The organism is Burkholderia sp. BCC1644, assembly GCF_902833225.1.
GTDB lineage: Bacteria > Pseudomonadota > Gammaproteobacteria > Burkholderiales > Burkholderiaceae > Burkholderia.
In genome coordinates this window covers 1-56,725 of record NZ_CADFEI010000018.1, presented here as the reverse complement: position 1 = coordinate 56,725, position 56,725 = coordinate 1, and the positions used below count along the sequence as shown (strand labels likewise).

The window sequence follows — 56,725 nt, the reverse complement described above, 5'->3', positions numbered from 1 at the left end:
CTGGCACCGGTTCGCCAAGTTTCTCAGCATCGCGATGCGTCGATCGACGGCTTTTTGATCCGGCCCCAGGCAGGTAAATCAGGCCTTCAGGTACTGCTCCCGCGCGCCGAGCCAGCGTGCGAGGTGCTGCGTGACGATGTCGGGGTACGCGTCGATCAGCCGCGTCGCGGCGTCGCGGGCCGGGTCGATCAGCCAGCCGTCGGTCTCGAGATTCGCAAAGCGCAGCATCGCCGCGCCCGACTGACGCGCGCCGAGGAATTCGCCGGGGCCGCGGATTTCGAGGTCGCGCCGCGCGATTTCGAAGCCGTCGGTCGTCTCGCGCATCGTCTTCAGCCGCTCGCGGCCGGTCAGCGACAGCGGCCCCGTGTACAGCAGCACGCACACCGACGCCGCGGTGCCGCGCCCGACCCGGCCGCGCAGCTGGTGCAGCTGCGCGAGGCCGAAACGCTCCGCGTGCTCGATCACCATCAGCGATGCATTCGGCACGTCGACGCCGACTTCGATCACGGTCGTCGCGACGAGCAGCTGCACGTCGTTGCGCGTGAACGCCTCCATCACGGCGGCCTTGTCGGCCGGCGACAGCCGGCCGTGCACGAGCCCGACCTTCAGCTCGGGCAGCGCGGTGACCAGCGTCTCGTAGGTCTCGACGGCCGTCTGCAGTTGCAGCGTCTCGCTCTCCTCGATCAACGGGCACACCCAATACACCTGGCGCCCGGTCAGCGCGGCCTCGCGCACACGGGCGATCACCTCCTCGCGCCGCGCGTCGCCGACGAGGCGCGTCAGCACGGGCGTGCGGCCCGGCGGCAACTCGTCGATCGTCGAAACCTCGAGATCCGCGTAGTACGTCATCGCGAGCGTGCGCGGGATCGGCGTGGCCGACATCATCAGCTGGTGCGGCTGGAAGTCGCGCGCGCCGTTGGCCGCGTTCGCGGCCTTCGCGCGCAGCGCGAGACGCTGCTCGACGCCGAAACGGTGCTGTTCGTCGACGATCACGAGGCCGAGCCGCGCGAATTCGACCGTGTCCTGGATGATCGCGTGCGTGCCGATCACGAGCTGCGCGGTGCCGAGCGCGGCCGCCTCGATCGCCGCGCGCTTCTCCTTCGCCTTCAGGCTGCCCGCGAGCCACGCGACCGTGACGCCGAGCGGCTCGAGCCACGCGCGCAGCTTGCGCGCGTGCTGCTCTGCGAGGATTTCGGTCGGCGCCATCAGCGCGGCCTGGTAGCCGGCGTCGATCGCCTGCGTGGCGGCCAGCGCCGCGACGACGGTCTTGCCGCTGCCGACGTCGCCCTGCAGCAGGCGTTGCATCGGGTGCGCGAGCGTGAGGTCGTGCGCGATCTCGTCGACGACGCGTGCCTGCGCGCCCGTCAGCGTGAACGGCAGCGCCGCGTACAGCCGCGTCGTCAACGCATCGGCATCGCTCGCGGCGAGGCGCGGCATCGCCGGCGCCGCGCGCGTGCGGCGCTCCTCGTGCGCGCGCTTGAGCGACAGCTGCTGCGCGAGCAACTCCTCGAACTTGATGCGCGTCCACGCCGGATGCGAGCCGTCCATCAGCGCGGCTTCGTCGGAGTCGACGCGCGGGTGGTGCAGGATGCGCACGGCCTGCTCGAGCGTCGGCACGTCGAGCGGCTTCAGGTAGTCGCGCTGGATCTCGGGCGGCAGCAGCTCGGGCAGCGGCGTGCGCTCGACGGCATTCTCGATCGCCTTGCGCAGGTAGGCCTGCGACACGCCGGCCGTGCTCGGGTAGACGGGCGTGAGCACCTGCGGCAGCGGCGCATCGGCTTCGACGACGCGCACGGCCGGATGCACCATCTCCATCCCGAAGAAGCCGCCGCGCACGTCGCCGCGCACGCGCAGCCGCTGGCCGACGGCCATCTGCTTGACCTGCGACCCGTAGAAATTCAGGAAGCGCAGCACGAGATGCTCGCCGTCGTCGTCCTGGATCTTCACGACGAGCTGGCGGCGCGGCCGGAATGCGACCTCGTTGTCGAACACGACGCCTTCGGTCTGCGCGATGCCGCCCGGCAACAGCTCGCCGATCGGCGTGAGCGTGGTTTCGTCCTCGTAGCGCATCGGCAGATGCAGCACGAGATCGATCGAACGCGTGAGGCCGAGCTTCGCGAGCTTGTCGACGGTCTTGACGGGTTTGTCGGCGGCCGCCTTCTTCTTGCGCTTCGTGCCGGCCGCGCCCGCTTCGTCGCTGGCGGCGCCTTCGGCATCGGGCGCGGCGGCGGCCGGCTGCGCGAGCCGCCCGTCGGCGCCGCGCTTCGGGCCGGCGCGGCGCGATACCGCACGCTCCGCCGCGTCTTGAGCGGGTAACGCGGCCGCCTCCGCGTCGAACGGGTCGGCGGAATCGGCAACGGCAGCGGGGGAACGGCGTGGTGACACAGGCATCGGATCGTCTGGGTGCTTCGCAAGGCAAGTACAATAGCGGCTTTCACGTCGTCCGAACGAACGACGCCGGCCAGGCCGCGCATCCCGTCATCATAGCGGCTCGCGCGCCCCATTTACGCGTTTCCGCCCTGCCGGCGACGCCCGCCGGCCGCTTCGAACCAGCCCGCATGTTCACGCTTTCCGATTTCGATTTCAATCTGCCGCCCGAGCTGATTGCTCAAACCGCGCTGCCCGATCGCACCGCGAGCCGCCTGCTCGAGGTCGACGGCACCGTCGAGCCCGCGCGCCGCGTCGACCGCCATTTCGCCGAGCTGCCGTCGTGCATCGCGCCCGGCGACCTGCTCGTCTTCAACGATACCAAGGTGCTGAAGGCGCGGTTCTTCGGCCAGAAGGCCAGTGGCGGCAAGATCGAGGTGCTGATCGAGCGCGTGACCGGCACGCACACGGCGCTCGCGCAGATCCGCGCGAGCAAGTCGCCGGGCGCCGGCACGCAGCTGCGTCTCGCCGATGCGTTCGACGTGACGGTCGGCGAGCGCGTCGAGCCGTTCTTCACGCTGATCTTCCCCGAGCCGTGCCTCGACCTGATCGAGCAGTTCGGCCGCCTGCCGCTGCCGCCGTATATCGAGCACGATCCCGATTCGACCGACGAGACACGCTACCAGACCGTCTACGCGAGCAACCCCGGCGCCGTCGCCGCGCCGACGGCCGGGCTGCACTTCGACCAGCCGATGCTCGACCGGCTCGACGCGATGGGTGTCGAACGCGCGACGCTGACGCTGCACGTCGGCGCCGGCACGTTCCAGCCGGTGCGCGTCGACAACATCGCCGAGCACAAGATGCACAGCGAGTGGTACGACCTGCCGCAGTCGCTGGTCGACAAGATCGCCGCAACCCGCGCGCGCGGCGGCAACGTGATCGCCGTCGGCACGACGTCGATGCGCGCGCTCGAAGCCGCCGCGCGCTCGGCCGACGAAGCGGGCCGCCCGCTCGCGGCGACGCAGGCCGAGACCGACATCTTCATCACGCCCGGCTACCGGTTCCGCGTGGTCGACCGGCTCGTCACGAATTTCCACCTGCCGAAGTCGACGCTGCTGATGCTGGTGTCCGCGTTCGCGGGCGTCGAGACGATCCGCGCCGCGTACCGGCACGCGATCGAGCAACGCTACCGCTTCTTCAGCTACGGCGACGCGATGCTGCTCACGCGGCGCGACACGCCGGAGACGCCGGGCGCGTAAGCGCGGCAGGCTCGGCAGCCCGCGCGACCGCCGCCCCGTTTTCCCGCTGCGCGCGCTACGATGGCGCGCACCCTTTTCCTCGCCGCCGGCCTGCCGGCGGCGTTTCCAACATGCGCCGGACTGTTCTCCGGTGGCAAGGAGAATAAAGCGATGACCGAAGGTTCATCCCACGATACGCACGATACGCACGCCCCCGTGCAGGACCGCCCGGCCAACGGGCTCGAATTCGAACTGCTGACGACCGACGGCCACGCACGCCGCGGCCGCGTGAAGCTCAACCACGGCGTGGTCGAGACGCCGATCTTCATGCCGGTCGGCACGTACGGCACCGTGAAGGCGATCCAGCCGCGCGAGCTGCACGAGATCAAGGCCCAGATCATTCTCGGCAACACGTTCCACCTGTGGTTGCGCCCGGGCCTCGACACGATCGACGCGCACGGCGGCCTGCACGCCTTCATGGGCTGGAACAAGCCGATCCTGACCGACTCGGGCGGCTTCCAGGTGTTCTCGCTCGGCGACCTGCGCAAGATCACCGAGGACGGCGTCACGTTCGCGTCGCCGATCAACGGCGACAAGCTGTTCCTGTCGCCGGAAGTGTCGATGCAGATCCAGAAGGTGCTGAACTCCGACGTCGTGATGCAGTTCGACGAATGCACGCCGTACGCGACCGACGGCGTGCCGACCACGCACAAGGAAGCGGCCGACTCGATGCGCATGTCGCTGCGCTGGGCGAAGCGCTCGCTCGACGAGTTCAACCGGCTCGGCAACCCGAACGCCCTCTTCGGGATCGTCCAGGGCGGGATGTTCGAGGACCTGCGCGACGAATCGCTCGCGGGCCTCGCGGAACTCGGCTTCCACGGCCTCGCGATCGGCGGGCTGTCGGTCGGCGAGCCGAAGGAAGACATGATGCGCGTGCTGCGCCACGTGGGCCCGAAGCTGCCGGCCAACAAGCCGCACTACCTGATGGGTGTCGGCACGCCGGAAGACCTGGTCGAGGGCGTCGCGAACGGCGTCGACATGTTCGACTGCGTGATGCCGACCCGCAACGCGCGCAACGGCTGGCTGTTCACGCGCTTCGGCGACGTGAAGATCCGCAATGCGACGCACAAGAACTCGCTGAAGCCGCTCGACGCGAGCTGCACGTGCTACACGTGCCAGAACTTCTCGCGCGGCTACCTGCATCACCTGCACCGCGTCGGCGAGATCCTCGGCGCGCAGCTCAACACGATCCACAACCTGCACTACTACCTGCAGCTGATGAGCGAGATCCGCGAGGCGATCGAAACGCATACGTTCGACGCGTTCCGCCAGCGCTTCGCGGAGGATCGTGCAAGAGGAGTCGACTGACCGGCCGGCGGGCCGCGCGGCGGCCGATCACATAGGACGTGTACTAAATAATGCGTTCCGGGTGTCGGCCGCGACCGCCAAATATTACAATTGCCTTTCCAAACGAGTCGCAACGGTGCCGTTTCACGCTTAACAGCTTGATCCCAAAGCGCATTTGCTGCGCCGTTTGCGCAAGGGGCCGGTGGTAGAATAACCGGCTTATTTTTCGATCTTCCCCTACGGAGAGACCAACGTGCCGTTCATTTCCAATGCCTTCGCGCAAGGTGCCGGTGGCGCCGAATCGAGCCTGATGAGCTTCCTGCCGCTCATCCTGATGTTCGCGGTGCTCTACTTCATCATGATCCGTCCGCAGATGAAGCGCCAGAAGGAACACCGCAACATGCTCTCGGCCATGGCCAAGGGCGACGAAGTCGTCACGAGCGGTGGCCTCGTCGGCAAGGTGACGAAGGTCACCGAAGGCTACATCGGCGTCGAAATCGCCGAAGGCACTGAAATCACCGTGCAGAAGGCTGCGGTCACGACCATTCTGCCGAAGGGCACGATCAAGTCGCTGTAAGCCCTTCACCGAGCGTCCGGCTCCCCGCGCCGTGCCCGCCTGAGAGAGCGGGCCGCCGCGGCGCCGGACGCGACGCTTTCACGCCAACCACCCGTTCGGCCCCCTCATGAATCGTTATCCACTCTGGAAATATGTCGTGATGGTCGTGGCGCTCGCCATCGGCCTTCTGTACACATTGCCCAACTTCTTCGGCGAAGCGCCGGCGGTGCAGGTGTCGAGCGGCAAGGCCACGGTCAAGCTCGACTCGACCACGCTGACCCAGGTCGAATCGGCGCTCGCGTCCGCGCAGATCACGCCGGACGACGTCACCTTCGAAAACACGGCGACCAACGCGAACATCCGCGTGCGCCTGAAGGACACCGATACGCAGCTGCGCGTCAAGGACCTGCTGCAGAAGTCGCTGAACGCCGACCCGAACGATCCGCAGTACGTCGTCGCATTGAACCTGCAGAGCGCGTCGCCGCGCTGGCTGACGGCCCTGCACGCGCTGCCGATGTATCTCGGCCTCGACCTGCGCGGCGGTGTCCACTTCCTGCTCCAGGTCGACATGACGGGCGCGCTCACGAAGAAGCTCGACTCCGACGCGTCCGACGCACGCTCGCTGCTGCGCGACAAGAACATCCGTGACGGCGGCGTGAGCCGCGTCGACCAGTCCGTGGTCGTCAACTTCAGCGATGCGCAGACGGCGGACGACGCCCGCAAGGTGCTCGCCGCGTCGATCACCGAACTGCAATGGGCGACCCAGCCCGGCGGCGGCGGCACGCAGGTCGTCGGCACGTTCACGCCGGCGGTGCAGAAGTCCGTCGAGGACGCCGCGCTCAAGCAGAACCTGACGACGCTCCACAACCGCGTGAACGAACTCGGCGTGTCCGAACCGATCCTCCAGCAGCAAGGCAGCGACCGTATCGTCGTCGAACTGCCGGGCGTGCAGGACACCGCGAAGGCGAAGGACATCATCGGCCGCACCGCGACGCTCGAGGCGCGCCTCGCCGATCCGATCAACACGCACCCGAACCCGAACGACCCCGTTCCGCCGGGCGAGGAGCTGTTCACGCAGGGCATCCAGGCGCCCGTGCTGCTGAAGAAGGACGTGATCTTCACCGGCGACCGCATCATCGATGCGTCGGCCGGCTTCGACGAGCACCAGCGTCCGTCGGTCAACATCCGCCTCGACTCGGCCGGTGGCCGCGCGGTGCGCACGGTGTCGCGCGACAACATCGGCAAGCCGATGGCGATGGTGCTGTTCGAAAAGGGCAAGGGCGAAGTGCTGACGGTCGCGACGATCCAGTCCGAACTCGGCGACCGCTTCCAGATCACGGGCCAGCCGACGCCGCAGGCCGCGGCCGACCTCGCGCTGCTGCTGCGCGCCGGTTCGCTCGCCGCGCCGATGGACATCATCGAAGAACGCACGATCGGCCCGAGCCTCGGCGCCGACAACATCAAGATGGGCGTCCACTCGGTGATCTGGGGCTTCTGCGCGATCGCCGTGTTCATGATCGCGTACTACATGCTGTTCGGTGTGGTGTCGGTGATCGGCCTGTCGGTGAACCTGCTGCTGCTGGTCGCCGTGCTGTCGCTGATGCAGGCCACGCTGACGCTGCCCGGTATCGCCGCTATCGCACTCGCGCTCGGTATGGCGATCGACTCGAACGTGCTGATCAACGAGCGCGTGCGTGAAGAACTGCGCGCCGGCCAGCCGCCGCAGCTCGCGATCCAGGCCGGCTACGCGCATGCGTGGGCGACGATTCTCGACTCGAACGTCACGACGCTGATCGCCGGCCTCGCGCTGCTCGCGTTCGGCTCGGGCCCGGTTCGCGCGTTCGCGATCGTGCACTGCCTCGGTATCCTGACGTCGATGTTCTCCGCGGTGTTCTTCTCGCGCGGGATCGTCAACCTCTGGTACGGCGGCCGCAAGAAGCTCAAGTCGCTCGCGATCGGCCAGGTGTGGAAGCCGGAAGGCGCCGCTGCCGCCGCGTCGTTCACCGACGCGGACGAATCGACCGACACCGCGCGCGCCGCGAAACTCGCCGCCCCGGCGAAGGGCAACGCGCCGCGCGCCGGCAAGCCGCAGCTGCGCAACCGCGCGCAGCAAGGCGTGTCGCCGAAGAAACCGGGCTCGACCCAATAAGGCCCCGGAGACGAGACCATGGAATTTTTCCGCATCCGTAAAGACATTCCGTTCATGCGGCACGCGCTGGTGTTCAACGTGATCTCGCTGGTCACGTTCCTCGCCGCGGTGTTCTTCCTGTTCCACCGCGGGCTGCACCTGTCCGTCGAATTCACCGGCGGTACGGTGATCGAGGTGCAGTACCAGCAGGCCGCGGAGCTCGAACCCGTGCGCGCGACGCTCGGCAAGCTCGGCTACGCCGACGCGCAGGTGCAGAACTTCGGCACGTCGCGCAACGTGCTGATCCGCCTGCAGCTGAAGGAAGGCCTCACGTCCGCGCAGCAGAGCGACCAGGTGATGGGCGCGCTGAAGACGCAAAACCCGGACGTCACGCTGCAACGCGTCGAGTTCGTCGGCCCGCAGGTCGGCCGGGAGCTCGCGACCGACGGCCTGCTCGCGCTCGCGTGCGTGGTGATCGGCATCGTGATCTACCTGTCGTTCCGCTTCGAATGGAAGTACGCAGTGGCGGGCATCATCGCCAACCTGCACGACGTCGTGATCATTCTCGGCTTCTTCGCGTTCTTCCAGTGGGAGTTCTCGCTGGCGGTGCTCGCGGCGATCCTCGCGGTGCTCGGCTACTCGGTCAACGAGTCGGTCGTCATCTTCGACCGGATTCGCGAAACGTTCCGCCGCGAACGCAAGATGAGCGTGCAGGAAGTGATCAACCACGCAATCACGACCACGATGTCGCGTACGATCATCACGCACACGTCGACGGAAATGATGGTGCTGTCGATGTTCTTCTTCGGCGGCCCGACGCTGCACTACTTCGCGCTCGCGCTGACGGTCGGCATCATGTTCGGCATCTACTCGTCGGTGTTCGTCGCGGGCTCGCTCGCGATGTGGCTCGGCATCAAGCGCGAAGACCTGATCAAGGACAAGAAGACCGCGCACGATCCGGACGATCCCAACGCAGGCGCGCAGGTTTAAGCGCCTCGGCGTTTCGGCATCGCAGAAAAGCCGGCCCACTCGGGCCGGCTTTTTTTATGCGCGAGCCGCCCGGCGTGCGTCGTCCCGGGCGTCGGCTACAATCGTCACCGCCCTGCCCCGCTCCATGCCGGCTGTGCGCCGGCGGGCAGGCACCGTCGCCACCCGTCCGAACGTGCAGCCCCGATGATGCCTCCCATGCGTGTCGTTCGTCGCCTTGCCGTCTGCGCAACCGTCGCGGCCGTGCTGCTGCCGTGCACGTCTCGCGCCGGTGCGCAGCCGGCCTCCGCTTCACCGCCCGCCACCCCGACGCCCTCGCCCTGCCCGCCCGACTGGGAGCCGCAGCTCTGCGAACTGAAGGCGGCCGTCGAAGTGCTGAAGAGACAGCATCTGACCGACGTCGACATCGGCGCGCTGCTCGACGCCGCGACCCACGACGGCATCAGGACGCTGCCGTACGCGCGCTTCTTCAACGCGAAGGAGGAGCAGGAACGGCGCGACGACGAGCGGCGCTCGCGCGACGGCACGCCGGGCATCGGGATCGTGTTCGAGACGCGGCCCGACGGATTGCACATCATCGACGTGATTCCAGACGCACCGGCCGAGAAGGCCGGCGTGCGGCCGGACGATCTCGTCGTCGCGATGAACGACAGGAGCGTCGTCGGCATCGACAGCAGCGAACTCGTGAAACTGGCCAAGGGCGATGCGGGCGTTCCGCTGAAGCTCACGGTGCAGCGCGGCCCGCGGCACGCGGTGCTGACCTTCGCGCCGGTGCGCGCGATCGTCAAGCCGCATCCGGCGATCGCGAAGCGGCTCGACGGCGACATCCTGTACACGCGGCTGTCGAGCTTTCCGGAGCCGGCGGTCGGCGACTATATCGACGCGGTGCAGGCCGCACGCCGCGCGGGCCCGCCGGTGAAAGGGATGATCCTCGACCTGCGCATCAACGGCGGCGGCGCGCTCAATGCGGCGATCGGCATCACCGCGCTGTTCGCGGGACGTGACCGCACCGCGATGGTGACGGTCGAGCGCGGCGACACGCATCGCCGTCGCTATACGACCAATTGGCCCGACTACGAACTGCCCGTCATGCACGGACAGGATCCGCTCGCACCGCTGCAGGCCGACGACTGGTGGCGCACCGTGCCGCTCGTCGTGCTCGTCGACGGACAGAGCGCGTCGGCCGCCGAAGCGACCGCGGCCGCGCTGAAGGATCTCGGCCGCGCGAAACTGCTCGGCATGCCGACCTACGGAAAGGGGCTCGCGCAGACGGGTGTCGACCTGATCGACGGCACGCGCCTGAATTTCACGTACGCGCGCAACCTGCGGCCGAACGGCTGCCCGATGGACGGTTACGGCGTCGTGCCGGACTGGCTCGTGCCGCCGCGCCGCGACTCGGACGTCGACGGCGTGCTGCTGTGGTACCGGGAAGCCGATCTCGCGCGTGCGCCGTATGCGGACCGGCTGGCGCCCGATCCGTTCGCGCAGGTGCGCAAGGCCCGGCAGAAGCTGCGCGAGCAGCGCGTGCGCGCGAAGGTCGATATGGCAAGGAGCACGGCACTGCCGCAGCGCGCGTTCGGCACGGCCGGCGACTGGCAGCTTCAGCAGGCGCTCACCGCGCTCGCAGGGCGCCCGGTGCGAACCATCGACGCGCCGGCGCAACTGATGCCGGCGCAGCCGGTATGCGAGCGCGCCGACAACTGACGTGCCGCGTTTCTACCGAAAACCGAAGCGCTTGCGCAGCACGACCAGCGCCGCGAGGCTCAGCACGGCCGCGAACATCAGGTAGAAGCTCGGCGCGGTCTTCATCCCGGTTGCGCGAATCAGCCACGCGATGATGAACGGCCCGAACCCGCCGAAGATCGTCACCGCGACGTTATACGCGAGCGACATCCCGGTCGTACGCGTCTGCACCGGAAACACCTCGGACAACAGCCCCGGCAGCGCCGCGAAATAGCCGGTCATCAGGAACGCGAGCAGCACCTGCAGCGCGATCAGCGTGCCGAAGCCCGGATGCGCGACGAGGTACGCGAACGCCGGGTAGATCAGCACGAGGATGCCGATGGCCGGCGCGATCATCACGCGCACGCGGCCGTATCGATCCGACCAGTGGCCGACGAGCGGCGCGAACGCCATCTGGATCACGCCGACGACGAGGATCGCCGCGAACGCGGCGGACGGTGCGAGGCCGAGCTGCTTCACGCCGTAGGTCGGCATGAACAGGACGAGATAGGTGGCGACGGTGCCGAGCACGACCACGCCCATCGCGGCAACCAGGCGCGCCTTGTGCGACGCGAACGTGTCGCGCAGCGGGTTCGCGGTGCCCTCGGCCGCGAGGAACTCGGGCGTCTCGTCGACCTTCGTGCGAATGTAGTACGCGACCGGCCCGAGCAGCAGCCCGAAGAAGAACGGCACGCGCCAGCCCCACGATGCCATCTGCGCGGCCGACAGCTGCGCGTTCAGCACGGTGCCGAAGCCGGCGGCGAGCAGCGTCGTGAGCCCCTGGCTCGCGACCTGCCAGCTCGCGAAGAAGCCGCGCCGGCCCGGCACGTGTTCGGCGAGGAACGCGGTCGCGCTGCCGAACTCGCCGCCGGCCGAGAAGCCCTGCATCAACCGCGCGGCGACGAGGATCACCGGCGCGGCGACGCCGATCGTCTCGTAGGTCGGCAGCACCGCGATGACCAGCGTGCCGGCCATCATCAGCAGGATCGACAGCGTGAGCGCGGCCTTGCGGCCCGCGCGGTCGGCATACGCGCCGAGCACGATCGCGCCGAGCGGGCGCATGAAGAACGACACGCCGAACGTGCCGAGCGTGAGCAGCAGCGACACGGTGTCGTTGCCGGCCGGAAAGAACAGCTTCGCGATCGTGACCGCGAAGAAGCCGTAGACGACGAGATCGAACCACTCGAGCGCATTGCCGATCGACGCGGCGACCACCGCGCGCCACACGCGCGGCGACGAGGCAATGGAACGGGACTGGGTGGCGGCATGCATCGGCGATCTCCTTGTCGTTGTACGTTCTGTTCGAGGCAGCCGCTGTCGCGCCGTCGGCCTGCCCGGCGCCGCACGCGGCGCTCGGGCGATTATAGGCGCGCAAAAAAAACCGCCGCGCCCCCTGACGGGAACGCGGCGGTGTGCCCGCGGCGGGCCGGCGCGACGGCCGGCCTCACCGTAAGCATTACTGCTGCTTCAGCGCTTCTGCCGTGATCAGCAGCTTCGTCTTCATCTTGAAGCCGTACTGCTTGCCGTAGTCGAGGCCGAAATCGCTGCGGTCGAATTCGCCGACGGCGTCGACGCCGCACACTTCACGCTTGAGCATCGGGTGCGGCATGCACTTGAAGCCGTCGATCTTCAGCGTCACCGGCTTCGTGACGCCATGCAGCGTCAGGTTGCCGACCACCGAAACCGGCTTGTCGCCGTCGAACTTGATCGCGCCCTTGTAGTTCGCCTGCGGGAACTTCGCCACGTCGAAGAATTCGGCCGTCTGCAGGTGCTCGTCGAGCTTCGCGCTGCCGGTGTGGATCGACGCGATGTCGGTCGTCACGTCGACCGTACCCGTCTTCGCCGCGCGGTCGAGCGTCACGGTGCCGCTCGACTTGTCGAACTTGCCGCGCCAGACCGACAGGCCACCCATGTGGTCAGCCTCGAAGCTCGGGTACGTGTGGCTCGGGTCGAACTGGTACGTGACGCTTTCGGCGAAGGCCGAGAACGACAGCGATGCTGCCAGCGCGCCCGCGGCGATGATCAGTTGCTTTTTCAAACTCTTTCTCCTTGGAACGGCGCCGCGCCCTCGCGCGGCATTCAGGTGAGGCGACAGCCCGCCGCTTACTTGGTGGCGACGAGATGGAACTTGATCTGCACTTCGTCGGCGACGATCGACGTGTCCTTCCATTCGCCGGTGCCGACGTTGAAGGCCGAACGCTTGATCGGCAGCACGCCGTCGAACGTCTGCGTCGCGCCGCTTTGCGCGACCGTGACGGGCACCGTGACGGTCTCGGACTTGCCCTTGATCGTCAGCTTGCCGGTCACGTTGTACTTGTTGCCGCCGGCCGGCGCGATCGCCGACGACACGAACGTCGCCTGCGGATACGCCTTGGCGTCGAACCAGTCCTTGCCGGCGACCTGGTCGTTGTACATCTTGTCGCCGAGGTCGAAGCTCGCGATGTCGATGGTCATTTGCGCGGTGCCCTGCGCGGCCTTCGCCGGGTCGAACTTCACCTGCGCGGAAAACTTCTTGAACGCGCCTTCGGTCGGCACGTTCATCTGCTTCGACACGGCAGACACCTTGCTCTTCGCGAGATCGACATCGGCGTGCGCCGCGCCCGACGCGACAAATGACACCGCGGCGAGCGCGGCCAGCATGGAGCGGGAGACAGACACTTTCATGGGATCCTTCATTTGGCAGAGGGAAGCATCCGCGACAGCAGGCCGTCGCGGTCCAACAACTGGTGCTTGAGCGCCGCGAGCACGTGCATCGCGACGAGCGCAAGCAGAATGTAATTCAAAGACACGTGGAGCGTCTTGAAGGTTTCCTTGAGCGCCGGATCGGGGTCGATCAGCCGCGGCAGCGGCACGATGCCGAGGTAGACGACCGGAATGTTCGAGGCGGAGCTGTACAGGTAGCCCGTCACGGGGATCACGATCATCAGCACGTACAGCAGCATGTGCACGCCGTGCGATACCGCGCGCTGCCATGCCGGCGTATCGTCCGGCAGCGGCGGCGGCACGTGCGTCGCCCGCCACAGCACGCGGATGACGGCCAGCGCGAACACCGTCACGCCGATCCACTTGTGCCACGAGAAGTACTTCAGCTTCGTCGGCGTGAAGCCGGGGATGTCGGTCATCACCCAGCCGAGCGCAAAGCCGCAGATGATCAGCAGCGCGATCAGCCAGTGCAGCGCGATCGCGGTGTGCGCGTAGCGTGCCGGCGCGGCCGGCGGCGATTTCGATACCATCTTGGATTCCTCAGTTCAGCGAACAGCTGCGCCGGCAATTCATCCGACGCTTGTCAAGGGCGCCATGCTACCGCAACCTTTTGACGTGCGCGGACTCTGAGGACAGGCGTGCCAGCCGGCTGACGGCTGCCTGCCATGTTACTGATCAGTCACAAAACACTCGATCCTTGACGCACCGAAAAAGGCCTTTTGGTAAGATTGGCGCGGGTTCCGGCCCCGTCGACGCGTTCCCCCAGCCGTCGCACAACTGCCTTTTCCATGCAACGAAACGACCTGATTGCCTGTCACGAGTGCGACGCACTGTTGCACAAACCGCGCCTCAGCGGCCGCGAAATCGCGCGCTGCCCGCGCTGCGACGCGCTGCTGTATCGCAACAGCGCCGCCCAGATCGAGCGGATCTGCGCGCTCGCGCTCGCCGCGCTGATCACGTTCACGATCGCGCAGGTGTTCCCGATCCTCGAAATGGACGTGAACGGCAACCGCGTGCAGACGACGCTGATCGGCGCGATCGATTCGCTGTGGCACCAGGACATGGCGATCGTCGGCGTGATGGTGTTCTGCTCGACGGTGCTGTTCCCGCTCGTCGAGATGGCCGCGCTGCTGTACCTGCTGCTGCCGATCCGTCGCGGCGTCGTGCCGCCCGGTTTCAACCTGGTCCTGCGTGCGATCGAGCTCGTGCGGCCGTGGGGCATGATCGAGGTGTTCATGCTCGGCATTCTGGTCACGATCGTGAAGATGGTGAGTCTCGCAAGAGTCGTTCCCGATGCCGCGCTGTTCGCGTTCGCCGCGCTCACGCTGATGATCGCCGTCGTGCTGATGTTCGATCCGCGCACGCTGTGGGACATCGCCGACGACCTGCGCGCCGGGCGCTCGCCCGGGCAGCCCGATCCGGCCGCGCCGCTGCCGGAAGCCGCCCGCCGATGACGATCCGGACCGCCGCCCGCGAGGGCTATGCCAGCTGCCACACGTGCGGGCTCGTGCAGACGCTCGACCATCCGCACGCGCACTGCGCGCGCTGCGGCGCCGCGCTGCACTTCCGTACCCCGAACAGCATCATGCGCACCTGGGCGCTGCTGCTCGCGGCCGCGATCCTCTACATTCCCGCGAACCTGCTGCCGATCATGCGCACCGCGTCGATCGTCGGCTCGCAGGAAGACACGATCATGAGCGGCGTCATCTATTTCTGGGTGTCGGGCGACTGGCCGCTCGCCGTCGTCGTGTTCGTCGCGAGCATCCTCGTGCCGATGCTCAAGCTCGGCGTGCTGCTGATCCTCGTGATCAGCGCGCAGCGCCGCACCGCGTGGCGGCCGCAGCAGCGCACGCGGTTGTTCCGGATCGTCGAACGCATCGGCCGCTGGTCGATGCTCGACATCTTCGTCGTGACGCTGACCGTCGCGCTCGTCCATTTCCGTTCGCTCGCCGTCATCACGGCCGGCCCCGGCGCACTCGCGTTCGGTTCGGTCGTGATCCTGACGATGCTCGCGTCGATGCAGTTCGATCCCCGCCTGATCTGGGATCCAGTCGAAACCTCAGGGAATCACCATGAATAGTCCACAAGGCCCGCAGCACGACGCGCCCCGGCCGCCCGATCCGACGATCTCGACGAAAAGCGGCTGGCTGCCGTCGCTCGTCTGGCTCGTGCCGCTGATCGCCGCGCTGATCGGCATCGGCCTCGTGATCAAGTCCGTGCGCGAGCGCGGCCCGGAAATCACGATCAGCTTCCACAGCGCCGAGGGGCTCGAGCCCGGCAAGACGCAGGTCAAGTACAAGGACGTCGAGATCGGCATGGTCAAGACGATCAAGCTGTCGAAGGACCTGTCGCGCGTGCTCGTCCAGGTGCAGCTGAAGAAGGAGGCCGAGGACTTCGCGGTCAAGGGCTCGCGCTTCTGGATCGTGCGACCGCGCGTCGGCGCGACCGGCGTGTCGGGGCTCGGCACGCTGCTGTCCGGCGCGTACATCGGCGTCGACGGCGGCCGCGGGCAGGATACGCTGACCGACTTCACGGGCCTCGAGACACCGCCGGCCGTCACGGGCGACCAGAAAGGCACGCAGTACGTGCTGCGCGGCGATTCGCTCGGCTCGGTCGACATCGGCTCGCCGGTCTACTACCGCCGCGTGCAGGTCGGCCAGGTGGTCGGCTTCTCGCTCGACAAGGACGGCACGGGCGTCACGTTCAACGTATTCGTCAATGCGCCGTACGACCAGTACGTCGGCGTCAACTCGCGCTGGTGGCAGGCGAGCGGCGTCGATCTGCGGCTCGATTCGAGCGGCCTGAAGCTGAACACGCAGTCGCTCGCGACGGTGATCCTCGGCGGCATCGCGTTCCAGACGCCGCCGAACCAGGGCAGCGGCGCGACGGCGCCGAACAACACGACGTTCCGTCTCGGCTCCGACGAAGGCGACGCGATGCGCGACCCCGACGGCCAGCCGCTGCAGGTCGTGATGAACTTCAACCAGTCGCTGCGCGGGCTCGCCGTCGGCGCGACGGTCGACTTCCGCGGCATCGTGCTCGGCGAAGTGACGAACATCGGTATCGACTTCGATCCGAAGACGAAGAACTTCCTGATGCCGGTGACGATCAACGTGTATCCGGAACGCCTCGGCCGCCGCTTCCGCGAGACGATCGAGAGCAAGGGCGAACCGGCCCGCCGCGAGATCGTCGAGCGGCTCGTCCAGCACGGGCTGCGCGGCCAGTTGCGCACCGGCAACCTGCTGACGAGCCAGCTGTACGTCGCGCTCGACTTCTTCCCGAAGGCCCCGGCCGTGAAGATCGACACGTCGCGCCAGCCGCTCGAGCTGCCGACCGTGCCGAACACGCTCGACGAGCTGCAGCTGCAGGTCGCCGACATCGCGAAGAAGCTCGACAAGGTGCCGTTCGACCAGATCGGCGCAAACCTGAACAGCGCGCTTGCGAACGCCGACAAGCTGTTCAAGCAGCTCGACACGCAGGTCGCGCCGGAAGCGCGCGACACGCTGTCGGCCGCGAAGCAGACCTTCTCGACCGCCGAGGCGACGCTGCAGCAGGATTCGCCGCTGCAGTCCGACGTGCGTGGCGCGCTGAAGGAGCTCACGCGCACGCTGCAATCGCTGAACGCGCTCGCCGACTACCTCGAGCGTCACCCCGAATCGCTGCTCAAGGGCAAGCCAGGAGACAAGCAATGACGACCCGCGTGAACGGTTTTGCGAGCGGCGCGGCGGCGGCCTTCGCCGCACTCGCGCTCGCCGCGTGCAGCTCGCCGCCCGCGCGGTTCTACACGCTCAGCCCGGCCGACGCCGCAGCGCCGCTGCGCACCGCGCCGGCCAACCCGGCGTTCCTGATCGAGGTGCCGTCCATCGGCGTGCCCGAGCAGGTCGCGAAGAACCAGCTGGTCGTGCAGAAGAACGCCGCGCAGGTCGACGTGCTCGAGCAGGAGCGCTGGGCGTCGCCGCCCGCCGACGAGATCCGCCGCGCGCTGTCGGACGATCTCGCCGCGCAGCTCGGCACGATCGACGTCGCGAATTCCGCGTATCCGCCCGGCGTGCCCGTGTATCGCATCAGCGTGAACGTGCAGCGCTTCGAGTCGTGGCCGGGCAAGCGTGCGGCGGTCGATGCCGTGTGGAGCGTGCGCTCGCTCGCCACGCAGGCCGTGATGACGTGCCGCACGAGCGTCGCGGAACCGGTCGCCGACGGCTACGACGCGCTCGTCGCGGGCCATCGGCGCGCGCTCGACGTGATCGCGACGCAGGCTGCAGCCGGCGTGCGCGCGATGGCCGCACGCCGCGGCACGGCGGCCACCACGACGCCCGCGTCCGGCAGCAAGACGGCCGCTGCGCCGGTCGTGCCGTGCCCGGCCAACCCGACGTCGGGCGGCGACGCCGGCGCGACCGGCAAGTCCGGCGCGTAAGCAGGCGGCGCACAGGCGGGCGCTCGAAGCAGCGCACGCCTGCGTGACCCATCCGATTGCGATCGGCGGCCGTTACCGGCGGCATCACGCCGCCACAACCGGCCCCGCGCATCGCCGCCATCGGCCGAACGGCGAGTTTGCACTGTTTGTCAAAGTCGGCCGGAACCGGCGCCAATCAACGCGGTCGGCTTGCGTTTTCCGGCCCGATTGACGATCCTACGCACTTTCCGGCTCGCGCCGTTCGTCGTGCGCGCCAGCCAGCGGCGCCGGGCCGCGTTCGGCCCGACCGCCGTGCCTCCCGGCGCCCGCACGCGATCGGCGTGCAGCGCAGCGGGGCAGCCGCATCGCGGGTCGCCGCGCATCGTCCGGCCACCGCCCCGTCTCACCCGTTCTCCCCGGCGCCGTGCCGTTTTCCCCGGCCGGCATCCCGAACCCGCCCGTCCAGGGCTTTCGCTATTCCGTTTATGTTTCGTTCCCTGACGACCCTGATCAAGAAGTGGCGCGCGTCGCGCAATGCCGGTCACCAGCTCGATGCGCTGCTCGCGCACGCCGACGCCGAGGCGTCGTACGCCGAGCGCAGCGAATGGCTGATCGAGCTCGCGCACTGGCTGCGCCGCAACGGCACGATGCAGGCCGCGCAGGACACCCCTGCCGATCACGACGCCGACACGCGCGCGTATCCGGCCCATGCGCGGCTGCGCTACCTGTTCCACGTGCTCGACCGCAACCCCGCCTGGAAAGCGCACGCCGCGCGCATCCTGCGCGGCATCCTGCGCGAGTGCGACGGCATTTCGCTGCTGTGCGATGCCGGCATGCCCGTGCACTCGGGTTTCTTCGGCGCGCTGTTCGAGCGGATCGACTCGTCGCTGATCCCGCCCGCGCCGAACCGCCGCGAGCTGTCGGCACTGTTCACGCTGATGTTCCCGACGCCGGAAGATGCCAAATGGATCGACGCGCTGCCCGACGACCTGCTCGCGCGCCTCGCCGAGCTGATCTCGTTCGACGTCACCGACGAAGAGCGCCACGAACCCGGTTCGTTCTCGCGCGACCTGCTGGCCGCGCTGCATAACCTGACCTGCCAGGTCAGCTCGACCGGCCTGTCGCAGACGGTGCGCAGCCGGCTGTCCGACGACGACGCACGCAAGCCGCTGGAACGCCAGCCGCTCGAATCGCAGCCGTTCTACCGCCTCACGCGCGCGATGCTCGCGGTCGAGACCGCGCACGCGGCCGTCGAGGACGGCGGCGACCCGAGCAAGCTGCTGCACGAGGTGAACTACCTGCGCGTGCTGCTCGACGAATGCCGGATCGCCGTCGACGACGTGTTCTCGCACCTGTACCGCAACGGCGTGTCGGTCGACATCGTGTTCCAGGTCGAGCGGATGCGCATGCGCATCCTGCGTGCCGAGACGCTGCTGAACGCGTGGATGGCCCGCGACGACCTGCGCGGGATGGCACGCCTGACGGCCGAGCTCGTCGATGCGAACCAGAACAGCCAGAGCGTCACGCACCTCGTGCGCAGCAACTTTTCGCTGTTCGCGCGCAAGCTCGTCGAGACCAACGCGGACACCGGCGAGCACTACATCTCGCGCGGCCGCGCCGAGTACCTGAAGATGCTGCGGATGGCTGCGGGCGGCGGCCTCGTCACCGTCGTGACCGTGTGCGTGAAGTTCGCGATCACGGGCGCGCATCTGCAATCGATGCTCGAAGGGCTGCTCGCGGGCGTCAACTACGCGGCCAGCTTCATGCTGATGCACTTCCTGCACTTCACGCTTGCGACCAAGCAGCCCGCGATGACCGCGCCGACGCTCGCGCGCGAGCTCGACGACACCGGCCACGAGGAAGGCGTGAAGGCGTTCGTGTCGTCGGTGATCGCGCTGATCCGCACGCAGGCCGCCGCGATTTCCGGCAACGTGCTCGTCGTGCTGCCCGTGTGCCTGCTCGTGCAGCTGTTCGCGGGCAACGTGCTGCATGCGAACCTGATCTCGCCGGAGAAGGCGCATGCGACGCTGCACTCGTTCTCGCTGCTCGGCCCGACGCCGTTCTACGCGGCGCTGACGGGCGTGCTGCTGTGGGGGTCGAGCCTGCTCGCGGGCTGGGCCGACAACTGGTTCGTGCTGCACCGGGTCGGCGACGCGCTCGCGTACAACCGCCGGCTGCGCCTCACGCTCGGCGCGGCCGGCGCCGCGAAGCTCGCGCACTTTTGCCGCTCGAACGTCGCCGGCGTGGTCGCGAACGTCGGCCTCGGCCTGATGCTCGGTCTCATCCCGGCGATCGTCAGCGTGTTCATGTTCCCGTTCGAGGTGCGTCACGTGACGCTGTCGGCCGGCTCGATCGGGATCGCGCTCGGCGTGCTGGGCAAGGATGCGCTGAGCACGCCCGAACTGTGGTGGGCCGGCGCCGGCGTGCTCAGCATGGCGATCCTCAACGTGCTGGTGAGCTTCGCGCTCGCATTCACGATGGCCGTGCGCTCACGCAGCCTGCGCCCGACCAAGGTGCGCGCGCTCGTCGCCGCGATCGTCCGCACGGTGCTGTCGAATCCGCTCGCGCTGTTCTGGCCGGCTGGCGGCCAGGCCGCGCGCGCCGGTCAGCCGGGCTCGCACTGAGCCCGCGGCGGCGTGGCGGTGCCCGGCCGGGCGCCGCCGCCTCGCCGCCCGGCGCGCGAAATCGGCCGTTGCAGCGGCGTCGCTGCGCCGAAACGCCGGCCCCGGCCGCCCGCGCCGCGTACAATGGTGGACTTTTGCACGTCCTCACCCGCCTTATGTCCTCGCCCACCCTGTACGAATTCTTCGCCCCCTGCCCGCGCGGCCTCGAAGCGGCGCTTGCCGCCGAGCTAGTCGAAATCGCCGGCCGCCACCTGAACGGCGCGCCGTTCACCGCGGGCGCGCAGGTGCCGGGCGGCGTCCATTTCAGCGGCGGCTGGGCTGCCGGCATGGCCGCGAACCTCCATTCGCGGATCGCGAGCCGGGTCCTGCTGAAGATCGCGCACCGCGCGTACCGCAACGAACAGGACGTCTACGCGCTCGCGCTCGAGCAGCCGTGGGAGCGCTGGTTCTCGGCCACGCAGACGCTGCGCATCGACATCACCGCGATCAAGTCGCCGCTGAAGAGCCTCGAATTCGCGACACTGCGCGTGAAGGACGCAATCTGCGACCGGATGCGCGACAAGACCGGCGCGCGCCCGAGCATCGACACCGGCGCGCCGGACGTGCGCGTGTTCGCGTTCCTGACGGCCAACGAGTGCACGCTGTACCTCGACACGTCGGGCGAGCCGCTGTTCAAGCGCGGCTGGCGCCTCGACAAGGGCGCGGCGCCGCTGCGCGAGAACCTCGCGGCCGGCATCCTGCGCCTGACGGGCTGGACGCCCGGCACCGCGCTGTACGACCCGATGTGCGGCAGCGGCACGTTCCTCGCGGAAGCCGCGCAGATCGCGCTCGGCGTGGCGCCCGGCGTCGAGCGCCGGTTCGGCTTCGAAAAACTCAAGCAGTACGACATCACCGCGTGGCAGGGCCTGAAGGTCCCGGCGCTGGACGCGAAACGCGCGGCGCGCGGCAAGCGCAACGAAACGCTCGGCGTGTACGGCAGCGACATCTCCGGCGACATGCTCGAGAAGGCGCGCGCCAACCTCGAGCGCGCGGGCGTGCCGTCGGTGTGGCTCAAGCAGGTCGACGCGCGCGGGATGACGCCGCCGTGCGACGCGCCGGGCATCATCCTCGCGAACCCGCCGTACGGCGAGCGGATCGAAGTGCGCGGCCGCAGCGCGCGCGGCGAGGTGCGCGAGACCGGCCGCAACCGCGGCAACGACGACGCGTTCCGCCGCACGCACACCGACGCGCCGGACAGCGAATTCTTCAACGTGCTCGGCGATGCGCTGAAGCAGCGCTTCACGGGCTGGCAGGCGTTCCTGCTGACGTCCGACCGTTCGCTGCCGGGCCTGCTGCGGCTGCGCGAATCGGCGAAGACGCCGCTGTTCAACGGCGCGCTCGAATGCCGGCTGTTCCGTTTCGACCTGATCGCCGGCAGCGTGAAGGCGCGCCCGGCCGCGCCGGAAGGCGACGCGTAACCCGCATCATGATCGCCGTGGGGCCGCCGGCGAGGCCCCGCAGCGGCACCCGAAACGCCGCCGTTACCGCATCCGCGGCAACGGCGGCGTTTCGTTTCAGTGCTTCGAGCACTCCCAGCGCCCCATCGTGAACGGCAGCGCGTGCCCTGTCTCGAGCAACGTCTTGAGGCTCGACAGCACGACCGGCCACCCGCCGCGAATCCCGCGATCCATCTCCGAACCGGGCACGAGCCCGTCGTGCGTGACGGTCAGCTTCACGACGCCCTCGTGCGGCTCGACGACGTAGGTCACGCGCGACTCCCCGCTCTCCCCCGACGGCGTCCGCCACGTGACCACCAGCCGGTGCGGCGGATCGTTCTCGACCACTTCGCCGACAATGTCGACCCGCGCGGGATCGTCGTAATCCTGATGTTCCCAGCGCGAACCCGGCTGCCAGTCGGGCGACGCGTTGCGATGCCGCACCCAGTAGTCCTTCGTCAGCTCGGCATTGGTCAGCGCATCGAACACGCGCTCGGGCGTGGCTGCGATGAAGGTCACGTACACAAAGGCGGGATTACTCATCGTCGTCTCCTGACTCGCGGGCCGCTTCCAGCCCGCGCTTGAGATCCGCCAGCGCTTGCAGGCGCTGACGCTCGAACTTGCCGATCCAGCGTTCCGCGATGTCGTGAATCGGCACCGGATTCAGGTAATGCAGCTTCTCCCGGCCGCGCCACGTCGTCGCGACGAGGTTTGCAGCCTCGAGCAGCGCGAGATGTTTGCTCACGGCCTGCCGGCTCATCGCGAGCCCGTCGCACAGCTCGGACAGCGTCTGGCCGTTTTTTGCGTGCAGCAGGTCCAGCAACCGACGGCGCGTGGCATCGGCCAGCGCCTTGAAAACGAGATCCATGCCGCTCCCTGATCAATGACCTTATTATGCAACCAAATGGTTGCATGTCAAGGATGACAACTCTACTGACAATACGGTGTCAGCAGCCGGCGATCACACTGCAATCCCGGCGCAATGCAGGCTGGTTTCCACACCGAACCCGAATAACAACGCAACAAGGAGCTCGTCATGACGTCCGCAACGGCCACCGCAACCCTGGAACGCGCGATCGCGTGGTTCGACATCCCGTCCCTCGATTTCGAACGGGCGATCCGCTTCTACGAAACCGTGCTGCAAACCACGTTGCGGCGTGAAATCATCGGCGGCGTGCCGATGGCCACGTTCGATCGCGATGCGTCGAGTACCGGCGGCAGCATCGTGTTCGATCCGCAGCAGATGAAGCCGAGCGCGAACGGCGTGCTCGTCTACCTGAACGCCGGCGAATCGGTCGTCGCGGCGCTCGAACGCGTGAAGCGCGCGGGCGGTGTCGTGCAGGGCACGGTCGTCGAGCTGCCGAACAACTACGGCTACGTCGGCTACCTGATCGACACCGAAGGCAACCGCGTCGGCCTGCACGCGCCGAAATGCCACTGAGCGCACCGGTCAGCGGGCCGGCGCGGCGCTATCATCGCGAAGTCCCCGTAGCCAGAGGAATCGAGGTGCTGTCATGACCCGCCGTGCCGACCGCCTGTTCCAGATCGCCGAGCTGTTGCGCGGGCGTCGTCTCACGACCGCACAGCAACTGGCCGACTGGCTGTCGGTGTCGCCGCGCACGGTCTATCGCGACGTGCGCGACCTGCAACTGTCAGGGGTGCCGATCGAAGGCGAAGCCGGCATCGGCTACCGGCTGAACCGCAATGCGAGCCTGCCGCCGCTCACGTTCACGGCCGAGGAGCTTGCAGCGCTCGCCACCGGCGCGCGGATGCTCGAAACCTGGGGCGGTGCGCGCTTCGCGAGCGGCGCGCGCTCGGCGCTCGCGAAGATCGCGTCGGCGATGCCGGCCGACAAGCGCACGGCACTCGACCGCCTGCCCGTATTCGCGCCGTCGTTCCATATCGACGAGACGTTTTGCGCGAAGGTCGACGCGATCCACCAGGCCATCGACACGCGCCACATCGTCAGCTTCGGTTATCGCGACCGGCTCGGCGCGCATTCGCAACGCCGCGTATGGCCGCTCGGGCTGGTCTACTGGGGCGGACGCTGGACGATCGGCGCGTGGTGCGAGCTGCGCGACGATTTCCGCACCTTCGACATCGCGCGGATGGGTGACATCACCGTGCACGAACAGTTTCCGGACATGGAAGGACGGCGGATCGCCGACTACATGCGGATCGCGGAAGCGCCGATGCGCTGACGCGGCACGGTGGCGGGCGCGAGGCTGCGCGCCGCCGCCGTTCGTTCCCCAAGGCCGTCGGGCGACGCCCGGCCCTTCCCGCGTTAGCCGCCGAACACCACCGGCCGCTTCGGCCGCTCGTCGACGTGCAGCGAAAACACATCTGCACGCGCGTAATGGCCGACGACGTCGAAGTCGTAACGCGCCCGCACGAGTTCGTCGGTATCGATGCGCGCGGTCACGAGCCCGGCCTCGCCGATCAGCGGCTCCGTCAGCAGGTCGCCGAGCGGCCCGACGATCACGCTGCCGCCGCGGATCAACGGCCGCTCGGGATCCCAGCCCGGCACGTCGATGCCGAGCGCGCGCGGCGACGGCTGCACCTGGCACGCGCTCACGACGAAGCAGCGCCCTTCATGCGCGATATGCCGCATCGAGCTCTGCCACAGGTCGCGCTCGTCGACGGTCGGCGCGCACCAGATCTGCACGCCTTTCGCGTACATCGCGCAGCGCAGCAGCGGCATGTGGTTCTCCCAGCAGATCGCGGCGCCCGCGCGGCCGGCTGCCGTTTCGACGACGGGCAACGTCGAGCCGTCGCCCTGCCCCCAGATCAGCCGCTCGGTGCCGGTCGGCATCAGCTTGCGGTGCTTCGCGACGAGCCCGTCGCGCGGATCGAGGAACAGCGCCGTGCAGTACAGCGTGCTGCCGCCGCGCTCGATCACGCCGACCACGAGGCTCGCGCCCGTGCGCTGCGACAGCGCGGCCAGCTCGTCGGTTTCCGGCCCCGGCACGTCGATCGCCTGCGCGGCGTAACGCGCAAACGCGTCGCGGCCTTCGGGCAGCCGGTAGCCGAGCCGCGTACCGAAGATCTCGCCTTTCGGATAGCCGCCGAGTACGGCCTCGGGCAGCACGACGAGCGACGCACCGCTGTCGCGGATCGCGGTTTCGTAGCCGAGGATCGTGTCGAGCGTGGCGCGCGTGCCGGCGGGCGATGCGCCGATCTGCAATGCGGCGATGACTGACGTGGACATGGTGGCGACTCCGGTGAATGGGATGCCGCCATCTTTATCGATAAGATGTCATCGATCAAATCGATAGAAAGATATGTGTCATGAATGCGGATGATATCGCCAGTCTCGACCTGAACCTGCTGAAGGTGTTCGAGGCGCTGTACGAGGAAGGCGGCGCGAGCCGGGCGGCACTGCGGCTGGACCTCACGCAGTCGGCCGTCAGCGCGGCGCTGGCGCGGCTGCGCGTGATCTACGCCGATCCGCTGTTCGTGCGCACCGGCCGCGGGCTCGCGCCGACGCCGCGCGCGGACGAACTGAAGCCGATCCTGTCCGACGCACTCGACCGCTGCCGCGAAAGCCTCGCGATCGCGGCCGACAGCGGCGATCGCGTCGGCCGCACGATCTCGGTCGGGCTGTCGGACGACTTCGAGATCGCGCTCGGCCGCGCGCTGATCGATGCGGTCGCGCGGGAAGCCGCGGGCATCCGGCTGATCTTCCGGCAGACCCACAGCGGCATCGCCGGCGACGCGCTGCTGCGGCACGGCGTCGATCTCGCGATCGCGTCGGGCGGGTTCTCGGCGAGCGGGCTCAGCCGGCGCGCGATCGCGACGGGCGGCTATGCGTGCCTGATCGATCCGGCCGCCCGCACGCGGCCGCCGCGCACGCTGACGCTTGCCGATTTCCTGCGGCGCGATCACCTGCTCGTGTCGTCGGGCGGCGTGATCGGAATCGTCGACGAGGCGCTGGCCGCGCTCGGTCACAAGCGGCGCGTCGCGGCGTCGACCACGCATTTCGCCGCGCTGCCGTACCTGCTCGCCGGTTCCGACGCGGTCGCGACGATTCCCGCGCACGCGGCGCGCGCGATCGCGCAATCGACGCCGCTGCGCGCGCTCGCCTGCCCGGTCGATCTGCCGCGCTATCCGGTGGAAATCGGCTGGCGCACGAGCACGCAGCGCGACCCGGCCATCGTGCGCGTCCGCGACACGATCGCCGCGTGCGTCGCGCGCCTCGTCGAGCCATGAGCGAAGGCGCCGCAGCGCTGCCGGCGCGCCGGCGGCGCGTGCCGCGCACGCACGGCCCCGCGTTGACACCGCATTTCACCCTGGGCGACGACCGTGCCGCCACGTTCCGCACGATCGATCGTGCGCGGATGCCGCATCAACCAGGCCCGTGTCGCAGCATATCGGCAGAACGCGAGGCTTACGGGGTCGGATTCACTTAACGAGAGCGGCCGGCAGCGTTCAGGCGCAACCGGTAAAATGCCGAACCATGAAACCCGAAATCTGGACCCCGCATGTAACGGTCGCCGCGCTCGTCGAGCACGCCGGCCGCTTTCTCGTGATCGAGGAGGAAACCTCGACGGGCCTGCGCTTCAACCAGCCGGCCGGCCATCTCGAGGCCGGCGAAACGCTGGCCGACGCCGTGATCCGCGAAACGCTCGAGGAAACCGCGCACCCGTTCACGCCCGACGCACTCGTCGGCGTCTATCTCGCGCATTACGACCGCCCCGGCACCGCCGGCGCGACCTACCTGCGCTTCACGTTCTGCGGCACGGCCGGCGAACCGGTCGCGGGCCACGTGCTCGACGAAGGCATCGTCCGCACGCTGTGGATGACGGCCGACGAACTGCGCGCGTGCAGCGAGCGGCATCGCTCGCCCGCGGTCATGCGCTGCGTCGACGACTATCTCGCCGGGCGGCGCATTCCGCTCGATTTCGTGCATACGCATTCGGTCGCGCCGCGCCCCGAAGCATTCGAACGTCAGGCGGTCAACAAATGAGCAAGCGCCGTGTAGTAGTGGGCATGTCGGGCGGCGTCGATTCGTCGGTGACCGCGTGGCTGTTGAAGGAACAGGGCTACGACGTGGTCGGCCTGTTCATGAAGAACTGGGAAGACGACGACGACGGCGAATACTGCTCGACGCGCCAGGACTGGATCGACGTCGTGTCGGTGGCCGACCTGATCGGCATCGACATGGAAGCCGTCAACTTCGCCGCCGAATACAAGGACCGCGTGTTCGCCGAGTTCCTGCGCGAATACTCGGCCGGCCGCACGCCGAACCCCGACGTGCTGTGCAACGCCGAGATCAAGTTCAAGGCGTTCCTCGACCACGCGATGTCGCTCGACGCGGAAATGATCGCGACCGGCCACTATGCGCGCGTGCGCGAGCGCGACGGACGCTTCGAACTGCTGAAGGCCTTCGATCATACGAAAGACCAGTCGTACTTCCTGCACCGGCTGAACCAGGCGCAACTGTCGAAGACGATGTTCCCGCTCGGCGAGATCCCGAAGACGAAGGTGCGCGAGATCGCCGCGCAGATCGGGCTGCCGAACGCGAAGAAGAAGGATTCGACCGGCATCTGCTTCATCGGCGAACGGCCGTTCCGCGATTTCCTGAACCGCTACTTGCCGACGAAGCCCGGCCCGATGAAGACGCCCGACGGCAAGGTGGTCGGTGAGCACATCGGCCTCGCGTTCTACACGTTCGGCCAGCGCAAGGGCATCGGCCTCGGCGGCAGCAAGAGCGGCAGCGGCGAACCATGGTTCGTCGCGGCGAAGGACATCGCGTCGAACACGCTGTACGTCGTGCAGGGCCACGATCATCCGTGGCTGCTGTCGCGCCAGCTCGTCGCCGGCAACGTGAGCTGGGTTGCCGGCGAGCCGCCGGCAGACGGCTTCGCGTGCGGTGCGAAGACGCGCTACCGGCAGGCCGATGCGGCATGCGCGTTCGGCCGGGCCGCACCCGGCCCGGCAGGCGAAGCCCGCTTCTCGCTCGCCTTCGACGACGCGCAGTGGGCCGTCACGCCCGGCCAGTCGGCCGTGCTGTACGACGGCGAGATCTGCCTCGGCGGCGGCATCATCGAGCTTGCGGCGGCCGGCCAGCCCGGTCAGGCCGCGCCGGCGGAAGGCCACGCGCCGGCACTCGCCGACGCACGCTGACACATATTCGGTTTAGACTTGCGCCACGCCGCGCCCGGCGGGACACGATTCCGCCGCGGCCGGCGCGCCGCCGCGCAGCGTACGCATGGCGGTATTTCAAGATTCTTACGGAGTCCCCATGCTTTCACGACGCTATCTGGCGATGTGGTGTGCCGTCCTGCTGCTCGTCGCGGCGGCCGCGCTCGCGTCGGCCCACATGCTTTCCTGGCTGTGGATCATCATCCCCGTCGCCCTCGTCGCGCTCGGCGTGTACGACCTGAACCAGGACCGTCACGCGATCCTTCGCAATTACCCGCTCTGGGGCCACCTCCGCTTCCTGTTCGAATTCATCCGACCTGAAATCCGCCAGTACTTCGTCGAGGACGACACCGACGAGAAACCGTTCTCGCGTGCGCAGCGCAGCCTCGTGTACCAGCGCGCGAAGAACGTCGCCGACAACCGCCCGTACGGCACCGAGCTGAACGTGAAGGCCGTCGCGCACGAATGGATCAGCCACTCGCTCGCGCCGACCAAGCTGCCGAACCACGATTTCCGGATCCGGGTCGGCGCGAATCGCGCGCAACCGTACGATATTTCGATCTTCAACATCTCGGCGATGAGCTTCGGCTCGCTGTCCGCGAACGCGATCCGCTCGCTGAACCTCGGCGCGAAGAAAGGCGGGTTCGCGCACGACACCGGCGAAGGCTCGCTGTCGAAGTACCACCGCGAGAACGGCGGCGACATCATCTGGGAAATCGCGTCGGGCTACTTCGGCTGCCGCAACGACGACGGCACGTTCAACCCCGACAAGTTCGCGAAGCAGGCCGCCGATCCGCAGGTCAAGATGATCGAGGTGAAGCTGTCGCAGGGCGCGAAACCCGGCCACGGCGGCGTGCTGCCGGCCGCGAAGATCACGCCGGAAATCGCCGAGACGCGCGGTGTGCCGATGGGCAAGGACTGCATCTCGCCCGCAACGCACTCGGAATTCTCGACGCCGCGCGGGCTGCTCGAATTCGTCGACCGGCTGCGCACGCTGTCGGGCGGCAAGCCGACCGGCTTCAAGCTGTGCATCGGCCATCCGTGGGAATTCTTCGGCATTGCGAAGGCGATGATCGAGACCGGCATCGTGCCCGACTTCATCGTCGTCGACGGCGCGGAAGGCGGCACCGGCGCTGCGCCGCTCGAATTCACCGACCACGTCGGCGTGCCGCTGCAGGAAGGGTTGCTGCTCGTGCACAACACGCTCGTCGGGATCGGCGTGCGCGATCGCGTGAAGATCGGCGCGAGCGGCAAGATCATCACCGCGTTCGACATCGCGCGCACGCTCGCGATCGGCGCGGACTGGGTGAACTCGGCGCGCGGCTTCATGTTCGCGGTCGGCTGCATCCAGGCGCAGCATTGCCACACCGACCGCTGCCCGACCGGCGTCGCGACGCAGGACCCGGTGCGCCAGCGCGCGCTCGTCGTGCCCGACAAGGCCGAGCGCGTGTACAACTTCCACCGCAATACGCTGCATGCGCTGCAGGAACTCGTGCAGGCGGCGGGCCTCGGACATCCGTCCGAACTGCGCGCGCATCACATCGTGCAGCGGGTTGCGCCGCACGAGGTGCGGCTGATGTCGCAGTTGCTGAAGTACCTGAAGCCCGGCGCGCTGCTCGACGGCCAGACCTGCGGCTTCACGCTGTACGACAAGTGGTGGCCCATCGCGCGCAGCGATTCGTTCACGCTCGGCGAAGCCGTGTACGCGTCGATCGAGTGACGCACGCAGGCCGCCCCGCTCACGCGGCGGCCCGCGCGGCAAAAAGAAAAGCGCCCCGCGGGGCGCTTTTCTTTTGTCTGCCGAATGCGTGAATGCGTGGCCGGCGGCTCAGTTCTGCGGCAGCGTATCGGCGAACGATTGCCGCTGCTGGAGCTTCACGAAATACTTGTCGAGGTTCGGGTGGCGGTCGCGCCAGTTGAGCTCGGGCATCCGGAAGTCGAGGTAGCCGAGCGCGCAGCCGAGGGCGATGTCGGCGAGCGTGTAATGATTACCGACGCACCATGTCTTGCCGCCGAGGCCCTGCGACATCGCGACGAGACCGTCGTCGATCTTGCGCTGCTGGCGCGCGATCCAGCTCTCGCTGCGCTGCGCCTCGTCGCGCATCGTGTGTTCGATGCGAATCGCGACCGCGGCGTCGAGGACGCCGTCGCCCAGCGCTTCCCAGCAACGGACCTCGACACGCTCGCGGCCCGACGGCGGAATCAGTTTGCCGACCGGCGACAGCGTATCGACGTATTCGCAGATCACGCGGGAATCGAACACCGCGGCACCATCCTCCATCACGAGGCACGGGACCTTGCCGAGCGGATTCGATGCATGAATATTCGTCTCCGGCGCCCACACGTTCTCGAGCTCCAGCTTGTAGTCGATCTTCTTTTCAGCAAGCACGATCCGCGCCTTGCGGACGTACGGGCTGCCGAGCGAACCGATTAATTTCATCATCTGCCTTCTTTTTTGGAACCGCCGAGAGTATACGTTGTCGCCGATCATAACCGGCCAGCGTCGCACGACAGAAAATCGGCCGTCGGGCCTGTGGATGGTTTGCAACAACCGCCGCGCGGGCCGTCCGGCGCGGCTCACCGCCCCTCTTTCACGCACGGCGTCCCGCGGCGCTACAATCGCACGATGAATGCGCCCCTCGATACCGCCATCGCCGTCGACGTCTACCGCCAGCGCCGTGAACGCGTGCTTGCCGCACTGCGTGCCGCGGGCGGCGGCGTCGCCATCGTTCCCACCGCGCCGGAACTGCTGCGCAACCGCGATACGACGTACCCGTACCGGTTCGACAGCTACTTCCACTACCTGACGGGCTTCACCGAGCCGGATGCCGTGCTCGTGCTGAACGCGGCCGCGCCGCACGGCGCGCCGGAGTCGATCCTGTTCTGCCGCGGCAAGAATGTCGACCGCGAGATCTGGGAAGGCTTTCATTTCGGACCCGACGCCGCGCGCGACGCGTTCGGTTTCGACGCGGCATTCTCGGTCGACGTGATCGACACCGAAATGCCGCGCCTGCTCGCCGATGCCGGCACCGTGCATTACCGGTTCGGCGCATCGGCCGACTTCGACCGCCAGCTTGCAGGCTGGATCGATGCGGTACGCGCGCTGGCACGCACGGGCGTCGCCGCGCCGGACGCGCTGCTCGATCTCACGCCGCTGCTCGACGACATGCGGCTCGTGAAGGACGAACACGAACTCGCGACGATGATGCGCGCCGCGCACATCTCCGCGCTCGCGCACCGCCGCGCGATGCAGGTGTGCCGCCCCGGCATCCGTGAATACGAACTCGAGGCCGAGCTGCTGTACCTGTTCCGCAAGCACGGCGCGCAGTCGCCCGCGTACGGCTCGATCGTCGCGGCCGGCGCGAACGCATGCGTGCTGCACTACCCGGCCGGCAACGCGGCCGCGCAGGACGGCGACCTGATCCTGATCGACGCCGCGTGCGAACTCGACGGCTACGCGTCGGACATCACGCGCACGTTCCCGGCCAACGGGCGCTTCTCGCCCGCGCAGCGCACGCTGTACGACATCGTGCTCGCCGCGCAGCAGGCCGCGATCGATGCGACGCGCGCGGGCGTGCCGTTCGAGGCGCCGCACGATGCGGCCGTGCGCGTGCTCGCGCAGGGGCTGCTCGACACCGGCATCATCCCGAAGTCACGCTTCTCGACGGTCGACGACGTGATCGCCGAGCGCGCGTACTCGCGCTTCTACATGCACCGCACGGGCCACTGGATCGGGATGGACGTGCATGACTGCGGCGACTACCGCGAGCGGCTCGCCGAGCGCGACGGCAACGGCGCGCTGCCGTGGCGCACGCTGAAACCCGGCATGACGCTGACGGTCGAGCCCGGCCTGTACGTGCGTGCCGCCGACGACGTGCCGCCCGAGTACTGGAACATCGGCATCCGCATCGAGGACGACGCGATCGTGCGCGAGCAGGGCTGCGAACTGATCACGCGCGGCGTGCCCGTCGACGCCGACGAGATCGAAGCGCTGATGCGCGCAGACGCATGACCGGCCGCCGACCGTTACCACCGTTTCACGAATCAAGATGACGACCGCTTCCTCCCCGGCCACGCCGGACTACGACCTCGCCATCGTCGGCGCGGGCCCTGTCGGGCTCGCGCTCGCCGGCTGGCTCGCACGCCGCAGCGCGACGCAGCACGCCTCGATCGCACTGATCGATGCGCGCGAACCGGCCGCGAGCGCGAACGACCCGCGCGCGATCGCGGTGTCGCACGGCAGCCGCGTGCTGCTCGACACGCTCGCGTGGCCCGCCGATGCCACACCGATCGAACATATCCACGTGTCGCAGCGCGGCCATTTCGGCCGCACGCTGATCGACCGCGACGAGCACGACCTCGCCGCGCTCGGCTACGTCGTGCGCTACGGCTCGATCGTGCAGGCGCTCGCGGGCGCCGTGCGCGGCACGCGCGTCGACTGGCTCACGTCGACCACCGCACGCGCGCCGCAGCAGGACGCCGACGGCGTCACGCTGACGCTCGACGGCCCGCAGGGCGAACGTACGCTGCGCGCACGTATCGTCATCAACGCCGAAGGCGGGCTGTTCCACGAACAGCAGGCCGACACGGCCAAACATCGCCGCGACTACGGGCAGACCGCGCTCGTCGGCACGGTCACGGTATCGGCGCCGCGCCCGAACGTCGCGTGGGAACGCTTCACGCATGAAGGGCCGCTCGCGCTGCTGCCGCTCGGCGGTCCGCGCCAGGCCGACTACTCGCTCGTCTGGTGCTGCGCGCCCGACGAAGCGGCACGGCGCGCCGCACTGCCCGACGACACTTTCCTGCGCGAGCTCGGCAGCGCGTTCGGCGCACGCATGGGCGACTTCGTCGCCATCGCCGGCCGCGCGTCGTTCCCGCTCGGCCTGAACGCCGCGCAAACGCTGGTCAGCGGCCGCGTCGCGATCGTCGGCAATGCCGCGCAAACCTTGCACCCCGTCGCGGGCCAGGGGCTCAACCTCGGGCTGCGCGATGCGCATACGCTCGTCGACACGCTGTCCGCGCAAGGCTTCGAAGCGACCGCGCTCGCCACCTTCAACGCGCGCCGCGCGCTCGACCGGCGCTTCACGATCGGCGCGACCGACACGCTGGCGCGATTGTTTACGATCGACTCGGGCCCGCTTCCGCTGCTGCGCGGCGCCGCGCTGACCGCGCTCGAATTCGTGCCGCCGCTCAAGAAGGTGATCGCGCGCCAGATGATGTTCGGCCAGCGCAACTGACGCGCGGCGCGCACAGTTGCGCCACTCAAACCGGGTCAAATCGGCGGGGCATGGGAATACGGTAAAATGCTCGTTTTCCGTCTTCCCTTCCCCTGCCCGCGCCAGTCGCGGGCGGTGCCATTGCGATGCCCGTTATCGGCCCTCACGTATTGCGTAACAACCTGTTCGTCGCCCCGATGGCCGGCGTGACGGATCGTCCGTTCCGTCAGCTGTGCAAGCGGCTGGGGGCCGGTTACGCCGTGTCCGAGATGGTCGCGTCCAACGCGCAGCTGTGGAAAAGCGCGAAGACGATGCGCCGTGCGAACCACGAAGGCGAAGTCGAGCCGATCGCGGTCCAGATCGCCGGCGCCGATCCGGCGATGATGGCCGAAGCGGCCCGCTACAACGTCGACAACGGCGCGCAGATCATCGACATCAACATGGGCTGCCCGGCGAAAAAGGTCTGCAACGTCGCGGCCGGTTCCGCGCTGCTGCAGAACGAGCCGCTGGTGCAGCGGATCGTCGAGGCCGTCGTCGCGGCGGTCGGCACGGGGCCCGATGCGGTGCCCGTCACGCTGAAGATCCGCACCGGCTGGGACCGCGAGCACAAGAACGCGATCACGGTCGCGCGTCTCGCCGAAGCGGCCGGCATCTCGATGCTCACCGTGCACGGCCGCACGCGCGCCGACCTGTACCGCGGCGACGCCGAATACGACACCATCGCGGCCGTGAAGGCGGCCGTGCGGATTCCGGTCGTTGCAAACGGCGACATCACGTCGCCCGCGAAAGCGAAGGCCGTGCTCGATGCAACCGGCGCCGACGCGCTGATGATCGGTCGTGCCGCGCAAGGCCGGCCATGGCTGTTCCGAGAAATCGATCATTTCCTGCAAACCGGTGAGCTGCTGCCCCCGCCGCTGATCGACGAGATCCAGCACGTGATGAACGAACACCTGGAAGACCACTACGCTTTCTACGGTGAATTCACGGGAGTCCGTACTGCGCGCAAGCACATCGGCTGGTACACTCGCGGCCTTTCCGGTGCCAACGGGTTCCGGCACAGGATGAACACGCTCGATTCCTCCCGCGAGCAACTCGCCGCCGTCAATGCATTCTTCGAGGCGCAAAAGGCGCTGTCGGACCACCTCGTCTACGTCGATGACGAAGAGGAAAACGGCCAGGGCGAGTCGGACGACCATAACCAGTTAGCAGCATGAGCAAGCACAACATCGAACAATGTGTCCGCGAGAGCCTGGACGTGTATTTCCGGGATCTAGACGGCTCCAATCCGCACGACGTCTATGAAATGGTGATGTCCTGCGTCGAAAAGCCGATGCTCGAGGTCGTGCTCGTACAGGCGGGCGGCAACCAGTCGCTCGCCGCGGAGTACCTCGGCATCAACCGCAATACGCTGCGCAAGAAGCTGCAGCAGCACGGCCTGCTGTAGTCGGCCGCCCCGTCCCCGTTTCCCTGGCTATTGGTGGTTCCATCATGATCAAGCAAGCGCTCATTTCCGTTTCCGACAAGACCGGCATCGTCGACTTCGCGAAGTCGCTGTCCGACCTCGGCGTCAAGCTGCTGTCGACGGGCGGCACCGCGAAACTCCTCGCCGACGCCGGCCTGCCCGTTACCGAAGTGGCCGACTACACGGGCTTCCCGGAAATGCTCGATGGGCGCGTGAAGACGCTCCACCCGAAGGTGCACGGCGGCATCCTCGCCCGCCGCGACCTGCCCGAGCACATGCAGGCGCTGGAACAGCACGGCATCCCGACGATCGACCTGCTCGTCGTGAACCTGTACCCGTTCGTCGCGACGATCGCGAAGGACGACTGCACGCTCGCCGACGCGATCGAGAACATCGACATCGGCGGCCCGACGATGCTGCGCTCGGCCGCGAAGAACCACCGCGACGTGACGGTCGTCGTCGATCCGGCCGACTACGCGGTCGTGCTCGATGAAATGAAGGCGAACGGCAACACGGTCGGCTATCCGACCAACTTCCGCCTCGCGACGAAGGTGTTCGCGCACACCGCGCAATACGACGGCGCGATCACGAACTACCTGACGAGCCTGACCGACGAGCTGAAGCACGCGTCGCGCAGCGCGTACCCGGCCACGCTGAACATGGCGTTCGACAAGGTGCAGGACCTGCGCTACGGCGAGAACCCGCACCAGAGCGCGGCGTTCTACCGCGATCTCGCGACGCCGGCCGGCGCACTGGCGAACTACCGCCAGTTGCAGGGCAAGGAACTGTCGTACAACAACATCGCGGATTCGGACGCGGCGTGGGAATGCGTGAAGACGTTCGACGCGCCGGCCTGCGTGATCATCAAGCACGCGAACCCGTGCGGCGTCGCGGTCGGCAACGACTCGGCCGACGCGTACGCGAAGGCGTTCCAGACGGATCCGACTTCCGCATTCGGCGGCATCATCGCGTTCAACCGCGAAGTCGACGAAGCGGCCGCGCAGGCTGTGGCGAAGCAGTTCGTCGAAGTGCTGATCGCACCGTCGTTCTCGGACGCCGCAAAGCAGGTGTTCGCCGCGAAGCAGAACGTGCGCCTGCTCGAAATCGCGCTCGGCGACGGTCACAACGCGTTCGACCTGAAGCGCGTGGGCGGCGGCCTGCTCGTGCAGTCGCTCGACTCGCGGAACGTGCTGCCGAGCGAGCTGCGCGTCGTCACGAAGCGCCAGCCGACCGCGAAGGAAATGGACGACCTGCTGTTCGCATGGCGTGTCGCGAAGTACGTGAAGTCGAACGCGATCGTGTTCTGCGGCAACGGCATGACGCTCGGCGTCGGCGCCGGCCAGATGAGCCGCGTCGATTCCGCCCGCATCGCGAGCATCAAGGCGCAGAACGCGGGCCTGACGCTGGCCGGCTCGGCTGTCGCGTCGGATGCGTTCTTCCCGTTCCGCGACGGCCTCGACGTCGTCGTGGCAGCCGGCGCGACCTGCGTGATCCAGCCGGGCGGCTCGATGCGCGACGACGAAGTGATCGCGGCAGCCGACGAGCACGGCATCGCGATGGTCCTGACCGGCGTGCGTCACTTCCGTCACTGATCGCATGCGGCCCGTGTGGCTGCAACATGAGAGCCCGGCGGCGTCGCACCCGCCGGGTTTTTTATTGTGCGACGCCCGCGCACGCAAGCGTGCGACCGGTGCGCTGCACCATTCGTTGTAGTATCGCTGCATCAGGTTTCTCTCCTCACTCATGCGAATTCTCGGCATCGACCCCGGCCTGCGCGTCACCGGCTTCGGCGTCATCGACGTCAGCGGCCATCGGCTCGCGTATGTCGCGAGCGGCGTGATCCGCACGCCGACGGCCGACCTGGCCACGCGGCTCGGCACGATCTTCCAGGGCGTATCGACGCTCGTGCGCGAACATGCGCCGGATCAGGCCGCGATCGAACAGGTGTTCGTCAACGTGAACCCGCAGTCGACGCTGCTGCTCGGCCAGGCGCGCGGCGCCGCGATCTGCGGGCTCGTCGCCGGCGGCCTGCCGGTGGCCGAATACACCGCACTGCAACTGAAGCAGGCCGTCGTGGGCTACGGCCGCGCGACCAAGTCGCAGATGCAGGAAATGGTCACCCGGCTGCTCAACCTGTCCGGCCAGCCCGGCAGCGACGCGGCCGACGCGCTCGGGATGGCGATCTGCCACGCGCACAGCGGCAATACGCTCGGCACGATCAGCGGCCTCGCACCGGCGCTCGCGAAGAAGGGGCTGCGCGTGCGGCGCGGGCGGCTGGTCGGCTGACGCCGGCGCACGCGCTCACCCGACTCGCCGCGGCGGACGCCGCGACGGTTTCGACCGCGCGCGGCGCCCCCACGACACGCATCGCATTGGCCTGACGGCCAGTCCCATCGGCATTGCGCCGCGCGTGCGCTACACTCGCGCTTTATTCCTCTCGTCCCGCCCTCCATGATCGGTCGCATCGCCGGCATCCTGCTCGAAAAGAACCCGCCTCATCTGCTCGTCGACTGCAACGGCGTCGGCTACGAAATCGACGTGCCGATGAGCACCTTCTACAACCTGCCGCAAACGGGCGAACGCGTCGTGCTGCTCACGCAGCAGATCGTCCGCGAGGACGCTCACCTGCTGTACGGCTTCCTGACGCCGCAGGAGCGCACGACCTTCCGCGAGCTGCTGAAGATCACCGGCATCGGCGCACGCATGGCGCTCGCCGTGCTGTCCGGCATGAGCGTGCAGGAGCTCGCACAGGCGGTGACGATGCAGGACGCCGCGCGTCTCACGCGCCTGCCCGGCATCGGCAAGAAGACGGCCGAACGCCTGCTGCTCGAACTGAAGGGCAAGCTCGGCGCCGACCTCGGTGCGCTCGCCGGCGCCGCGTCGCCGTCCGACCACGCGACCGACATCCTCAACGCGCTGCTCGCGCTCGGCTACTCCGAGAAGGAAGGCCTGGCCGCGATCAAGAACGTGCCGGCCGGCACCGGCGTGTCCGAAGGCATCAAGCTCGCGCTGAAGGCGCTGTCGAAGGTGTAACGCGCGTTCAGTCCGGTCGTTGAAACCAGTGTCGCGCGGCGCCGCACCGCGCGCCAGTCGGCCGTTCGGCCAGGTGGGCCGGAACGCGTCGCGCGGTACAATGGCCGCATGATTGAAACCGACAAACTCGCTACCGAGCAGCGGATCATCGCCGCCACGCCCACCTCGTCGCACGAGGAGGTGTTCGAACGTGCGCTGCGGCCGCGCCAGCTCGACGACTACGTCGGCCAGGAAAAGGTGCGCGGCCAGCTCGAGATCTTCATCGAAGCGGCGAAGCGCCGCTCCGAGCCGCTCGACCACGTGCTGCTGTTCGGGCCGCCGGGTCTCGGCAAGACGACGCTCGCGCACATCATCGCGCGCGAAATGGGCGTGAACCTCCGCCAGACGTCGGGCCCCGTGCTCGAGCGCGCGGGCGATCTCGCCGCGCTGCTGACGAACCTCGAAGCCAACGACGTGCTGTTCATCGACGAGATCCACCGGCTGTCGCCGGTCGTCGAGGAAATCCTGTATCCGGCGCTCGAGGATTACCAGATCGACATCATGATCGGCGAAGGTCCGGCCGCGCGCAGCGTGAAGCTCGACCTGCAGCCGTTCACGCTGGTCGGCGCGACCACCCGCGCGGGGATGCTGACCAACCCGTTGCGCGACCGTTTCGGGATCGTCGCGCGCCTCGAGTTCTACGACGCCGATCAGCTGTCGCGCATCGTGCGGCGCTCGGCGTCGCTGCTGAACGCGCAGATCGATCCGCACGGCGCGCTGGAAATCGCGAAGCGTTCGCGCGGCACGCCGCGGATCGCGAACCGGCTGCTGCGCCGCGTGCGCGACTTCGCGGAAGTGAAAGCCGACGGCCAGATCACGGCAGCGGTGGCCGATGCCGCGCTCGCGATGCTCGACGTCGATCCGGTCGGCTTCGACCTGATGGACCGCAAGCTGCTCGAAGCGATCCTGTACAAGTTCGACGGCGGCCCGGTCGGTATCGACAACCTCGCGGCGGCGATCGGCGAGGAGCGCGACACGATCGAGGACGTGCTCGAGCCGTACCTGATCCAGCAGGGCTTCCTGCAGCGCACGCCGCGCGGGCGCGTCGCGACGCTGCTCACGTATCGTCACTTCGGGCTCTCGGCACCCGACACCGGCCGCGCCGAACGCGGCGAATGGAATACGCCCGACGGGAAGTAACCCGTCGCCCGAGCCGCGCCCGCCATGACCACACCGCCCAGCCGCCACCCCGCCGCACCCGCACCGGGCCCGCGCTGGGCCGAGCCGATCCGCAAGCGGCTGGTGGCCGGCATCACGCACCTGACGGCGGGCGGCGGCGGCCCGTCGCTCGATCTCTCTTCACCGCCTGGCGACCCTGGGCTGTTCGGCCCCGATGCCGTCTGCTGGCGCGTGCATGCCGACTTCACGTCGATGATGACGGGCGGCATCGCCGCGCTGCTGCTGCAGGCGCTCCACCCGCTCGCGCTCGCGGGCGTCTGGGATCACTCGTCGTTCCGCACCGACATCCTCGGCCGCTTGCGCCGTACCGCCACGTTCATCACGGGCACGACGTTCGGCAGCCGCGCGGACGCCCTCGCGCTGATCGAGCGCGTGAAATCGATCCACGCGCGCATCTCGGGCACCGCGCCGGACGGCCGCCCGTACCGCGCCGACGATCCGGCGTTGCTGACCTGGGTGCATGTCGCGGAAGTGTCGAGTTTCCTCGCCGCGCATCTGCGCTACGTGAATCCGTCGCTGCCGGGCGAGCTGCAGGACCGCTACTACGCCGAAACGGCATTGATCGCCGAGTCGCTCGGCGCCCAAGGGGTTCCGCGTTCGCGCGCCGAGGTTGCCGCCTACCTCGCGCGCATGCAGCCTGAACTCGAGGCCGGGCCGCACACCTTCGACGTGATGGACATCCTGCTGAAGGCGCCGGTCGCGACACCCGCGCTGCGGCCGGCCGCGTCGCTGATGATGCATGCGGGAATCGACCTGCTGCCGCCCTGGGCGCAGCGCATGCTCGGCGTATCGACGTTCGCGCCGCTGCGCCGCGCGGTGGTCCGGCCCGGCGTACGGGCCGTCGCCCCCGTGCTGCGCTGGGCGCTCGTCAACGGCGCGTCGAAACGCGCACGCCGTCGCGCGACCGCGCCCCCGCCCGACGGCACCCCGTCCACCTGACGATCCGGTTCTTCCGATCATTTCAATTTGCTGTCAAATTCCTGTGACAAGCTGACGGGCTTACACCCGCGCACGGTCGCATGTCCTGCTCGTCCCGCCTGTCCGTGACCCGCGCGGTGTCCCGTCCACCCGACCGACACCCGATGCCCGCGATGCTCCGCCTGCCGATCCGTTTCGCCCTCGCCGCCAGCCTGTCCACCGTCTTCGCCCTCACCGCTTGCGGAGGCGACGATGTCGCCGCCGTGGCGCGTACCGACTCGCAAACGCCGTCCGGCGGCACCACGCCCCCGCCGGCCACCGTCACGCCGCAAGCGGGCAAGTGGAAGGCCGCGCGCGCGGGCGACCTGATCGACGTGACGCTCGGCGATCTCCATCCGACCCAGGGTGCGATTGGCTACGACCAGATCTATTACAAGCTCGGCCGCTACGAACTGCAGCCCGACAAGAAATTCGACGACTTCTGCGCGGACGAAGGGCTCGGCGGCGTCGCATCGAGCGGCTACACGGCCAAGTCGTCGCTGCGCGAGCCCGCGAGCTACACGTGCACGACGACGGACGCGAACGCCCGCGACCGCTCGGTGCTGAACCCCGTCGTGATCGGCCCGAACGGCGATGCGCTGTACCTGACCGACGGTCATCACGGCCTGTCGACCTACTACGAGACGCCCGACGGCGGCGCGGCGCTGCACGTTCACGTCGTCGTCAAGGACAACCTCAGCGACTACTCGGGCGACGCGTTCTGGCAACAGATGCAAAGCCGAGGCTACCTGCGCCTGAAGAACGGCGAAGGCAAGGCAATCGCGACCGCGCAACTGCCGACCGGGCTCGGCCTGAAACTCGGGATGACGAACGACCGCTACCGGTCGCTCGTCTACTTCACGCGCGACATCGGCTACAGCAAGCCCGCGCAAGCCACCGACTACCTCGAGTTCTACTGGGCCGACTGGCTGCGCGCGCAGCCCGGCACGTTCGCGCTGGCGAGCTACGACCTCACGCGCGGCGGCACGACCGATCCCGATCCGGCGAAGGCCGACACGGGCTATCTGAATGCGGTCTGGAATGCGTCGACGCGAATGGTCGCGGCAACGGACCCGGTGATCGACGGCAAGACGGGAGCCGACCTCGGGCGCGCCGATGCGATCAACGGCGGGAAGAAATACAACAAGGGAGAATTCGACAAGCTGCGCCAGCCGATCGCGGCCGACAAACCGGGCAAGATCGCGTACGCGCTCGACTACAAGGCACGCCACGCGCTGCCGCAGTAAGCGGCTCGCGGTAACGGAAGCCCCGGCCGGCGGTACCGTGCAGGGCCCGCGGACTCAGAGCACCTTGCGGTACCCGTCGTCGTCGTCGCTCGCCGCTTCCAGATGCGACACGTCCGCCCACTGCACGACCTGCGCGCGGCCATCCACGTAATCGACGACGTTGATGCTCGTATTGAGCAGCGGGTAATTGCGCGGCGCCGACAGCTCGATTCCGTTCGCAAAGCGGTACACGCAGTCGAGCACGCCGCCATGCGCGACACAGGCGATCCGGCCGCCCGGATGCGCGGCGACGATCGGTTCGAGCGCATGCAGCACGCGGTGATAGAGCTCACGCTGCGACTCGCCGCCTTCCGGCGCAAAACCCGGGTCGCGCGTCTGCCAGGCCGCGTACGCATCCGGGAACAGCGTCTCGATCTCGGTGCTGTCGTGCCCCTGGAACGCGCCGTACGAGCGTTCGCGCAACCCTTCGCGCAGCTGCAGCGACAGACCAAGCGCATCGGCAAAGGGTTGTGCGGTCTGTTGCGCACGCATCAGGTCGCTCGAGTAGACCGCGTCGATTCGCGCGCCGTCGCGCGCCTCCCGTTCGAGCCGGGCTGCCAGCCGCTTCGCCTGTGCGAGCCCGGAGTCGGCCAGCGGAATGTCGATATGGCCCTGGATGCGCTTGATGCGGTTCCAGGCCGTCTCGCCATGGCGGATGAAAAGAATCTGCGTGGTGGCCATCGCGGCGCGTCTCCGGGGAAGAATCAGGGCCGCACTTGCAGCCAGAACGTCACGGGGCCGTCGTTGACGAGCGACACCTGCATGTCGGCGCCGAACTCGCCCGTCTCGACGACCGGATGGCGCGCCCGTGCAGCCGCAACGAAATAATCGAACAGCCGCGCACCTTCGTCGGGCGGCGCGGCCGGCGTGAAGCTCGGACGCAGCCCGCTGTTGGTATCGGCTGCCAGCGTGAACTGCGACACGAGCAGCAGGCCGCCCGCGCGGCCCTCGCCGTCGATGTTCGACACCGGCAGGTTCATCTTGCCGGCCGCGTCGCTGAACACGCGGTAGCCGAGCATCTTCGCGAGCAGCTTGTCGGCTGCCGCGTCGGTGTCGCCGCGTTCCGCGCAGACCAGCGCAAGCAGGCCCGCGCCGATCTCGCCGGTCGTACGGTCGCCGACGCGCACGTCGGCGCGCTTCACGCGCTGGATCAGCGCGATCATGCGGTCAGCGTGACGCGCGCGAAGCGGCGCTTGCCGACCTGCACGACGAACTCGCCGGCTTCGATCTTCAGGCCCTTGTCCGACACCGTCGCGCCGTCGATCTTCACACCGCCCTGCTCGATGTTGCGCAGCGCTTCGCTCGTCGACGGCACGAGGCCGGCCTGCTTCAACAGCTGGCCGATCGCCAGCGGCGCGCCGGCAAGCGTGACCGCCGGAATGTCGTCCGGCACGCCGCCCTTCGCGCGGTGGTTGAAGTCCTCCAGCGCACGCTCGGCATCGGGCTGCGAGTGGAATCGCGCGACGATTTCCTGCGCGAGCAGCACCTTGAAGTCGCGCGGGTTGCGGCCGCCTTCGGCCTCGCGCTTGAAGCCGGCGATCTCGTCGAGGCTGCGGAACGACAGCAGCTCGAAGTAACGCCACATCAGCGTGTCCGAGATGCTCATCAGCTTGCCGAACATGTCGGTCGGCTTCTCGCTGATGCCGACGTAGTTGCCCTTCGACTTCGACATCTTCTCGACGCCGTCGAGGCCTTCGAGCAGCGGCATCGTCAGAATGCACTGCTGTTCCTGGCCGTACTGCTTCTGCAGTTCGCGGCCGACCAGCAGGTTGAACTTCTGGTCGGTGCCGCCGAGCTCGAGATCGGCGTTCAGCGCGACCGAGTCGTAACCCTGCATCAGCGGGTACAGGAACTCGTGGATCGAGATCGGCACGCCGCCCTGGAAGCGCTTCGTGAAGTCTTCACGCTCGAGGATCCGCGCGACCGTGTAGCGCGACGCCAGCTTGATCATCCCGTCCGCGCCGAGCGGCATCGACCATTCGCTGTTGTAGCGGATCTCGGTCTTGTCGCGATCGAGCACAAGTGCGGCCTGCTCGAAGTAGGTCTTCGCATTCGATTCGATCTGCTCGCGCGTGAGCGGCGGGCGCGTCGCATTACGGCCCGACGGATCGCCGATCAGCGACGTGAAATCGCCGATCAGGAAGATCACCGTGTGGCCGAGATCCTGCAGCTGACGCATCTTGTTCAGCACGACCGTGTGGCCGATGTGGATGTCGGGCGCGGTCGGATCGAGGCCGAGCTTGATGCGAAGCGGCGTGTTCGTGGCCGCGCTGCGCGCGAGCTTCTGCGCGAACTCTTCCTCGATCAGCAGTTCGTCGACGCCGCGCTTCGTGACGGCGAGCGCATGCCGGACTTCGTCGGTGATCGGGAAAACAGGCTTGGAACTGGATTCGGTGCTCATCGGTGCCAGGAAGAATGTCGCAAAAACAGGGATTTTCCCATAACTTGCGCGCGCATCGCTTAACGGCGCGTCAGGTTGCGCGGATAATCGGGCGCAAGGCGCGCGGCACCGGCCCGCGCCGCACGATCCAGGAGAACCCAACGTGCCGCAACGACAGCCGCAAAACGCCCATCCGGCCGACGGCATCTACTTCGGGCTGATGTCGGGAACCAGCATGGACGGCGTCGACGGCGTCGCCGTGCGTTTCGAGACCGGCAAGGCGCCGGTCGTGCTCGCGGAAGCGTTCGTCGGCTTCGCGCAATCGCTGCGCGACGCGCTGTTCGCGCTGCAACAGCCCGGCGACGACGAGATCGACCGCGAATCGCTCGCGGCGAACGCGCTCGTCACGCGCTACGCGGTGTGCTGCCACGAATTGCAGCGCACGGCCGGGCTGTCGCGCGACGAGATCCGCGCGATCGGCGTGCACGGCCAGACGGTGCGTCATCGCCCCGAGCGCGGCTATACGCGGCAGCTCAACAATCCGGCGCTGCTCGCCGAGCTGACCCAGGTCGACGTAATCGCCGATTTCCGCAGCCGCGATGTGGCCGCCGGCGGCCACGGCGCGCCGCTCGCGCCGGCGTTTCACGCGACGGTGTTCGGTGCGCCGGGCGAAACGCGCGTCGTCTGCAATCTTGGCGGGATCAGCAACATCACGATCCTGCCAGGCGAAGGCGGCGACGTGCGCGGCTTCGACTGCGGTCCCGCGAACGCGCTGCTCGACGAATGGGCGACCCGCCATCTGGGCAAGCCGTACGACGACGGCGGCAAGTTCGCCGCGCGCGGCACCGTGCACGCGCCGCTGCTCGACGCGCTGCTCGACGAGCCGTATTTCGCCGCACCGCCGCCGAAAAGCACCGGTCGCGACCTGTTCAATCCCGCATGGCTCGACGCGAAGCTCGCCGCGTTCGCTCAGGTCGCGCCGGAGAACGTGCAGGCGACCCTCACCGCGCTGACCGCCGTGTCGGTCGCACGCGAGATCGCCAAACACGCATCGGGCTGCAAGGCCGTCTTCGTCTGCGGCGGCGGCGCACGCAATCCGGTGCTGCTCGACGCGCTCCGGCACGCGCTGCACGAGGCCGGCGTGCCGGCCACCGTCGATACGACAGCCGCGCTCGGCGTGCCGCCGCAGCAGGTCGAGGCGCTCGCGTTCGCGTGGCTTGCCTATCGCTTCACCGCGCGCCAGCCCGGCAATCTCGCGACGGTCACCGGCGCAGCCGGCAACCGCGTGCTCGGTGCGCTCTATCCGCGCTGACACGAGGCGCGCCACGCGGCGGGCGCCGCATGGCAGACGGGCGTAAAAAAACGGGGCATGAAGCCCCGTTTTTCATTCCGGCGAACCGGTGCGGATCTGGTGCGCGCTCAGACCGAGAACGACGAACCGCACCCGCAGGTGGTGGTCGCGTTCGGATTCTTGATCACGAACTGGGCGCCGTTGAGGTCGTCCTTGTAGTCGATCTCGGCGCCGACCAGGTACTGGTAGCTCATCGAGTCGATCAGGAGCTGGACGCCGTTCTTGTTCATCACGGTGTCGTCCTCGTTGACTTCCTCGTCGAACGTGAAGCCATACTGGAAGCCGGAGCAGCCGCCACCCTGCACGAACACGCGCAGCTTCAGGTCGGGATTGCCCTCTTCGTCGATCAATTGCTTGACCTTGTCGGCCGCGGCGTCGGTGAAGACGAACGGCAGCGGCATATCGGTCGTCGTTGCTGCGGATTCGGTAACAGCGTTCATTCGAACTCTCCAAAAAGCTTTAGCCGCTATTGTAGGGCCGATCAGAAGATCGTGCTGAAGTCCATGAAATCAATAGGTTCTTGTCGATTTCATCAAACCTGCCCGCGCGGGCTGCCGCGGCGGTGGCCTGGGCGCGGGCAAACAAGCGGGCATAAAAAAACCGCCAGCGCGAAAGCTGGCGGTTTTTCCGGCGGACGCCACCCGAAGGCGGCGAGGCCATGAAGCGGAATTAACGCTTCGAGAACTGCTTGGCGCGGCGTGCCTTGCGCAGACCGACCTTCTTACGCTCGACTTCACGCGCATCGCGCGTGACGAAGCCTGCGCTCGACAGCGACGGCTTCAGCGTCGCATCGTAGTCGATCAGTGCACGGGTGATGCCGTGGCGCACTGCGCCTGCCTGACCCGTTTCGCCGCCGCCATTCACGTTCACCTTGATGTCGAACGTCTGGCCGTGGTTCGTGAGTTCCAGCGGTTGACGCACGATCATCAGCGACGTTTCGCGCGAGAAGTAGTCAGCGATGGGCTTGCCGTTGACGACGATGTCGCCCTTGCCAGCCTTGATGAAGACACGTGCGACTGCGCTCTTGCGGCGGCCCGTACCGTAGTTCCAGTTACCGATCATGTGGGTCCCCTTAGATCTCGAGCGCCTTCGGCTGCTGAGCCGAATGCGGATGCGTCGCTTCTGCGTAGACCTTCAGCTTCTTGATCATCGCGTAGCCGAGCGGGCCCTTCGGCAGCATGCCCTTGACCGCTTTCTCGAGCGCGCGGCCCGGGAAGCGTTCCTGCATCTTGCCGAACGTCGTTTCATAGATACCGCCCGGGTAGCCCGAGTGACGGTAGTACTTCTTGTCCAGCGTCTTGTTGCCCGTGACCTTCAACTTGCTCGCGTTGACGATGATGATGAAATCACCAGTATCGACGTGCGGAGTGAACTCAGGCTTGTGCTTGCCGCGCAGACGGCGTGCCACTTCGCTGGCAACACGGCCGAGAACCTTATCCGTCGCGTCAATCACGTACCATTCGCGCGTCACCTCATGGGCTTTTGCGGAAAACGTCTTCATGATCGATCCAAAAAAAATGCTTTGCCCGATGTGTTCGTCCTGCTTGTCTGTGTGCGCTTCGAGGCGCGGTGCAGGCTCTCCCTGTTCTTTTTCCGTGGGCATGAATGCGGAAAAGCCCTGAATTATAAAGGAAATACGGCGACGCGGTCAAAGGGAATCCACGCCCCGTGTCCGCGGCGCCCGAAATGGGCCAAAATCCGGTCGTGCCCCAACCAGCCAGGCGAACCGAGCGCCCGGGGCGGCACCCATCGACGCGCGGCACCTGACCTTGCCGCGCCAGACCGGCCGAACACGGAAAACAACAAACAAGCATGATGAAACAACGACTTACGCCCCTCTTCGCGGCCGCGTTGCTGGCCGCCGCGGCACCCGCCGTCGCCGACCACGCCAGTTGCCAAGCCAAGCTCGACGCGCTCGATGCGCGTATCGGCGAAGCCCGGAGCGCCCATGCCGAGGATCGCGTCTCCCGCCTGCGCGCGGTGCGCGAACGCGTCCGTCACTTCTGCGCTCGCGGTCACGGCCACGCGTCGGCCGTCCACGCGCCGGCGCCTGGCGCACGCGGCACGGCGCCCGACGCGACATCGCAGCCGGCCGCGCGGCAGCCCGCGTGACGCTGCCGGCGCGCGCAAGCCGCGCGCCGATGTTTGCATGGGACGAAAAAAAGCCCGAACGGCTGGTTCGGGCTTAATCCACCTCAGGAGGAGGGTGGAGGAGACATTCGGAGGTTGCCGCAGCGCGACAACCAATGAGGCTCATTATACGAACGCGTCTTCGACTGCACAAGAAAATTTGCATTGCGAAATCGAAAACCATAATGCGAAATTTCAAGCGACGCACCTATTAAGCCGATTTTCCATTTAAAATCAGTCACATATACAGGAATGGCATGAGCACGAATCCCCCTCGCCTAGAGCAAAACCCCTAAAAAAAGCAGGGAAATTGCCGTCGGACGCCCTGCCCATGCGGCGCCGGCATTGCACGTCGTGCAGCGCATCAGCCGACCGTTGCGCAGCGGGCTACAATGCCGGATCGAATCCGAATCAGGCAACGCAGGAGCGCAAGCATGGAATGCAAAGTAAGCTGGATGGGCCAGGACGGCATGGCATTTTCCGCCGAGACCGGCAGCGGGCATCTCGTCGCGATGGATGGCGCGCCCGAGGGCGGCGGCCACAACCTCGCGCCGCGTCCGATGGAAATGGTGCTGCTCGGCACCGGTGGCTGCACGGCCTATGACGTCGTGCTGATCCTGAAGAAGAGCCGCCAGGAAGTCACCGGCTGCTCGGTCACGCTGAAGGCCGAACGCGCGAGCGAAGATCCGAAGGTGTTCACGAAGGTGCACTTCCACTTCACCGTCACGGGCCGCAACCTGAATCCGGGCACGGTCGAGCGCGCGATCAACCTGTCGCACGACAAGTACTGCTCCGCGTCGATCATGATCGCAAAGACGGCCGAACTCACGCATTCGTTCGACATCGTCGCGGCCTGAACGCACGGCGGCACGCATGAAAAAAGGGCCGGCGCTCCGCAAGGAGACGCCGGCCCTTTCGCATTCGTACGGCAAAGCAGGCCGATAAGCCGGATTCTGTGCACGTTGCGCGCCGGAGCGCACAACGCGTGGCAGCCATTCCTCTAGGCGCGCCATTGCTGACGCGCTCAAGCTTCCTACCCGCAGACGAGACGGGGGCCCCGTCCTGCATCCGAAAATGCGCGCCTGCCTACTTGGAATTGCTCCGGGTGGAGGTTACCGTGCCGGCGAACGTCGCCGTCGCCGCGGTGCGCTCTTACCGCACCGTTTCACCCTTACCTGATCCCGGCTTGCGCCGGGCCATCGGCGGTTTGCTTTCTGTTGCCCTGTTCCGCGTGTCGCCACGGATGGCCGTTAGCCATCACCCTGCCCTGTGGAGTCCGGACTTTCCTCGCCCCCGCGCGCCCGAAGGCGGCGAGGCCGCGACTGCCTGGCCTGCTTTGCGACGCGCATTCTAGCACTGCGCGCCGCAGTCGGCAGCGCGCGATCGGCGGCCGATGCGGAATACCGCCGGATCGTCATGGAACGCGGCATCGGCATCCGGGCGCACCAGCCGGGAACGCCGAGCACCGGGAGCGGCGCGAAATCGCGGCTCGTCAGCGCGCGCGTCGCGAGTTCGGCGGCGACATGCGCACCGTCGCGCAACACGCGTTCAACGCCTTGTGTAACGCGGCGTCGCCCGCCAATGCGGCCGCCTGGACGGCACGGCCCGGGTCCGCACAGGGCGCGAGCCACAGCGCGGACCAGTCGATCCGCGCGAATCCCGCCACCGCGCGGCCGGCCACCTGGCCGGACGCGCGCGGCGGCGCATCGGTCACGCCAGTTTCCAGCCGATCGTCTCGCCGCCGCGCAGCGGCACGACCGGCGTGTCGCCCGCGAAGATCTCGCGCGGCAGTTCCCACGCCTCGCGGCGCAGCGTGACCGTCTCGGCGCTGCGCGGCAGCCCGTAGAAATCGGCGCCGAAGAAGCTCGCGAATCCTTCGAGCTTGTCGAGCGCGCCGGCCGTGTCGAACGCTTCCGCGTACAGTTCGAGCGCGTGCAGCGCCGTGTAGCAGCCTGCGCAGCCGCACGCGGTTTCCTTCGCGTCGCGCGCATGCGGCGCGCTGTCGGTGCCGAGGAAGAAGCGCGGGTTGCCCGACGTCGCAGCCTCGACCAGCGCCACGCGATGCGTCTCGCGCTTCAGCACGGGCAGGCAGTAGTAATGGGGGCGAATCCCGCCGACGAACAGCGCGTTGCGGTTGTACAGCAGGTGATGCGCGGTGATCGTCGCGCCGAGCAGGCCGGGCGCCGCGTCGGCGTCGCGCACGTAGTCGGCCGCGTCCTTCGTCGTGATGTGCTCGAACACGACCTTCAGGCCCGGGAAATCGCGGCGCAACGGCGTCATCACGCGGTCGATGAACACCTTCTCGCGGTCGAACAGGTCGATCGACGCATCGGTCACCTCGCCGTGCACGAGCAGCGGCATGCCGGTTTCCTGCATCGCCTCGAGCGTCTTCGCGCATTTCGCGAGATCCGTGACGCCGTGGTCGGAATTCGTCGTAGCGCCTGCCGGATACAGCTTCACGCCGTGCACGAAGCCGCTTTCCCGCGCGCGGCGGATCTCGTCGGGCGGCGTGTTGTCGGTCAGGTACAGCGTCATCAGCGGTTCGAACGTCATCCCCGCGGGCAGCGCGGCGAGGATGCGCTCGCGATAGGCCTGCGCCTGCGCGGTGGTCGTCACCGGCGGCTTCAGGTTCGGCATGACGATCGCGCGGCCGAACTGGCGCGCGGTGTGCGGCAGCACGGCGGCCAGCATGTCGCCGTCTCGCAGGTGCAGGTGCCAGTCGTCGGGACGGGCGAGCGAGAGCGTCGCCGGGGAGGAAGCGTTCGAGGCAGTCATAGGAGGCGTCGTGAGGAACGTGCTTGCCGTCGGCGGGGCCGGAACACGCGTGCGCGGGCCGACTGACGGCAAACCGCAACACGGGACCTTTGGCCAGCGGAATCCGCTTTTTACCGCTCAGGGCTCGGTGATATGCTAGAAGCCGCATTGTACCGGGGTTCGCCCGGTTCGTTACCCCCCGCTTCAGCCTGCCGCCCCAAGTAAAATGTGCCAACTCTTAGGAATGAACTGCGCCGCGCCGACGGACGTCACATTCTCCTTCACAGGTTTCGCGGCCCGGGGCGGGTTGACCGATCACCATGCCGACGGCTGGGGCATCGCGTTCTTCGAGGACAAGGCCTGCCGCCTGTTCATCGATCACCAGGCATCGGCCACGTCGCCGATCGCCGAAATGGTGAAGCGCTACCCGATCAAGTCCAAGAACACGATCGCGCACATCCGCAAGGCGACGCAAGGGCACATCCTGCTCGAGAACAGCCATCCGTTCATGCGCGAACTGTGGGGCCGGCACTGGATCTTCGCGCATAACGGCGACCTGCAGGATTACGCGCCGAACATGGACGGCAGCGTCTACCATCCGGTCGGCACGACCGACAGCGAGCAGGCGTTCTGCGTGCTGATGCAGGGGCTGCGCGAGGCCTTTCCCGGTGCGCAGCCGCCGCTGCCCGAGCTGTTCGAGCGTGTCGGCGAGCTCACGCGCGGGATCACCGATCACGGCGTGTTCAACTTCCTGATGTCGAACGGCCAGGCGCTCTTCGCGCATTGCTCGACGCGGCTGCACTATCTCGTGCGGCGCTGGCCGTTCTCGACCGCGCACCTCGTCGACGAAGACCTGTCGATCGACTTCGCGAAATACACGACGCCTGAAGATCGCGTCGCGGTGATCGCGACGCAGCCGCTCACCGACGACGAAGTCTGGACCGCGTTCGAGCCGGGCGAGTTGATCATGTTCCAGTGCGGCGACGTCGCCGCGCGGATGCAGATCCCGGTGCCGGAACGCGTGCTCGAGAAGCTGCGCAATCCAGCGCTCGACGCATCGGCGTCCGCCCCGCGTGACGCCCGTGAGGCACTCGCCACCGCCACCGACGGCGATTCCGACGACGCGATCGATTTCTGAAGCCGGTGCGGCACGCGCCGCGCCGGATTCCTGCCCCTCGCACCTGTGGCGGCAACGCCCTTCACCGACGAAAATCGCCCTGCCCCGGCCAAGGCCGTTTCATTCGGACCGCCATCCGGCGCAACGAATCGATGCCACGAGAAATTTGCTTGATTTTATTAATTTACAAGCGAAAATAAACAACAATTAAATCAAAAGCAATAACTCCACCCCAATAAATAAATACAATCCCGGGCGCGTATTTTAGCGCATCAGCTTCCGCCAAACCGTGCGTTACCCCACCTACCCCGCCAGCCACCCCGGATTTTCCTCAAATCCCCCAACCCCTTGCCAGCAAGGCTTTCGGTTCGATTAACCACATAAATCAAAAATACGACCCATTACGGTTGGCATCCTTACATTTCCCAATTTCTCGATAATCGGCCGCGGCCCGAATCAGTAGACTCCGCCCATCCCTGGTGTAACGAAACACGATTGGCGCGACACGCAGCCATAGCCGCCGCACGCGCCCCTTCGGATTATTTCGACACCGCGGATTGCGAATTCGCCGGGTTGCGGCGAATGCCACTTCAAAACAAGAAAGAGGGGCTTGTCGTGAATCACTCATTTCGATCGATATGGAGCGAAGCCGCCGGCTGCTGGGTCGCAGTTGCGGAAACGGCACGGGCGCGCGGCAAGCGCTCAGGCAGCGAAGCGGGCACGGGCCGGGGCGCCGCGCGTGAAGCCATGCACCGGCCACCGCTGCGGATCGCCGCATTCAGCATCGCGCTGGCCATGCTGCCGGCCGGCGCCGCGCACGCATCGACCTGCGGCAGCGGCACGGCCGTCGCGAACGGCGGCACCTGTGCGCTCGGCAATTTCAGCCCGACCGTCAACGACAACCTGGCCGGCGCCACCACCGTGTCGGGCGGCGACACCGTCGGCGTGTCGGGCGCATGGGCCGGCGCCGGCGGCGACCCGGGCTACACGCTCACGCCGATCGGCAGCACGACCGTCGTGTCGGGCAATCCGAACCAGCCGCTGCTGTCGCTTGGCGGCAAGACGCAGAGCGTCAGCACGCCCGACTCGATCACGGGCACCCGCACGTCGGTCGCGACCTACGACTCGTCCGCGTTTTCCGCGTCGACGGCCGGCTCGACCGAAGTGCCCGTCTACCATGACGTGAACGGCGATCAGTATGTGAACACGCGCGTCGGCACCGTCGGCGCCACGGGCGGCACGCTCAACGTGTCGATCGGCAATGCGGCGAACGCGCCCGATGCAGCCGGCAACGCGATCTCGATGGCCGCGAAGGGCACCGACCTTACCTTCGCGGACGGCACGGGCTCCACGACAAGCACCGTCAACTGGAACTCGCGCAACCAGATCCGGTTCACCACCGGCGACTACCTTGCGGACGGCGGCGCCGTCGGCAGCCGCCAGCTCGACGTGCCGGCCTACGCGGGCACCTTCACCGCGTTCGACGGCAGCACCTGGAAGGTCACCGACGCCGCGTCGCTCGCCGCGTACAACGACTTTCTCGTGCGCTCGGTGCAAAGCGGCGCGCTCGGCTCGCAGGCTGCCTACGACAGCGCGTTCAGCCAGGCGGTCACGTTCTCGCAGCAAGCTTTCCAGTATCAGAACAACGTGTCCGCCGGCGACAAGAACACGCTGCCGATCGGTTTCCTGTCGGCCATGCACGGCACGGGCGCGAACGCGACGCTGCAGATCGGCAAGGACGGCCAGATCGACTTCCGTGGCACCAACACGATCGTCTCGAGCTCGGCCGTCCTCGCGGAAAACGGCGCGCACTTCATCAACGACGGGCGCCTGTCGGGTGACTTCACGCTGGTGCGCCTGCTGAGCGGTGCAAGCGGCGTCAACAACGGTGTGATCTCGTCCGGGTACGCGTCCGGCGACAACTTCGACACGAGCGGCAGCGCGCCGCCGAACAACTTCAACTACCACGCTTACACCGAAGGCCAGGGCGTGTTTGCGAACGGCGCGGGCACCTCGTTCGTCAACAACGGCGTGATGAACGTCGGTGCGTGGACGTTCGACGGCACCCAGCCGGACCTGCAGAACTACGCGGTTGCCGCGACAGGTGGTGCGACGGCATCGAACGCCGGCACGATCAACGTCGGCGTCAACGCGACGACGCTCGACAGCCAGGTGATCGGCGGCCTCGTCGACGGCGGCAGCTTCACGAACGAAGCCGGCGGCACGATCTACCTCGGCCGCTCGGCGCAGTACGCACCGGGCGAAACGACGAACGACGTCGCGCTCGCCGCGCACGCGTACGGCATCCTGCTCGGCGCATCGGGCACCGCGAGCAACCTCGGCACGATCGTGATCGGCTCGCAGACGCAGAACGGCGCCGCGCTGGCGAGCCTCGGCTCGACGTCCGGCACGCTGACCAACGCGGGCACGATCGTCGTCAACGGCACGGCGCCCGGCACGCCGCTCGCCAACGTCGGCATGCTCGCGGCCGATACGGCCGCGACCGTGACCAACACCGGCACGATCACGCTGAACGGCGTGAACGGCATCGGCGTCATGGTCGTCGGGACCGGCACGACCGCGACGGCCGCTACGTCGACCGGCACGATCAACGTGGCCGGCGGCCTCGATCCGGCCTCGGGCACGCGCAACTACGGCGTGTGGGCCGAGGGGCCGCGCGCCACGGCCACGCTCGACGGCGCGCTCAACCTGACGGGCACCGGCGCGATCGGCGTGCACGCACGCTCGGGCGCGACGATCAACGTCGGCGCGAACGCAGTGCCGGCCTTCATGTCCGGCACGAACCAGATCGGCTTCTACGCATACGGCGCAGGCTCGAAGATCAACGTCGCCGCGCAGCACCTCAGCGTCGACACCGACGATTCGACGCTGTTTCGCGTCGCGGGCGGCGCAGCCTACACGGGCACGTCGGCGGCCGGCGCGCTGACGACCGACGTCAACGGCCAGCGTGCGCATGGCGTGCTCGCGACCGACGCCGGCACGACGCTGTCGACCGGCAACGCGATCTACAACGTCAACGGCGCGAACGGCATCGCGATCGCGGTCGAGGGCGGCGCGACCGGCACGATCGACGCAGGCGCGACGATCAACCTGAACGCGGCCGGTGCGATCGCGGGCGTCGTCGACGGGCAGGCGCACGACCTCGCCGGCGCGAACGCCGGTGGCTGGGTCGCGACGACGCTGACCAACCAGGCCGCCGTGACGTCGTCGACCGCCGGCGTGACGGGCTTCGTCGCGCAGAACCTCGGCACGCTCGAGAACCGCAACACGGTGCTGCTGACCGGCGCCGGCTCGACGGGCGTCGTCGTCGGCACGCAAGGCACGGTGAGCAATGCATCGACGATCCGCGTGTCCGACGGCACGGGCGCGCTCGTGCAGGGCGCATCGGCGACGTTCGCCAATGCGGGCACGGTCGAAGCCGACGACGGCATCGCGGGCGTGCGCCTGACGGGCGCCGGCACATCGGTCTCGCTGTCGGGCCCCGGCACCGTGATCGCGAACGGCAGCGCCGACGGCGTGCTGATCGATTCGACCGTCACGGGCGGCGCCATCGTGGCCGGCGGCGCGACCTCGATCGCGACGGGCGGATCGGGCAGCGGGATCCGCAACCTCGGCGCGAACACCACGATCTCGCTGTCCGATACGCAGATCACCACGACCGGCAACGGCGCCGACGGCATCACGTCGACCGGCGCGGGCACGCTCATCGCGACCTATCCGGCGACGGTCGTCCGCACTTCCGGCACCAATGCGCACGGCATCTACGTGTCGGGCGCCGATTCGGCGCTCTTGGCCAACGACACGACCGTCGCGACGACCGGCGCCGGTGCGCATGCGGTCGTGATGGACGGTGCGGCGGCCACGCTGTCGGGTGTGACGCTCACCACGTCGGGTAATGCGGCCGACGGCATCGTTGCGCTGCACGGCGGGCGCATCACCGATTTGGATTCGTCGATCAGCAGCGCCGCCGGCAACGGCGCCACCGCGAACAGCGGCGGCTTGCTCGCGCTGCACGGCACGACGCTCAAGGGCGCGACGGCCGGCGTGCTGACGTCGGACACGCTCGCGAACGGCGCGACGAATTCGGTCCTGGTCGACGGCGGCAGCGTGACGTCCGTCGCCGGGCCGGCCTTCGCCGCGCGCGGCGGCACGGCCGGCATCGAGGTGCGCAACGGCACGGTCGTGACGGCCGGCAACGGCACGCTGCTGAACCTCGCGAACGGCAGCAACGTGACGTTCAACGCATCGGCCGTGAACCTCGCGGGCGACATCGTCTCCGACGCATCGAGCACCGGCAACGTGTTTCTCGTGAACGGCGCGACGCTGACCGGCAAGATCGATCCGGTCGCCCTGACCGTCGACGGCGCGAGCACGTGGCGCATGACGGGCAGCTCGGTGCTGAGCAGCCTGAACAACGCGGGTCTCGTCGCATTCACCGCACCCGTCGGTTCGCCGACGCTCACGGGCAGCTACAAGACGCTGACGACCGGCAGCTATGTCGGGAACGGCGGCACGATCGCGCTCAACACGTATCTCGGCGCCGACGCATCGCCGACCGACCGGCTGATCGTGAACGGCGGCGCCGCGAGCGGCACGACCGGACTGAAGATCGCCAACACGGCCGGCACCGGTGCGCAGACGACCGGCGACGGGATTCCCGTGGTCGTCACGGCCAACGGCGGCACGACCACCGCGTCGGCGTTCCATCTCGCCGGGCCCGTGCAGGCCGGTGCGTACGAATACCGGCTCTATCGCGGCGGGCAAAGCGACACGAACGGCTGGTACCTGCGCTCCCAGCTCGACCAGACCGACCCCGGCGACCCGATCCACCCGTCGGGCGGCGGCGACGGCGGCAACGAGAATGGCGGCGGCACGCTCGCGTATCGCCCGGGCGTCGCCGGCTACGCGCTCACCCCGCTGCTGAACGCCGACTACGGCTTCTCGACGCTCGGCAAGCTGCACGAACGCGTCGGCGACATCTACAACGTCGAGAAGCAGCAGCCCGGCAACCGTGACGGCGTATGGGGGCGCATCGGCGGCCAGAGCCTCGATGCGAACGCGGGCCGCTTCGCGGCCGACGAGCGCACGTTCTTTGCGCAGTTCGGCAAGGACTGGACGCTCGACCAGGCACCGAACGGCGCGGGCAGTACGCATGCGGGCGTGACGGCCAGCATCGGCGTGTCGAACGCGAGCTTCAGCGACATGGCGCGCGCCGACACGCAGAACCTGTCGACGTCGACCGGCTCGGTCGAGATGCACGCGCAGAGCGTCGGCGGCTACTGGACGCGCTATCTGCCGGACGGCACCTATTTCGACAGCGTCGGACAGGTCACGCACTACGGCAACCGCTATCGCGACAGCTACGGCAACGAGGCGTCGCAGAACGGCTTCGGTATCGCGCTGTCGCAGGAAGTCGGCAAGCCGTTCGCGATCGGCAGCACGCCGATCGCGATCGAGCCGCAAGCGCAGCTGATGTATCAGTACCTGAAGCTGAACGGGTTCAACGACAACGTGTCGGCCGTATCGGGCACGACGACGAACGCGCTGCGCGGCCGCGTCGGCGTGCGCATCTTCCGGCCGAACCTCCAGTCGGATGCGGGCGGCGGCGCCGCGACGCCGTACTTCACGGCCGACGTGCTGCACGACTTCCTGTCGCCGGGCCAGACCGTCGTCGGCGGCACGCCGTTTGCGACGCACCTCGGCCGCACCTGGTACGAGCTCGGTGTCGGCGTGACCGCGGGCTTCGGCAAGTCGGGCGAGTTGTACGCGAACGCGAAGATCGCGCGCAACATCGGCGGCGATTACCGGCGCGGCATCGTCGGGCAAGTGGGCTACCGGTACAGCTGGTAACGCACGCCACCCGCGGACGAAAAAAAACCGCCCGGCTGCATGCCGGGCGGTTTTCGCATGGACGCGCAAAACGCGCGAACGCTCAGTGCAGGATCTTCGCGAGGAAGTCCTTCGCGCGTTCCGATTTCGGATTCGAGAAGAAATCGTCCTTGCGGTCGTCCTCGACGATCGCGCCCTTGTCCATGAAGATCACGCGATGCGCGACCTTCTTCGCGAAGCCCATCTCGTGCGTGACGACCATCATCGTCATCCCTTCCTGCGCGAGT

General features: G+C 67.9%; 50 protein-coding genes, 1 other RNA gene and 1 pseudogene. 33 read left to right on the top strand and 19 right to left on the bottom strand.

The genetic code is table 11. The annotated features are described in order from the left end of the window. Positions 1-78: 78 nt before the first annotated feature. Positions 79-2,391 carry an ATP-dependent DNA helicase RecG gene (gene recG, locus HWX87_RS29375; RefSeq protein WP_176050524.1) on the bottom strand — a complete coding sequence of 771 codons (2,313 nt, stop codon included), beginning with the start codon at positions 2,389-2,391 and terminating at the stop codon, positions 79-81. A 167-nt stretch (positions 2,392-2,558) separates the two neighbouring features. Here recG and queA point away from each other — a divergent pair, with 167 nt between their 5' ends. The 6 genes from queA (at position 2,559) to HWX87_RS29345 (ending at position 10,327) form a co-directional block, all read left to right on the top strand. Next, on the top strand, positions 2,559-3,626 hold the full coding sequence (gene queA / locus HWX87_RS29370) for a tRNA preQ1(34) S-adenosylmethionine ribosyltransferase-isomerase QueA (protein ID WP_176050523.1): 1,068 nt from the start codon (positions 2,559-2,561) through the stop codon (positions 3,624-3,626). A gap of 150 nt (positions 3,627-3,776) precedes the next feature. Then, positions 3,777-4,973, top strand: a complete 1,197-nt coding sequence (gene tgt / locus HWX87_RS29365) for a tRNA guanosine(34) transglycosylase Tgt (RefSeq protein WP_166956810.1) — start codon at positions 3,777-3,779, stop codon at positions 4,971-4,973. Between the two features lie 232 nt (positions 4,974-5,205). Then, complete coding sequence (gene yajC, locus HWX87_RS29360; RefSeq protein WP_048250795.1) at positions 5,206-5,529, top strand: preprotein translocase subunit YajC; 324 nt, start codon at positions 5,206-5,208, stop codon at positions 5,527-5,529. 106 nt (positions 5,530-5,635) lie between these two features. Continuing rightward, a complete protein-coding gene (gene secD / locus HWX87_RS29355) occupies positions 5,636-7,657 on the top strand; it encodes a protein translocase subunit SecD (RefSeq protein ID WP_176050522.1) in 2,022 nt (673 codons plus the stop codon). Positions 7,658-7,675: 18 nt separating this feature from the next. Next, entirely contained in the window at positions 7,676-8,626 is a 951-nt protein-coding gene (gene secF, locus HWX87_RS29350; RefSeq protein ID WP_176050521.1) for a protein translocase subunit SecF, read from the top strand. A 195-nt stretch (positions 8,627-8,821) separates the two neighbouring features. After that, positions 8,822-10,327, top strand: a complete 1,506-nt coding sequence (locus tag HWX87_RS29345; protein ID WP_176050520.1) for a S41 family peptidase — start codon at positions 8,822-8,824, stop codon at positions 10,325-10,327. Between the two features lie 12 nt (positions 10,328-10,339). On the opposite strand, the gene HWX87_RS29340 is transcribed toward HWX87_RS29345, so the two are convergent. The 4 genes from HWX87_RS29340 to HWX87_RS29325 all read right to left on the bottom strand — a co-directional run bounded on the left by HWX87_RS29340 (position 10,340) and on the right by HWX87_RS29325 (position 13,578). Beyond that, the gene (locus tag HWX87_RS29340) at positions 10,340-11,617 is read right to left on the bottom strand and encodes an MFS transporter (RefSeq protein ID WP_176050519.1); all 1,278 of its coding nucleotides are present in this window, start codon (positions 11,615-11,617) and stop codon (positions 10,340-10,342) included. A gap of 184 nt (positions 11,618-11,801) precedes the next feature. Further along, positions 11,802-12,383 (bottom strand): YceI family protein, encoded by a 582-nt coding sequence (locus HWX87_RS29335; RefSeq protein WP_176050518.1) that lies wholly within the window; start codon positions 12,381-12,383, stop codon positions 11,802-11,804. A gap of 65 nt (positions 12,384-12,448) precedes the next feature. Further along, positions 12,449-13,009: a YceI family protein gene (locus tag HWX87_RS29330; RefSeq protein WP_176050517.1), complete on the bottom strand. Its 561-nt coding sequence runs from the start codon at positions 13,007-13,009 to the stop codon at positions 12,449-12,451. A gap of 8 nt (positions 13,010-13,017) precedes the next feature. After that, positions 13,018-13,578, bottom strand: a complete 561-nt coding sequence (locus HWX87_RS29325; RefSeq protein WP_176050516.1) for a cytochrome b — start codon at positions 13,576-13,578, stop codon at positions 13,018-13,020. Positions 13,579-13,836: 258 nt separating this feature from the next. On the opposite strand from HWX87_RS29325, the gene HWX87_RS29320 reads away from it, so the two are divergent. The 6 genes from HWX87_RS29320 to HWX87_RS29295 all read left to right on the top strand — a co-directional run bounded on the left by HWX87_RS29320 (position 13,837) and on the right by HWX87_RS29295 (position 21,522). Next, entirely contained in the window at positions 13,837-14,502 is a 666-nt protein-coding gene (locus HWX87_RS29320; protein ID WP_175865958.1) for a paraquat-inducible protein A, read from the top strand. Further along, positions 14,499-15,128: a paraquat-inducible protein A gene (locus tag HWX87_RS29315; RefSeq protein ID WP_176050515.1), complete on the top strand. Its 630-nt coding sequence runs from the start codon at positions 14,499-14,501 to the stop codon at positions 15,126-15,128. Before HWX87_RS29320 ends, HWX87_RS29315 begins: the two co-directional genes overlap by 4 nt. Beyond that, positions 15,121-16,740 carry an MlaD family protein gene (locus HWX87_RS29310; protein ID WP_176050514.1) on the top strand — a complete coding sequence of 540 codons (1,620 nt, stop codon included), beginning with the start codon at positions 15,121-15,123 and terminating at the stop codon, positions 16,738-16,740. The genes HWX87_RS29315 and HWX87_RS29310 overlap by 8 nt, the downstream gene beginning before the upstream one ends. Further along, positions 16,737-17,462: a PqiC family protein gene (locus HWX87_RS29305; RefSeq protein WP_176050513.1), complete on the top strand. Its 726-nt coding sequence runs from the start codon at positions 16,737-16,739 to the stop codon at positions 17,460-17,462. The genes HWX87_RS29310 and HWX87_RS29305 overlap by 4 nt, the downstream gene beginning before the upstream one ends. A 464-nt stretch (positions 17,463-17,926) precedes the next feature. Next, positions 17,927-20,065 carry a site-specific recombinase gene (locus tag HWX87_RS29300; protein ID WP_176050512.1) on the top strand — a complete coding sequence of 713 codons (2,139 nt, stop codon included), beginning with the start codon at positions 17,927-17,929 and terminating at the stop codon, positions 20,063-20,065. Positions 20,066-20,220: 155 nt separating this feature from the next. Then, a complete protein-coding gene (locus HWX87_RS29295; protein ID WP_176050511.1) occupies positions 20,221-21,522 on the top strand; it encodes a class I SAM-dependent RNA methyltransferase in 1,302 nt (433 codons plus the stop codon). A 96-nt stretch (positions 21,523-21,618) separates the two neighbouring features. Here the strand turns inward: HWX87_RS29295 and HWX87_RS29290 are convergent, their stop codons facing one another. Continuing rightward, positions 21,619-22,083: an SRPBCC family protein gene (locus tag HWX87_RS29290; protein WP_176050510.1), complete on the bottom strand. Its 465-nt coding sequence runs from the start codon at positions 22,081-22,083 to the stop codon at positions 21,619-21,621. Further along, the gene (locus tag HWX87_RS29285) at positions 22,076-22,408 is read right to left on the bottom strand and encodes a winged helix-turn-helix domain-containing protein (protein WP_176050509.1); all 333 of its coding nucleotides are present in this window, start codon (positions 22,406-22,408) and stop codon (positions 22,076-22,078) included. Before HWX87_RS29285 ends, HWX87_RS29290 begins: the two co-directional genes overlap by 8 nt. A 168-nt stretch (positions 22,409-22,576) precedes the next feature. Between HWX87_RS29285 and HWX87_RS29280 the strand changes: the two genes are divergently transcribed. Next, on the top strand, positions 22,577-22,981 hold the full coding sequence (locus HWX87_RS29280; RefSeq protein ID WP_176050508.1) for a VOC family protein: 405 nt from the start codon (positions 22,577-22,579) through the stop codon (positions 22,979-22,981). Positions 22,982-23,054: 73 nt separating this feature from the next. Further along, positions 23,055-23,741 carry a YafY family protein gene (locus tag HWX87_RS29275; RefSeq protein WP_034182756.1) on the top strand — a complete coding sequence of 229 codons (687 nt, stop codon included), beginning with the start codon at positions 23,055-23,057 and terminating at the stop codon, positions 23,739-23,741. An 83-nt stretch (positions 23,742-23,824) separates the two neighbouring features. On the opposite strand, the gene HWX87_RS29270 is transcribed toward HWX87_RS29275, so the two are convergent. Next, positions 23,825-24,748 carry a carbon-nitrogen hydrolase family protein gene (locus HWX87_RS29270; protein ID WP_176050507.1) on the bottom strand — a complete coding sequence of 308 codons (924 nt, stop codon included), beginning with the start codon at positions 24,746-24,748 and terminating at the stop codon, positions 23,825-23,827. An 80-nt stretch (positions 24,749-24,828) separates the two neighbouring features. Here HWX87_RS29270 and HWX87_RS29265 point away from each other — a divergent pair, with 80 nt between their 5' ends. From HWX87_RS29265 to HWX87_RS29250, 4 genes are all read left to right on the top strand, one after another. Beyond that, a complete protein-coding gene (locus HWX87_RS29265) occupies positions 24,829-25,749 on the top strand; it encodes a LysR family transcriptional regulator (RefSeq protein WP_176050506.1) in 921 nt (306 codons plus the stop codon). 247 nt (positions 25,750-25,996) lie between these two features. Continuing rightward, positions 25,997-26,506 carry an NUDIX hydrolase gene (locus HWX87_RS29260; protein ID WP_176050505.1) on the top strand — a complete coding sequence of 170 codons (510 nt, stop codon included), beginning with the start codon at positions 25,997-25,999 and terminating at the stop codon, positions 26,504-26,506. After that, positions 26,503-27,666 carry a tRNA 2-thiouridine(34) synthase MnmA gene (gene mnmA, locus HWX87_RS29255; RefSeq protein ID WP_176050504.1) on the top strand — a complete coding sequence of 388 codons (1,164 nt, stop codon included), beginning with the start codon at positions 26,503-26,505 and terminating at the stop codon, positions 27,664-27,666. The genes HWX87_RS29260 and mnmA overlap by 4 nt, the downstream gene beginning before the upstream one ends. Before the next feature lie 118 nt (positions 27,667-27,784). Then, positions 27,785-29,404 carry an FMN-binding glutamate synthase family protein gene (locus HWX87_RS29250; RefSeq protein ID WP_176050503.1) on the top strand — a complete coding sequence of 540 codons (1,620 nt, stop codon included), beginning with the start codon at positions 27,785-27,787 and terminating at the stop codon, positions 29,402-29,404. A 108-nt stretch (positions 29,405-29,512) separates the two neighbouring features. Here HWX87_RS29250 and HWX87_RS29245 read toward each other — a convergent pair whose 3' ends face one another. Then, positions 29,513-30,127: a glutathione S-transferase N-terminal domain-containing protein gene (locus HWX87_RS29245; protein ID WP_176050502.1), complete on the bottom strand. Its 615-nt coding sequence runs from the start codon at positions 30,125-30,127 to the stop codon at positions 29,513-29,515. Between the two features lie 183 nt (positions 30,128-30,310). Between HWX87_RS29245 and HWX87_RS29240 the strand changes: the two genes are divergently transcribed. The 10 genes from HWX87_RS29240 (at position 30,311) to HWX87_RS29195 (ending at position 40,817) form a co-directional block, all read left to right on the top strand. After that, entirely contained in the window at positions 30,311-31,696 is a 1,386-nt protein-coding gene (locus HWX87_RS29240; protein WP_176050501.1) for an aminopeptidase P N-terminal domain-containing protein, read from the top strand. A gap of 37 nt (positions 31,697-31,733) precedes the next feature. Beyond that, a complete protein-coding gene (locus HWX87_RS29235; RefSeq protein ID WP_176050500.1) occupies positions 31,734-32,921 on the top strand; it encodes a UbiH/UbiF/VisC/COQ6 family ubiquinone biosynthesis hydroxylase in 1,188 nt (395 codons plus the stop codon). 125 nt (positions 32,922-33,046) lie between these two features. Then, positions 33,047-34,114 carry a tRNA dihydrouridine synthase DusB gene (gene dusB / locus HWX87_RS29230; RefSeq protein WP_011350967.1) on the top strand — a complete coding sequence of 356 codons (1,068 nt, stop codon included), beginning with the start codon at positions 33,047-33,049 and terminating at the stop codon, positions 34,112-34,114. Next, on the top strand, positions 34,111-34,344 hold the full coding sequence (locus HWX87_RS29225; protein ID WP_006476892.1) for a Fis family transcriptional regulator: 234 nt from the start codon (positions 34,111-34,113) through the stop codon (positions 34,342-34,344). Before dusB ends, HWX87_RS29225 begins: the two co-directional genes overlap by 4 nt. A gap of 44 nt (positions 34,345-34,388) precedes the next feature. Beyond that, positions 34,389-35,954: a bifunctional phosphoribosylaminoimidazolecarboxamide formyltransferase/IMP cyclohydrolase gene (gene purH, locus HWX87_RS29220; RefSeq protein ID WP_176050499.1), complete on the top strand. Its 1,566-nt coding sequence runs from the start codon at positions 34,389-34,391 to the stop codon at positions 35,952-35,954. Positions 35,955-36,105: 151 nt separating this feature from the next. Beyond that, entirely contained in the window at positions 36,106-36,648 is a 543-nt protein-coding gene (ruvC, locus tag HWX87_RS29215; RefSeq protein WP_096506379.1) for a crossover junction endodeoxyribonuclease RuvC, read from the top strand. 165 nt (positions 36,649-36,813) lie between these two features. Continuing rightward, positions 36,814-37,395: a Holliday junction branch migration protein RuvA gene (ruvA, locus tag HWX87_RS29210; RefSeq protein ID WP_014898064.1), complete on the top strand. Its 582-nt coding sequence runs from the start codon at positions 36,814-36,816 to the stop codon at positions 37,393-37,395. 108 nt (positions 37,396-37,503) lie between these two features. Then, positions 37,504-38,574, top strand: a complete 1,071-nt coding sequence (gene ruvB / locus HWX87_RS29205; protein ID WP_176050498.1) for a Holliday junction branch migration DNA helicase RuvB — start codon at positions 37,504-37,506, stop codon at positions 38,572-38,574. A 24-nt stretch (positions 38,575-38,598) separates the two neighbouring features. Then, entirely contained in the window at positions 38,599-39,552 is a 954-nt protein-coding gene (locus tag HWX87_RS29200; protein WP_176050497.1) for an oxygenase MpaB family protein, read from the top strand. Positions 39,553-39,704: 152 nt separating this feature from the next. Further along, a complete protein-coding gene (locus tag HWX87_RS29195; protein WP_176050596.1) occupies positions 39,705-40,817 on the top strand; it encodes a ParB/Srx family N-terminal domain-containing protein in 1,113 nt (370 codons plus the stop codon). A 54-nt stretch (positions 40,818-40,871) separates the two neighbouring features. On the opposite strand, the gene HWX87_RS29190 is transcribed toward HWX87_RS29195, so the two are convergent. From HWX87_RS29190 to tyrS, 3 genes are read right to left on the bottom strand one after another with little or no spacing between them, the layout of a single operon-like run. Continuing rightward, a complete protein-coding gene (locus tag HWX87_RS29190) occupies positions 40,872-41,537 on the bottom strand; it encodes a histidine phosphatase family protein (protein ID WP_176050496.1) in 666 nt (221 codons plus the stop codon). 23 nt (positions 41,538-41,560) lie between these two features. Further along, positions 41,561-42,019, bottom strand: coding sequence for a D-aminoacyl-tRNA deacylase (dtd, locus tag HWX87_RS29185; RefSeq protein WP_011350959.1), 459 nt, complete (start codon positions 42,017-42,019; stop codon positions 41,561-41,563). After that, on the bottom strand, positions 42,016-43,257 hold the full coding sequence (gene tyrS, locus HWX87_RS29180) for a tyrosine--tRNA ligase (protein ID WP_176050495.1): 1,242 nt from the start codon (positions 43,255-43,257) through the stop codon (positions 42,016-42,018). The genes dtd and tyrS overlap by 4 nt, the downstream gene beginning before the upstream one ends. 142 nt (positions 43,258-43,399) lie before the next feature. Here tyrS and HWX87_RS29175 point away from each other — a divergent pair, with 142 nt between their 5' ends. Next, the gene (locus HWX87_RS29175; RefSeq protein WP_176050494.1) at positions 43,400-44,548 is read left to right on the top strand and encodes an anhydro-N-acetylmuramic acid kinase; all 1,149 of its coding nucleotides are present in this window, start codon (positions 43,400-43,402) and stop codon (positions 44,546-44,548) included. A gap of 107 nt (positions 44,549-44,655) precedes the next feature. Here the strand turns inward: HWX87_RS29175 and erpA are convergent, their stop codons facing one another. From erpA to rplM, 3 genes are all read right to left on the bottom strand, one after another. Further along, complete coding sequence (gene erpA / locus HWX87_RS29170; protein WP_006759918.1) at positions 44,656-45,027, bottom strand: iron-sulfur cluster insertion protein ErpA; 372 nt, start codon at positions 45,025-45,027, stop codon at positions 44,656-44,658. A gap of 229 nt (positions 45,028-45,256) precedes the next feature. Further along, positions 45,257-45,649 carry a 30S ribosomal protein S9 gene (rpsI, locus tag HWX87_RS29165; RefSeq protein WP_048251223.1) on the bottom strand — a complete coding sequence of 131 codons (393 nt, stop codon included), beginning with the start codon at positions 45,647-45,649 and terminating at the stop codon, positions 45,257-45,259. A 10-nt stretch (positions 45,650-45,659) separates the two neighbouring features. Further along, positions 45,660-46,088 (bottom strand): 50S ribosomal protein L13, encoded by a 429-nt coding sequence (gene rplM / locus HWX87_RS29160; RefSeq protein ID WP_041490553.1) that lies wholly within the window; start codon positions 46,086-46,088, stop codon positions 45,660-45,662. Positions 46,089-46,399: 311 nt separating this feature from the next. Between rplM and HWX87_RS38135 the strand changes: the two genes are divergently transcribed. Both HWX87_RS38135 and HWX87_RS29150 read left to right on the top strand, forming a co-directional pair. Continuing rightward, the gene (locus HWX87_RS38135) at positions 46,400-46,699 is read left to right on the top strand and encodes a hypothetical protein (RefSeq protein ID WP_244137787.1); all 300 of its coding nucleotides are present in this window, start codon (positions 46,400-46,402) and stop codon (positions 46,697-46,699) included. Between the two features lie 410 nt (positions 46,700-47,109). Continuing rightward, positions 47,110-47,574 carry an OsmC family protein gene (locus tag HWX87_RS29150; RefSeq protein ID WP_176050492.1) on the top strand — a complete coding sequence of 155 codons (465 nt, stop codon included), beginning with the start codon at positions 47,110-47,112 and terminating at the stop codon, positions 47,572-47,574. A 69-nt stretch (positions 47,575-47,643) separates the two neighbouring features. On the opposite strand, the gene rnpB is transcribed toward HWX87_RS29150, so the two are convergent. From rnpB to pyrC, 3 genes are all read right to left on the bottom strand, one after another. After that, positions 47,644-48,055, bottom strand: an RNA gene (gene rnpB / locus HWX87_RS29145) — RNase P RNA component class A. Between the two features lie 154 nt (positions 48,056-48,209). Further along, the gene (locus tag HWX87_RS38130; RefSeq protein WP_244137786.1) at positions 48,210-48,431 is read right to left on the bottom strand and encodes a hypothetical protein; all 222 of its coding nucleotides are present in this window, start codon (positions 48,429-48,431) and stop codon (positions 48,210-48,212) included. Beyond that, entirely contained in the window at positions 48,428-49,492 is a 1,065-nt protein-coding gene (gene pyrC, locus HWX87_RS29135) for a dihydroorotase (protein ID WP_011350953.1), read from the bottom strand. Before pyrC ends, HWX87_RS38130 begins: the two co-directional genes overlap by 4 nt. Positions 49,493-49,697: 205 nt before the next feature. On the opposite strand from pyrC, the gene HWX87_RS29130 reads away from it, so the two are divergent. Together HWX87_RS29130 and HWX87_RS29125 are read left to right on the top strand one after the other, a co-directional pair. Then, positions 49,698-50,609: a class II glutamine amidotransferase gene (locus tag HWX87_RS29130; protein ID WP_176050491.1), complete on the top strand. Its 912-nt coding sequence runs from the start codon at positions 49,698-49,700 to the stop codon at positions 50,607-50,609. Positions 50,610-51,203: 594 nt separating this feature from the next. After that, positions 51,204-56,459, top strand: coding sequence for an autotransporter outer membrane beta-barrel domain-containing protein (locus HWX87_RS29125; RefSeq protein ID WP_176050490.1), 5,256 nt, complete (start codon positions 51,204-51,206; stop codon positions 56,457-56,459). Between the two features lie 82 nt (positions 56,460-56,541). On the opposite strand, the pseudogene HWX87_RS29120 reads toward HWX87_RS29125, so the two are convergent. Further along, positions 56,542-56,725: pseudogene (locus HWX87_RS29120) on the bottom strand (amino acid ABC transporter ATP-binding protein); the annotation flags it as partial.

What these genes read in the sequence shown, in the direction of transcription:
- recG (WP_176050524.1), bottom strand. Translation starts at nt 2,391, where the DNA reads ATGCCTGTGTCACCACGCCGTTCCCCCGCTGCCGTTGCCGATTCCGCC.
- queA (WP_176050523.1), top strand. Translation starts at nt 2,559, where the DNA reads ATGTTCACGCTTTCCGATTTCGATTTCAATCTGCCGCCCGAGCTGATT.
- tgt (WP_166956810.1), top strand. Translation starts at nt 3,777, where the DNA reads ATGACCGAAGGTTCATCCCACGATACGCACGATACGCACGCCCCCGTG.
- secD (WP_176050522.1), top strand. Translation starts at nt 5,636, where the DNA reads ATGAATCGTTATCCACTCTGGAAATATGTCGTGATGGTCGTGGCGCTC.
- secF (WP_176050521.1), top strand. Translation starts at nt 7,676, where the DNA reads ATGGAATTTTTCCGCATCCGTAAAGACATTCCGTTCATGCGGCACGCG.
- HWX87_RS29345 (WP_176050520.1), top strand. Translation starts at nt 8,822, where the DNA reads ATGCGTGTCGTTCGTCGCCTTGCCGTCTGCGCAACCGTCGCGGCCGTG.
- HWX87_RS29340 (WP_176050519.1), bottom strand. Translation starts at nt 11,617, where the DNA reads ATGCATGCCGCCACCCAGTCCCGTTCCATTGCCTCGTCGCCGCGCGTG.
- HWX87_RS29330 (WP_176050517.1), bottom strand. Translation starts at nt 13,009, where the DNA reads ATGAAAGTGTCTGTCTCCCGCTCCATGCTGGCCGCGCTCGCCGCGGTG.
- HWX87_RS29325 (WP_176050516.1), bottom strand. Translation starts at nt 13,578, where the DNA reads ATGGTATCGAAATCGCCGCCGGCCGCGCCGGCACGCTACGCGCACACC.
- HWX87_RS29320 (WP_175865958.1), top strand. Translation starts at nt 13,837, where the DNA reads ATGCAACGAAACGACCTGATTGCCTGTCACGAGTGCGACGCACTGTTG.
- HWX87_RS29315 (WP_176050515.1), top strand. Translation starts at nt 14,499, where the DNA reads ATGACGATCCGGACCGCCGCCCGCGAGGGCTATGCCAGCTGCCACACG.
- HWX87_RS29310 (WP_176050514.1), top strand. Translation starts at nt 15,121, where the DNA reads ATGAATAGTCCACAAGGCCCGCAGCACGACGCGCCCCGGCCGCCCGAT.
- HWX87_RS29305 (WP_176050513.1), top strand. Translation starts at nt 16,737, where the DNA reads ATGACGACCCGCGTGAACGGTTTTGCGAGCGGCGCGGCGGCGGCCTTC.
- HWX87_RS29300 (WP_176050512.1), top strand. Translation starts at nt 17,927, where the DNA reads ATGTTTCGTTCCCTGACGACCCTGATCAAGAAGTGGCGCGCGTCGCGC.
- HWX87_RS29295 (WP_176050511.1), top strand. Translation starts at nt 20,221, where the DNA reads ATGTCCTCGCCCACCCTGTACGAATTCTTCGCCCCCTGCCCGCGCGGC.
- HWX87_RS29290 (WP_176050510.1), bottom strand. Translation starts at nt 22,083, where the DNA reads ATGAGTAATCCCGCCTTTGTGTACGTGACCTTCATCGCAGCCACGCCC.
- HWX87_RS29285 (WP_176050509.1), bottom strand. Translation starts at nt 22,408, where the DNA reads ATGGATCTCGTTTTCAAGGCGCTGGCCGATGCCACGCGCCGTCGGTTG.
- HWX87_RS29280 (WP_176050508.1), top strand. Translation starts at nt 22,577, where the DNA reads ATGACGTCCGCAACGGCCACCGCAACCCTGGAACGCGCGATCGCGTGG.
- HWX87_RS29275 (WP_034182756.1), top strand. Translation starts at nt 23,055, where the DNA reads ATGACCCGCCGTGCCGACCGCCTGTTCCAGATCGCCGAGCTGTTGCGC.
- HWX87_RS29270 (WP_176050507.1), bottom strand. Translation starts at nt 24,748, where the DNA reads ATGTCCACGTCAGTCATCGCCGCATTGCAGATCGGCGCATCGCCCGCC.
- HWX87_RS29265 (WP_176050506.1), top strand. Translation starts at nt 24,829, where the DNA reads ATGAATGCGGATGATATCGCCAGTCTCGACCTGAACCTGCTGAAGGTG.
- HWX87_RS29260 (WP_176050505.1), top strand. Translation starts at nt 25,997, where the DNA reads ATGAAACCCGAAATCTGGACCCCGCATGTAACGGTCGCCGCGCTCGTC.
- mnmA (WP_176050504.1), top strand. Translation starts at nt 26,503, where the DNA reads ATGAGCAAGCGCCGTGTAGTAGTGGGCATGTCGGGCGGCGTCGATTCG.
- HWX87_RS29250 (WP_176050503.1), top strand. Translation starts at nt 27,785, where the DNA reads ATGCTTTCACGACGCTATCTGGCGATGTGGTGTGCCGTCCTGCTGCTC.
- HWX87_RS29245 (WP_176050502.1), bottom strand. Translation starts at nt 30,127, where the DNA reads ATGATGAAATTAATCGGTTCGCTCGGCAGCCCGTACGTCCGCAAGGCG.
- HWX87_RS29240 (WP_176050501.1), top strand. Translation starts at nt 30,311, where the DNA reads ATGAATGCGCCCCTCGATACCGCCATCGCCGTCGACGTCTACCGCCAG.
- HWX87_RS29235 (WP_176050500.1), top strand. Translation starts at nt 31,734, where the DNA reads ATGACGACCGCTTCCTCCCCGGCCACGCCGGACTACGACCTCGCCATC.
- dusB (WP_011350967.1), top strand. Translation starts at nt 33,047, where the DNA reads ATGCCCGTTATCGGCCCTCACGTATTGCGTAACAACCTGTTCGTCGCC.
- HWX87_RS29225 (WP_006476892.1), top strand. Translation starts at nt 34,111, where the DNA reads ATGAGCAAGCACAACATCGAACAATGTGTCCGCGAGAGCCTGGACGTG.
- purH (WP_176050499.1), top strand. Translation starts at nt 34,389, where the DNA reads ATGATCAAGCAAGCGCTCATTTCCGTTTCCGACAAGACCGGCATCGTC.
- ruvC (WP_096506379.1), top strand. Translation starts at nt 36,106, where the DNA reads ATGCGAATTCTCGGCATCGACCCCGGCCTGCGCGTCACCGGCTTCGGC.
- ruvA (WP_014898064.1), top strand. Translation starts at nt 36,814, where the DNA reads ATGATCGGTCGCATCGCCGGCATCCTGCTCGAAAAGAACCCGCCTCAT.
- ruvB (WP_176050498.1), top strand. Translation starts at nt 37,504, where the DNA reads ATGATTGAAACCGACAAACTCGCTACCGAGCAGCGGATCATCGCCGCC.
- HWX87_RS29200 (WP_176050497.1), top strand. Translation starts at nt 38,599, where the DNA reads ATGACCACACCGCCCAGCCGCCACCCCGCCGCACCCGCACCGGGCCCG.
- HWX87_RS29195 (WP_176050596.1), top strand. Translation starts at nt 39,705, where the DNA reads ATGCTCCGCCTGCCGATCCGTTTCGCCCTCGCCGCCAGCCTGTCCACC.
- HWX87_RS29190 (WP_176050496.1), bottom strand. Translation starts at nt 41,537, where the DNA reads ATGGCCACCACGCAGATTCTTTTCATCCGCCATGGCGAGACGGCCTGG.
- dtd (WP_011350959.1), bottom strand. Translation starts at nt 42,019, where the DNA reads ATGATCGCGCTGATCCAGCGCGTGAAGCGCGCCGACGTGCGCGTCGGC.
- tyrS (WP_176050495.1), bottom strand. Translation starts at nt 43,257, where the DNA reads ATGAGCACCGAATCCAGTTCCAAGCCTGTTTTCCCGATCACCGACGAA.
- erpA (WP_006759918.1), bottom strand. Translation starts at nt 45,027, where the DNA reads ATGAACGCTGTTACCGAATCCGCAGCAACGACGACCGATATGCCGCTG.
- rpsI (WP_048251223.1), bottom strand. Translation starts at nt 45,649, where the DNA reads ATGATCGGTAACTGGAACTACGGTACGGGCCGCCGCAAGAGCGCAGTC.
- rplM (WP_041490553.1), bottom strand. Translation starts at nt 46,088, where the DNA reads ATGAAGACGTTTTCCGCAAAAGCCCATGAGGTGACGCGCGAATGGTAC.
- HWX87_RS38135 (WP_244137787.1), top strand. Translation starts at nt 46,400, where the DNA reads ATGATGAAACAACGACTTACGCCCCTCTTCGCGGCCGCGTTGCTGGCC.
- HWX87_RS29150 (WP_176050492.1), top strand. Translation starts at nt 47,110, where the DNA reads ATGCCGGATCGAATCCGAATCAGGCAACGCAGGAGCGCAAGCATGGAA.
- pyrC (WP_011350953.1), bottom strand. Translation starts at nt 49,492, where the DNA reads ATGACTGCCTCGAACGCTTCCTCCCCGGCGACGCTCTCGCTCGCCCGT.
- HWX87_RS29130 (WP_176050491.1), top strand. Translation starts at nt 49,698, where the DNA reads ATGTGCCAACTCTTAGGAATGAACTGCGCCGCGCCGACGGACGTCACA.